Here is a 48927-nt window from a genome sequence, read left to right as displayed (position 1 = left end):
GTGGTACGCGACCGGGCGCCTCAAGGCCTTCCGCGAGGGCGGGCGGACGGTGTACGATACGATCGCCGGGCGCAGGGGGCGCCTCGGCTACGCGACGTAGGCGGTCCAAGGTGGCCGCCGCACTCCCTTTCGCCCAATCTGGGAAATCAAAAGCGGCGCCGAGGTGTTCTCGACGCCGCTTTGCGCGTAAAAGGGTGTGCGGGCGCGCGTCGCCGCGCGGGCTATTCGGTGGTGGAGAGGAACTTCTTGCGCGTGAAGAAGTTGTACCACGTCACGCAGAAGGTCGCGAGCACCTTCGTGAGCTGGTAGGCGATGTTCAGCACGGTGACGCCCACGAACATGAGCACGTCGGTGAGCCCGAGGCCGATCGCGGAGAGAATCGCGAAGATGGTGAACTCACGCTTGCGGCTCATGTCGTCGCGATGCGTGAAGACGTACTTCATGCTGAGCGCGTAGTTGAGCGCCACGGACACGATGAACGAGATCGAGGTGCTCACGAGGTAATCCACGTGCAGGAACTCGGTGAGGGCGACGAGCAGCGCCCAATCCACCGCAAAGGAGATGATCCCCACCACAGCGAATTTGCTGAACTGCTGAACCGCCGGCTTTGTGAGCACGCTGCGCACCGAACCACTCCAAACATCTCGGGTAACGGGCGCGTTCGCATGGCGCGGACAGCCCGCTTGGGTCTTTGACTATAGCCGTAACGTCAGTGATTTGTAAGCTCGCGGGAACATTTTTATCAAGTGCTCAGAAAAGCAGCGCTAAATCTGCACGTTTCGCTAGGCGCCCTTCTCCTCCAGAAAGATCTTGCGCGTCACGAAGTTCCACACCATGACGATGGCGGTGGCGCCCACCTTGACGAGCCGGTAGTCGAGGTCAGCGTAATTCGTGCCGAGCCACATGAGGCCGTCGTTGATGCCGAGGCCGATCACCGAGAGCACGACGAAGATCGCGAACTCGCGCTCGCGGCTCATGCCCTCGCGGTGGCGGAACACGTAGCGCATGCTCGCCACGTAGTTGAAGATGAGCGACACGATGAACGAGATCGTCGCCGAGACGACGGGGTTCAGGCCGAAAACCTCGGTCAGGAAGATGAGCACGCCGAAGTCGATGATCGTGGCGATGATGCCGACGATGCCGAATTTCATGATCTGCTCGATGAGGTGGCGCATGCTGCTCCTTTGCCAGAAAGTCCCGAATGAGAGATTGTAGGTCAAAAAGGGACGGGTTCAAAACGTGAGAAAAGTAACGTTTTGAACCCGTCCCTTTTTGATGCATCAGGCGCGCTCGGGGAGGGCGCCGGTGCGGTAGGCGTCGAGCAGGAGCCGCAGGTCGCCGATCTGCTCGCGGATCTCCTCGCCCGTGTCGGTGTCGCTCACCATGATGCGGTGGGTGGCCTGCGCGAAATGGTCGGTCTCGCTCTTGATGTCGGCGTTGTGCACGAGCGCCTCCTCGACGCTCTTGAACGCCTCGTGCGCCTTGAGGCGCATGCCGCGCGAGCTCGAGATGAGCGTGTAGCCCGCGATGCCCGTCTTCGGATGGTAGGCGCTGCAGAACCCGCCGTCGATGACGAGCAGTTTGCCGTCGGCGCGGATGGGTTTCTCACCGCTCGCCGTCTTCACGGGCGTGTGGCCGTTGATGATGTGGCCCGTCTCCGGCGCGATGTCGAACTCGCGCATCACCGCGTCGCAGGCGCTCACCTCGTGCGTGAGCGTGAAGTAGGGGTCCATGGGCTCCTTCCAGGTGGAGGTGTCCTCGATGTAGGAGCGCTCGAAGGTCTTCACGTGGCGGCCGGACGCGGGCGAGCGGAAGCCGATCCACAGGTACCACAGCCAGTCGAGCGCCTCGCGGTCGCCGTCGCGCCAGGCGCGCCGCGCGATGCCGTCGCAGAAGTCGAGGTAATCCCGACCGCTCCTCCAGGTGCCCTCGCAGTTCATGCTCGCAAACGTGCCGTCCTCGTTCATGGGCACGCAGCCGTGGAAGAGCAGGTTGCCGTTGCGCCTGAGGTACATGGAGCCGTTGCGGTAGAGGAAGTCCACGTGGCGGCGCAGGTGGTCGGAACCCTGGAACTCCGCGACGAGCTTCTCGACGATGCGCCGCTCCTCGGGCGTGAGCTCGTAGGGGTGCTCGGGGTCGAGCGTGGGGAAGTCGCGCGTCACGAGCGGCCAGGTGACGCCGTCGATCTCCACCGTGCCGGCCTCCCGGTCGATCTTGCCCAAGAGCAGCCGGTCTTCCATGTCGAACTCGGGGTGCCGCTGGATGATCTGCCCCTCGAGCTTGAAGAGCAGGACGTTCACGGCCTTCATGAGCGGGGTGATACGCTCGCCCGCCCGGTAGGTGCGGTCCGCGAACGCCACGAGGCCGCGCAGCGAGATGCCGTAGTCGTTCTCGAGGATCTCGTAGTTCCCGTAGCGCAGGTTGTTGCGCAGCACCGAGACCACGCACGCCTCCTCGCCGGCCGCCGCGCCCATCCACAGCAGGTCGTGGTTGCCCCACTGGATGTCGGTGCGCTGATGCTTGCAGGCCATGAGGCGGTCGATGATCTTCGCCGCCCCGCCGCCGCGGTCGAAGATGTCGCCCACGAGGTGGATGTGGTCCACGGCGAGCACCTTGATGAGCTCGGCGAGCGAGGAGATGAAGTCCTCGGTGGAGCCCGTCTCCAGGATGGAGTCGAGGATGCGCTCGTGGTAGCGCACGCGGTAATTGTTCTCGTCCGGGTGCGTGTGCAGCAGCTCGTCGATGATGTAGGCGAAATCGTGCGGGATGGCCTTGCGCACCTTCGAGCGGGTGTAGCGGCTCGACAGGCGGCGCGTCACGGCGATGAGCCGGCTGAGCGTCTGCTTCGTCCAGGTGGGGGAGTCCTGGCGGGCGGCGCGCACGAGGGCGAGCTTCTCGTGCGGATAGTAGATGAGCGTGCAGAGGTCGGCCTTCTCGGCCTCGGTGAGGGTGTCTTCGAACACCTCGTCCACATGCTCGCGCACCACGCCGGAGCAGTTGTTCAGGATGTGCATGAACGCCTCGTACTCGCCGTGGAGGTCGCTCATGAAGTGCTCGGTGCCCTTCGGCAGGTTGAGGATGGCCTGCAGGTTGATGATCTCGGTGAACACCGCCTGCTGCGTGGGGAACTGCTGCGAGAGCAGCGCGAGGTACTTCATCGATCGCTCGAGGCGCTCGTGCATGGGGTGGCCTCCTTCGTGTGGTCTGGATGCCCGGCGCGCCGCCCGGCATCGGCGGGTCACGCACGCATCTATAAGAGTATCCGTTTTGCGCCCGTTGTGCGCCGTGCGGCAGGAGGCATCGCGTGAAACGTGGAGGAACGGTGAGAATGCAGGGGGCACCGCAGGGTGGCAAAGTGCGCAGCCGTCGAGTACAATGAACGTCGTATGTTCCGGGAGCGCGCCGCGAGCGCGAAGGCTTCCGGTACCGGAATGATTGCGAGCCATAGCCGAAAGGAGGGAAGACGATGAGCGAACCCAGGCACGATGACATGAAGAATGTCATTGGGGGGGGGCAATCGTCGCGTTCCCGTGGCTGAGGGGCGGCAAGGACAGCCGCCTTCAGATTCCGGCAGGCATTTCAAAGCAGCTGTAACAAACGATTCGCACGAATCCGCGGGCGCCCCGGGCAAGGGAGCGCGCCGCGACGCTGCCGCGCGCACGGTAACAAAGCCCGTCACGCCCGTCCAGCAGGACGAGCCGCTGCGCCGCGTCAAGAAGCGCCGCCACCCCGCGCTCAAGATGCTCGGCATCGGCTGCGGCAGCCTGCTCGCCCTCGCCCTCGTCTTCGTGGCGATCTTCGCCGTGTGGTTCGGCGGCCTCAGCTCCTCGATGCAGGTCGACGACGAGCAGGAGCGCCAGGACCTCGAGGACAGCCTCGCGGACACCACGAGCGATAGCGACGCGTTCTACACGCTCATCCTCGGCCGCGACGCGCGCCCGGGCGATGACGCGAGCCGCAGCGACGTCATCATGCTCGCGCGCATCGACCCTAAGGCGGGCACCGTGAGCCTCATCTCCATCCCGCGCGACACCATGGTCACCATCAACGGCGAGACGCAGAAGATCAACGCCGCGTACGCGTTCTCCGGCGCGGGCGGTGCCGTGCGCTGCATCTCGCAGTTCGCGGGCGTGGACATCACCCATTACGTGAGCATCGACTTCGAGGGCCTCGTCGAGGTCGTCGACATGCTCGGCGGCGTGTGGGTCGACGTGCCCGAATCGTTCTCCACGGGCACCTACACGTTCGAAGCCGGTGAGCAGCTCCTCACGGGCGACGAGGCCCTCGCGTTCGCGCGCGACCGCTACCACGTCTCGGGCGGCGACTTCGGCCGCGCGCAGGCGCAGCGCATCCTCGTCGAGGCCATCGTGCGCCAGGTGCTCGCGAGCTCGCCCATCGAGCTCCCCGGCCTCATCTCCAAGCTCGCGAGCTGCATCACTACGGACCTCTCCGCCGTCCAGCTCGTGGAGCTCGCCCAGCAGTTCGTGGGCAAGGACCTCACCATGTATTCCGCCATCTGCCCCAGCTACACGCTCTACCAGGACGGCGTGAGCTACGTGGGCACGATGTTCGACGAATGGCGCCGCATGATGCAGCTCACGGATGCCGGTCTCGACCCCAACAGCGAGACCGCCGAGATCCCCGAGGCGCAGCAGGCGGACACCGAGCTCGGCGCGGCCTCCAACTCGCCCGCGCCCCGCGACTACCAAGGGCTTGCAGAGAACGCGATGACGACCGACGACGTCGCGGCCGCATCGTAGGACACGCTCTCGTTGAAGTGAAAGGCAATCGATGACTCTTCTGGAACTCCTGCAACTGCTGCGCAAGCACCTCAAGATCGTGGTGCTCCTGCCCATCGCGTGCGCGCTGGCCATGGCGCTCGCGAGCGTGCTCGTCATGCGCAACACCTACACCGCGCAGACGGACATGTACGTGCTCGCATCGAGCGAGGGCGAGTCGGGCGGCGCGCTCTCGAGCGACCTCTCCGCGAGCCAGATGCTCACGAACGACGTGGCGCAGCTTTTGAAGAGCGACCGCGTGATGTCGGACGCGGCCGAGGACCTGGGGCTCCCGAACCTCAACGCGTACGACATCACCGTGTCGAGCGAGTCCACCACGCGCGTGATCACGCTCTCGGTGACCGGCGCCGACGCGCGCGGCGCGGCCAACGTGGCGAACGCCCTTGCCAAGAACGTCTCGCAGGTGGCGCGCGAGGTCATGAACGTCCAGAGCGTAAACGTCATCGACGAGGCGCCCGTGCCCCAAGCGCCGAGCGGCCCCAACCGCCCGCTCTACATCGCCGTCGCCTTCATGGCGGGGCTCTTTTTGGCCGTGGCGATCGTCGTGGTGCTTGACCTCGTTGATACGCGCGTCCGCACGTCCGAGCAGGTCGAGGAGCTCCTCGGCGTGCCGGTGATCGGGCGCATCCCCGAGATGAAGAAGGTGAAGTAGATGTTCGGCAAGAAGAAGAGCGGCTCGGATGCCGCTGTGGTGCAGAACGCCGCGAAGACCCTGCTTGCGAACGTCCGCTTCGCGAGCGTGGACAAGCCGGTGAAGTCCATCGTGCTCACGTCCTCCGTCCCCAACGAGGGCAAGTCCACCGTCGCCTACCAGCTCGCGCAGGCCATGGCCTCGGGCGGCAACCGCACGCTGCTCATCGAGTGCGACATGCGCCGTCGCTCGCTGGCCGACATGATCGGCGCGCGCGCCCGCTACGGCATCTACGCCGTGCTCTCCGGCCAGGTGGAGCTCTCAGAGGCGGTCGTGCCCACGCAGCACGCGAACCTCTCGTTCCTCGACTGCGAGCCGCACATCCCCAACCCGGCCGACCTGCTCGCGAGCAAGCGCTTTCTGCACCTCGTGGGCTCCGTGACGGCTGACTACGACTACATCGTGTTCGACACGCCGCCCATCGGCACGTTCGTCGACGCTGCGGTGATCGCGGCCATCGTGGATGCCACCGTGCTCGTCGTGCGCGAGCGCTTCGCCAAGCGCGCGGAGGTGCTGGGTGCTTACGAGCAGCTCAAGAAGGCCGACGCGAACGTGATCGGCGTCGTCATGAACATGGTCGCGGCGGAGTCGAGCGAGTACTACTACGCCTACTACAACAAGGACGGCAAGCGCGTGCGCAAGAGCAAGGGGCACACCGAGGACGGTCCCTCGTTGCCGCCACAGCGCGGTGGGAGCGCGGCCGCGGCCGCGGGTACGCCCTCGCCGGCTGCTGCTCCGGCCGAGCCCGCGACGCCCGTCCGGCACGCCGCGTCGCCCTCCGAGACCTCGCAGTTCACCGCTGCCGCCGCGGCTGCAGCGGCGCACGCCAACGCAGGCGTCGCCCAGGTGCGCCCGGTGAACCCGCACCGCGCGGGCGCCCAGGCCACGAGCAGCAGGTTCTCCCGTAAATAGGTGAAATCTCAGCGGGGGGGGGGCACTGCTCCAACCTGCTTCGCAAGAAGGAGGTGCATACGATGAGGGACATGCATTGCCATATCCTGCCCGGCGTGGACGACGGCGCGCGCGACCTGGATGAGAGCTTGCGCATGCTCGAGGCCGCGAAGGCCGCGGGCGTGACGAGCATCGTGTGCACGCCGCATTGCCGCGACCCGTACTTCGACTACAACGCCATGTGGGACGCCTTCGAGCTGCTGCGCGCGCACGCGGACGGCTTCCCGCTCTCCATGGGCTTCGAGGTGAACCATGCGAAGCTCATGGACCTTGGCCTGGCGTGGGTGAGCCGCCTGGCGTTCGACGGGAGCGACGAGTTTCTGCTCGAGCTCTCCACGCGCGCGGGCAAGCTCGAGTTCCAGCAGTACGAGCGCACCATCTTCGAGCTCCAGGGCATGGGCTACACCGTGATCATCGCGCATCCGGAGCGGTACCGGGCGGTGCAGGAGGACATCGAGGTGGCGCGCCGGCTCGTGCGGCAGGGCTGCAAGCTGTGCGCCTCGGCCGATTTCATCGCGGGCGGGCGCTTCGGACGCGAGAAGAAGCCCGCGAAGCGGCTCTTCGACGAGCAGCTCGTGAGCTACATCGCGAGCGACGCGCACCGGGTGGAGCACTACGACTACCTCGCCCGCGCACGGCGCGCGTATTCGGTGCGGGGCGCGCATTTCCGCACGTAGCAGGCAGAAGGGGAGTTTCCTTCTGCGGCGGGATCGGGGGCTTCGGGCCGCGCGATCTTCCCGCAGCAGGGAACTCGTTCAGGGTTTTCCGCGAGACATACCTTGTAGGCAAGCGATCGTCGCCTGGAGCGCGTCGCCGGCGCCCGCAGGGGGATGAAGAGACCGTTTTGCGTGCGCGCGGCGCGTGGGCGAAGCCATGCCCGGGGAGGGGGTGGCGCCATGCGAACGTATGTCATGCAGGTTTTGACGGGTAGGGAGCAGGCGACCATCGACGCCCTCGAGCGCATGCTGGGGGACGCGCGGCGCTACGAACTCTTTGCCCCGCGCTTTCGCTTTCAGAAGAAGATCCGCGGCTCCTGGCAGGATGTGGACGAGCTGCTCACGCCCGGATACGTGTATGTACGGACCTCGATGCTCGATGTCGACGAGCTTTCGCGAGAGATCAAGCAGGCTCCGCCGCGCGCGGCCATGCTCATGCAAGACGGCAAGATCATCCCCCTTTCATCGGACGAGGAGCGCTGGCTCGAGCGTCTGACGGGCGGACGGCACGTGGTGGAACCCTCCATCGGCGTCGTCGAAGGCGATCGCGTGGTGATCACCGACGGCCCCCTGGTGGGGCTCGAATCGCAGATCAAGAAGATCGACCGGCACAAACGGCTTGCCTATATGGATGTCCACCTGCTCGGCCGCACGAAGACGATCAAGGTCGGAGTTGAGATTGTTAGCAAGACAAGGAATTGAGCATCGTGGATAGATGGATGCAAGCGGCCATTGCCGCCGTTGTGGCGTTTGCCATTACGCTTATCGCGACGCCCCTGAGCATGAAGCTTGCTAAGCGAATCGGAGCGATGGATGTCCCCGGAGGACGTCACATCCATGACCATGCGACACCCCGTCTGGGCGGCGTGGCAATTTTCTTGGGCGTGATGATTCCGCTTGTGGTCGTCGTGTTCCTGTTCGGTGAGCCGACGCTCGGCTTAGGTGCTGGTGTCTCTGCGCCCGGGCTTCTCGCCTCGCTCGTAATAGTGTTTCTTGCAGGGTGCATAGACGATGTAAAGCAGCTCAATCCGAAGGCGAAGCTCGCCTTGCAGATCATCGCTGCAATCGTGGCTGCGGCATCGGGAGCGCTCATTTCCGACATCCGTGCTTATGACGGTTCAGTCGTGCTTGAGATGGGTTGGGTCGCATATCCGCTCACGGTTCTTTACCTCGTTGCGTTTTGCAACATCGTGAACCTCATCGATGGACTTGATGGCCTAGCCGCTGGAACTGTGGGTATCGCTGCGGCTGCGCTCATCGCCGTATCGGTGTATCGCGCAAATGCCGCAACAACGCTCATCTGCGCCTGCCTCGTTGGCTCATGCCTTGCATTTCTTAAGTATAACTTTCATCCAGCGAAGACGTTCATGGGAGATTCGGGTTCGCTGCTCTTGGGGTTTGCGCTCGGCATCGCCTCGTTGACGGGAAGCATGAAGGTTTCCACGATCACGGCGATTGCCGTTCCTGTCATCATCGCAGGTGTGCCGGTGCTCGATACCCTTGCCGCAATCATCCGCAGGGTGCGCGGAAAGGTCTCATTCGATACGCCGGACGCCGGGCATATCCATCACAGCTTGCTCAAGCTTGGGTATGACCAGAGGAGCGTCGTGCTTACGATGTATGCGGTAAGCATCGTGTTCGCCTTCTCGGGGGTTGTAATTGCTGGTGCCGGGCTCACGATCCGCGCCATCGCGATCGTGCTGGATCTGGCGGTCGCCTTATTCTTGGTGTGGAAGCTTGAGCTGTTCGAACCGGTGCTCTGGCGACTGTATCCGGCAGGCAGGGTTCCGCTTTTCGCGCGAGCGCATGAGCTCGTCGAGGAATACACGGACGATGCTCAGCGGATGACGGATGGGGAAGAGAGACCTACGGGCAGGGGCGTGTTGCCCGACGAGCAGCGCATGAACATCCTTGTGGTGTCGCAATACTACTGGCCTGAGGATTTTCAAATCGTTGCCGAGTGCGAAGACCTCGTTGCGCGCGGCCATCGGGTCACGGTGCTCACCGGCCTTCCCAACTACCCCTCTGGACACATTCCCGATGCGTACCGTCATGGAAAGAATCGCAGACAGGTACACAACGGAGTCGAGATTATTCGCGTACCGCTTTTGGAGCGTGGCGGAAATCCGATTCGTTTGGGACTGAACTACCATAGTTTCTCATGGTTTGCCTCGATGAGGGTAAAGCAGCTCAAGGGCGATTACGATGTGGTGTATGTTCCCCAAACATCGCCTGTCATGATGGCGAAGCCTGCTGCTTTGTATAAGCGCCTACAGGGGACGCCTCTGCTTGTGTACTGCCTCGATCTGTGGCCGGAGTCTCTCAAGGTCGTCATCGGCAATCATTTGAAGTTTCTGGTAAAGCACTATGGGCGCATCAGTAAGAACCTCTATGGAGCCGCGGACATCGTTGCGGTTCAGTCGCCAGCATTCTTCGAATATCTCGGCGAGCAGCATGACATTCCGGCGGATCGCATGGCGTTCCTGCCACAGTTCGCTAGCACGGAGTACCTGGAGATGGATTTGCGCGAGCCTCATGAGGGTGTCAATTTCCTCATCGCGGGCAACATGGGTCGTGCCCAGGATATCCCCGTGATCCTTCATGCTGTTGAGCAAATGGAGTGCAAGGAGGGCTTCAAGGTTCACTTTGTAGGCTCCGGTTCGTGTTTCGATGAGACGAAGAGCTATATCGAAGAGCATGGCCTTGGCGACCGGGTGATATTGCATGGTCGGCGACCCTTCGAGGAGATGCCCAAGTGGTATCGCATGGCAGATGCGTGCATCCTTGCGCTCAACGGAGATACATGGGTCGGTACGACGATACCGACGCGCCTTCAGGGATATATGGCAGCGGGAAAACCCATTATCGCCGCTGCTCGTGGTGGCATTAAGTCGGTAGTTGAATCGGCTGGATGCGGATGCGTGGTGGCAGCTGGCGATTCTAATGCTCTCGCGTGTGAGCTTGAACGCATCGTTCGAGACCCCTCGGTTCTCGATGGGATGGGGGAACGCGCTCGATTGTATTTTACCGAGAACTTCACAAAGGAAATGCATATGGAAACGCTCGAAGGTATTTTGCTCGGGCTGTCTGGGAAGGACAAACGATGATTCCAGAGTCCATGGTAGGCAAAACGCTCATGATAACCGGCGGTACTGGTAGCTTTGGCAACACTGTGCTCAAGCATTTTCTATCGTCTGGTATTGGCGAGATTCGCGTTTTTTCGCGCGATGAGAAAAAGCAGGACGATATGCGCCATCGCCTGCAGGAGCAAACTCCAGATTATGCCAGCAAAGTACGCTTTTTCATCGGCGATGTCCGGGATGCGCAATCGGTGCGCGATGCCATGCGAGGTGTGGACTATGTGTTTCATGCCGCCGCGCTTAAGCAGGTTCCTTCATGCGAGTTCTTTCCTATGGAAGCTGTTCGCACCAATGTCATCGGTACCGACAACGTGCTACATGCCGCGATTGATGGGGGCGTGGAGCGCGTGGTATGCCTGTCAACTGACAAGGCCGCCTATCCCATCAATGCGATGGGTAAATCTAAGGCGCTTATGGAGAGCGTCATCTATGCCAACGCTCGCAACGGTGCGGGCCGCACCACGATCTGCTGCACGCGCTACGGAAACGTCATGTGCTCGCGCGGCAGTGTGATTCCGTTGTTTATCGGACAGATTAAGGCAGGGGAACCGGTTACCGTAACCGATCCGGCAATGACGCGCTTCCTTATGAATCTTGATGAAGCAGTTGATCTGGTGCAGTTCGCTTTCGAGCATGCCGAGCCCGGTGATCTTTTCATTCAGAAAGCCCCCGCTTCTACCATCGGTGATCTTGCCGAAGCGGTGCAAGAACTATTTGGCCATACCGGAACGCGTGTCATCGGAACACGTCATGGCGAAAAGCTTTTTGAGACGCTTATGACTCGCGAAGAGGTGTTGCGAGCCGAAGATATGGGCAACTACTATCGCGTGCACAGCGATAGCCGAGACCTGAATTATGACAAATTCTTTGTTGAAGGCGAGGTTAAAACGATGGCGGATGAATCGTATACAAGCCATAACACCCGACGCCTCAATGTCGCCGAGACGGTTGAAAAGATCAAGACAGCCGAATATGTCCGGCTCGCCCTCGAGGGCCGTGAGCACGAGGCGGTGCAGTAGCATGCGCGTCATGGTGCTCGGAGCCACCGGGATGGCGGGGCATATGATCGCCCTTTATTTGCAGGAGCGGGATCATGAGGTGCTTGGCTGGTCCCGTCGGCCTGCGTCGTTTCTCGAACAACATACCGAGGGCGATGCATACGACCTTGATGGGCTGCTCTCCTCGATGATCGAATTCAAACCGGATGTGGTAGTTAATTGCATTGGGCTGCTTTTAGCAGATAGTGAAGCACATCATGACCAAGCAGTGTACCTCGATGCGTACTTCCCCCATGCGGTGGCATCCATGAGCGAGCGCGTCGGTGCCCGCGTGTTTCATCTATCAACCGACTGCGTTTTCAAAGGCAACGACGGTCCATATTCGGAGGCGTCGGTACCGGATGCTACGGAGTTCTATGGACGTGCCAAGGCGCTCGGTGAGTTGCGCGATTACCGCAACCTTACGCTCCGCCAGTCGATTGTGGGGCCTGACATCGACCCTGCGGGAGTCGGTCTGCTCAATTGGTTCATGGCACAGAGTGGTTCAGTTGATGGCTGGACGAGTGCCGTATGGACGGGGCTTACCACACTTGAGCTGGCGAAGGCTATTGAAGCATGTGCATCAGATGGATCTTCGGGGCTGGTAAACATGGTGCCGGATGGATCGGGCGTGACAAAGTTCGAGCTGCTTTCTCTCTTCAATCGGCATTTCCGTGGAGGCGCGATTGTCGTTCGGTCGGTTGAGGGACACGGTGCAGATAAGTCACTCGTGCGCACTGACTTGCTAGATGCGTATCGTCCCGTGCCTTATGAACAGCAGATGGATGAGCTCTCCACGTGGATTCGCTCTCATGTTCAGCTTTATCCGCATTATCAAGGGGTGCTCGAGGAGGACGCTGCATGAGCAAGCTCAAGGTCATGACTGTTGTGGGCACTCGTCCAGAGATCATCAAGATGAGCGAGTGCATCAAATGCTTTGATACAGTATTCGACCACATCTTGGTACATACTGGTCAGAACTACGATTATGAGCTTAACCAAGTATTCTTTGAGGATCTGGGATTGCGCGAGCCCGATGCGTACCTTGGTGTGGCAGGTGCGAACTTGGGCGAAACGATGGGCAATGTGCTCGCAAAAAGTTACGCCCTCATGAGCGAGGTACGTCCTGATGCACTCGTAGTGCTCGGCGACACGAATTCCTGTCTCTGCGTCATCTCCGCGAAGCGTTTGAAAATCCCCATCTTTCATATGGAAGCAGGCAATCGCTGCTTCGATGAGAATTTGCCTGAGGAAGTCAATAGGCGCATCGTTGATACGACGAGCGACGTGAATCTTTGTTATTCGGAGCATGCTCGCAGGAATTTGCTTAAGGCTGGTGCTGCGCCCGACCTCACCTTCGTGGTGGGCTCGCCCATGCGCGAGGTTCTCGAAGCGAGCCGCGAGGGCATCGAAGCTTCCGACGTGCTCGCGCGTGAAGACCTTGAAAAAGGGCGATTCATTCTGCTTTCGGCGCACCGCGAGGAGAACATCGACAACGAATGCAATTTTGATCAGCTTGTCGCTGCGGTAAATGCCCTTGCCGAGGCGTATGGCGTACCGGTTCTCTACAGCATGCATCCACGTTCTCGCAAGTTTATTGAGGAGCGTGGGGCAACGTTCCATCCGCTGGTGCGAGCGCACCGCCCGTTTGGGTTCCATGATTATGTTCAGCTGCAACGCAACGCATACTGTGTGGTCTCGGATTCCGGGACGCTTGCGGAGGAGTCTGCGTTGCTCGGATTCCCAGCGGTGAGTTTGCGCACCTCGACGGAAAGGCAGGAGGTTGTGGATCGGGGCGTATTCACCCTAGGTTCCATCACGGCAGAGGGGTTGCTCCAAGCCGTCGCGGTTGAGACGACGCTCAAGGGACGTGAGGCCGCCGTGCCCGACTACGGCGATGCGGACGTTTCGGCTAAGGTGACGAAGATAGTGCAAGGCTTCACGGGCTACGTGAATCGGAACGTGTGGGGTCGCTAAATGGTTGTCAGTGAATCAGACTTAATTTCCGTCGTTGTGCCGGTGTATAACGTCGAAGATTATATTGAAAATACGCTGAAATCCATCTCTGCTCAAACCTACGGTAATTTAGAAATACTTGTAATAGATGACGGCTCGACAGACGGGTCGTATGCTCGCTGTGAAAAGATTGCTCGCTTCGATCCCAGAATAACCATCATAAGAAAACACAATGGGGGTTTATCTTCTGCCAGGAATGTTGGAATTGAGGCAGCGAAAGGTAAGTACATTTCTTTTGTTGATGGTGATGATTTAATTGATTCAAAGTATATTGAATTCCTATATAAGGCAATTAAAAAGAATAATTCTGACGTGTCAATCTGTGCCCTAAAACGAATTAAAGAAGCTAATCAGTACAGTGTTAAGCAAGATAATTATCCAAGTATTAGTTTGTTGAGCAATAAATGCTGTATAAAGCGGATGCTTCTGTCAAGAGACATTTCTATCAGCGCCTGCGGGAAACTCTATTTAATTGACCTTTGGGACAAGTTTCGGTTTCCTGAAGGACACTACTATGAGGACATCGCTACAATCCCCGTCGTGATTGCTTCATCAAAGACCTCATGCATTTCTTATTTGGACTATCCTGGATATGGCTATATTGTAAGGAGGGGATCAATTACTGGATCCCTTTCTATTTCGGAAAAACACTTGGCTGATGCCAATGATGAGCTGAATAAGCTTAAAGAATGCTTGAGTCTTTATGATGAGAGCTTACTTGAGTTCTACAAACACTATCGGGCTTCAATTTGGTTAAGCCTGTATCGATATATTATTAATTCAAAAAATGTAAACGATGATGTTCTGTATCGAGTGACAGGATACTTGAAGAATGAGACTAGGAAATACATGCACGATAGGCGTTTGCCACAATTAATACGAATTAGATACTTCCTGTTCTCAGTATCTCCCAAGCTATATTTAGCGATTTTTGAATTGTATGCCCGTTTATCTGGTTTAAGTCTCGTGTAATAGAGAGAAGACCCGTAAAACAGAATCGGTTTCAATGGATTGCATATGTATGTTCTAGCATCTTTATCAGCTGTTTTCTTTCCGTTGCTAGCGCCAATTTACATTTGTTTCGCGTTGCGTGGCAGGCAGTCCCCGTTTTTGACCGCGGTGGCTATTGGCATGCTGTTCGGTATACTTGCTTCGTGCATTGATACGGTTGTTCAATCAGATTTAGATAGATACGCTTCGCTAATCGACAGTTTTAGAGGCCTGACATTATTAGAGGCTGCCAATATGGGTGGGAGCTATTCGGGCCAAATTGTTTACACGCTAATATTCTGGCTTTTAGCCAATCTAAGACTGGGGTTTTTGCTCAATTTTATTGTCGGTTTTGTGGCATATTCAGTTCCTGCATACATAATTTTTGATTATTGCCTTAGAGAGAAAACAGATCGATGGCATGCACTAATCATTTTGTGTTCATATATCGTCCTAGTGCCATTTTTCAATATGATTTCCTATGTAAGAAGCACCCTTGCATTTTCAATAGTTCTTATGGCTGCATATTTAGATTTATATAGAGGTAAAAAATCTCCCATCATCTACATTTTATATATTAGTGCGCCCTTGCTGCACTATTCGACTCTTCCAATCGTAGCCCTTTCTTTCGTTGCAAAGGCTCACATCAGATCCAGTATCCTTTATTTATTCGGGGCGTTAATTATCACAATCGTTCCCATTGTGGTCGCCATTCAGCCCGTAATCAGCTTGGTATTCGGCGGCATCCCCGGTCTTTCCATTATTGCTTCCGCAGCTAATCGACTGGCGCTATATGTTCGTTCGACTGGCGATGTGTGGGCAATTGCCTCTCAGAACAGCAGTTTAATTTCAGGATATAGGTTTCTCTACATGGGAATGTCACTGCTAGGACTTTTCATGTATGGGAGGCTTGATGGAAAGGAAAAATTTGCTCCGTTTTATCGTCTGATTTTTCTCTGGTGCTTGTTAACTGTTTCGGTTGGGTTATTCATTACCTTTGATGTCTTTTTTAGATATGCAATGCCCTTGGCTGTATTGGTTCTGTTGATAAAAGGAGAGCAGATAAAGGGCTACTTTGGACTCATAGTAAATTCTGCGTTTGCGATAATGATTATTGCGTCGGGATTTGTTCAGATAGCGTATTTGGCCGATATTGTCGACGTGACTTATTTTGCCTATCACTTTTTGCTTGGGGTTGCTGGGTTTATTCGATAAAGCGTGCGGTGAGGTTGCTCAAGTCTTGACAGCACGAGATCTGTTATTACGCTTAAGGAAAGTGATTTTGGAAATGGATGAACCGCTTGTTAGTATTGTTTGTACTACTTACAACCATGCTGGATTTATTCATGAAGCCTTGGACGGCTTTATTTCCCAAAAGACGAGTTTCCCTTTTGAAATCATAGTTCATGATGACGCATCTACTGATGGAACCGCGGATATAGTCAAGGATTATGCGCGGCGGTACCCAATGCTCATCAAGCCAATCTGTCAAAGAGTTAATCAGTTGTCGCAGGGGCGCCCTATCGACTCTTTTTGGTTAAGTGCGGCAAGAGGGAAGTATATCGCACCTTGCGAGGGCGATGACTATTGGATTGACGAGTATAAGCTTGAGACCCAGATTCGCTATATGGAGGAACACCCAAACTGCACCCTGTGCTTCACCAATGCTCTGAGGCTTAACTCTGAGACGGGGGATTTCTACCGGAGGCCCATGCTCCCCTATACAAAAAACGATGTCGCCATTTTGGACGAGGGCAATGTTATTGATACCAGGGGAATGCTTGAGCTGGAATTTTTGCCGTTCGCCTCCTTTGTGTACAAGAAATATGATCGATGCCGTTTCCCCAAGAGCTCTCCAGACGCATTTAATGGAGATCGATTTATCGAGCTCATGCTGACAGAATTTGGTTATGCTCACTATATTGATGCCGTTACATGTGTGTATCGAGTGAACAATCCAAACTCGCTGACTTCAGTTTGGGCATCAAATCCAAAGCGCAATGTTCGTAAGTGCAAGCAGTATATTCGCATGTATAAGGATTTTGACGCCTATACCGAAGGGAAATACAGCCCAATCATCCATAAACTTATCTTAGATGAAGAAATGGGTCTCCTGTTCTACAGCGGCGACTATAAATCGCTTAGGAAGAAGTGCTACTTATTTCGAGCTGCATCAAAGGGGCCGTATCAATTTGCTGCTTATCTTGGCAAGGCATATGCCCCCCATCTGCTTTCTCGGTTAAGAGCTACATGCAATTGACCAAAGCAGAGACATTGAATAGTTAAGAGCACATAATGGCGCAGAAAAATATAAGACAAGCAACAATTAGCTCCCTTGTGTGGAAGCTTTTTGAACGTGGGGGCAATGCGGTTGTACAGCTTGTCGTTCAGATCATCATGGCTCGCCTGCTCGCACCGGAGCAGTTTGGCATGCTTTCAATCATGCTCGTCTTTGTGAATCTGGGAAACGTCGTAGTCCAATCGGGGATGAATACTGCCATCATCCAGGCAGATTGCATCGAGCGCGTGGATTGTTCAACCGTCTTTTGGATGAGTTTCGCCATCTCGCTGGTGTTGTACGTTGCTGTGTTTTTGTCGGCTCCCGCTATTGCGAGCTTCTATTCCATGCCCGCTCTCGTATTGCCGCTTCGTGTGCTCGCGCTGCTGCTCGTCGTTAATGCGTACAACGCCGTCCAGATTGCTCTCATCACGCGCCAGCTCGAGATGCGGAAGATCTTCAATGCGACGGTCGTATCGTCTGTCTCTTCCGCAGCGCTCGGTATTGGTTGCGCGCTTGCTGGCGCAGGCGTCTGGGCTCTCGTTGTTCAGCAGCTTTCGTATCAGGTTTCGAGCTGCATCGCCCATGCGTTGCAGCTCGATTGGCGTCCTCATTTTGAATTCTCGGTAAAGAGCGCACGGAGGCTTTTCGGGTTTGGTTCTCGCCTTCTGGTATCAGGTTTACTTGATCAGGGGTACCAGAGCCTTTCGGACCTTATCATTGGCAGGCAATTTTCTGCAACAGCGCTTGGCTACGTTTCGCAAGGCAAAAAGTATCCGCAGGCAATTGGTAATATTCTTGATGGCGCGATTCAACCGGTTATGCTTTCTGCCGTTTCCCGGGTACAGAATAATGTCATTCAAGTTAAACGGCTCGTCCGCCGTGCGCTCAAAACATCGACTTTCTTGGTCATTCCGGCGATGAGCTTGTTTGCCGTGCTTGCACCCGAACTTGTTCCACTGCTGTTGGGCAGTCAATGGGGTGAGAGCATCTGGTTTCTGCAGATCTATTGCATCGTTTACGCAATGCTTCCCATTCATACAGCGAATCTGCAGGCGTTGAACGGTATGGGCCGCAGCGACCTGTTCTTGAGGCTTGAGATTGTGAAGAAAGCCTATGGTGTTGTATGGATTCTCTTTGCGGCGTTCGTTGTTCGCGACATTCACTTTATGGTTGCAGGATATTTGGTCACAGGACTGGTCAGTACCGTAGTCAATTCGTGGCCGAACCGACGCGTCATCGGCTATTCCTATGGTGAGCAGATCCGCGACATTGCCCCAGCGATATTGCTAACACTGGCTGCTGTTTTATTTTGCTGGCTAGTCTCTTTGTGCCCTGTTTCAGGCGCGGTCCTCATGATTTTGCAGATTGTCGTGTTTGCGATTACCTATCTTGGGCTTGCGAGGCTGCTTCACGTCGAGGCGCTGGAATACTTGCTCTCTATGTTGAAAGAGCTGACTTCCCGTTAAGTTCGTTTAGCTATTCGCTGCTACATCATTAGCCGCCAAATTGAAGGGAACCTTGACAAATGAATAAGCAGATCCTGGTTACCAGGTCCTCGATGCCTCCGTTTGACGAGTACGTCGAGGAAATTCGTCCCCTATGGGAGAGTCACTGGCTCACCAACGCAGGTGTCGAGCACGAGAAGTTCCGATCCGGTCTCGGAGAGTACCTCGGCGTTGGGGAAAACGTCGAGCTTTTCGTGAACGGACATCTCGCACTCGAGTGTGCGCTCAAGGCCTTGGAGCTTGGGGCGGACGGACGCGATGAGGTCATAACAACGTCATATACTTTCGCGTCGACCACGAACGCCATCGTCCGCTGCGGGCTCAAGCCGGTGTTCGTCGATGTAAAGCCAGATGATCTCACCATCGACCCTGCTCTTGTCGAAGCGGCGATTACGTCCCGCACCTGCGCTATCCTGGGCGTTCATGTGTATGGCAATCTTTGCGACGTGGACGCGATCCAGCGTATGGCAAGTGCTCACGAACTTAAGGTGGTATACGACGCTGCCCATGCGTTCGGTGTGCGTAAGGGCAATGCGGCGGCTGCATCTTTTGGCGATGCAAGCATGCTCTCGCTCCATGCTACTAAGGTGTTCCATTCGGTGGAGGGCGGGGCGGTTTGCTTTCGCGACTCTGCGGTGAGGGATCGCTTGCGCGCATGGAGGAACTTCGGCATTAATCCCAAAACGGGTGAGGTGGAATGCGCGGGCGGGAATGCGAAGCTCGACGAGTTTCGCGCTGCGATGGGTGTTGTGAATCTGCGCCATGTGGATGATTGGATTGCGGATCGCGCCCGTGCTGAGGCCCGCTATCGTGAGCGTTTGGAGGGTGCTCAGGGGGTTCGCCTTTTCGAGCCCACTCCTGAAGTTTCGTTGAACCACATCTATATGCCCGTTCTTTTCAATCCGGATAAATTCGGCGCGACGCGCAATGACGTGCTTGAAGCGCTCGCGGCGCACGGCATCAGAGCGCGTCGTTACTTCTATCCGCTTACGAGCGATTTCCCTTGTTATCGGGGTGTCTTTAATCCCGGCGATATTCCCATAGCGCGGGAGGCGTCCGTGCGCGTGCTCACGCTACCGCTCTACGAGGGGCTCTCGAACGAGGACGTGGATATGATCTGCGACGTGGTTCTGGGGTGCATGCGATGAGTGGCAGGCGTTCCATTCTCCTTCTGGGCGGATCTTCACAACAGGTGGTAGCGATTGAGAGGGCACATTCGCTCGGCTACCGTACCGTCCTGTGCGATTATCTTCCGGATAATCCTGGCCAACATGTTGCCGATGTCTTTTATCTGGTCAGTACGACCAATCGAGAAGCAGTTCTTGAGGTGGCAAGACAAGAGGGGGTTTCGGGTGTATTGGCGTATGCCTCAGACCCCGCCGCTCCCACGGCAGCATATGTTGCGCAGGAGATGAATCTTGCCGGCAACCCGCTTGAGTCTGTCGAAACACTCTCTGAAAAGCACCGCTTCCGGGCGCATCTCCGTAAGATTGGACTTCCGTGTCCTAATTTCGCTGAGATTCCCGTCGATGCGTCTGGGGGAGAAGCGGCTGGGCTTTTAGGGGATCTCACGTTTCCGATTGTGCTCAAGCCGACCGATTCCTCTGGGTCAAAAGGTGTAACGGTCGTAAAAGAAGCGGGGAGCCTGGAGTCTGCGCTTGCAGAAGCGCGTGCTCATTCTCGCAACGGTGTTCTTATTGGGGAGGAGTTTATCGAACGCTCCTATCCGAACGTCATTGGTGGCGATGTTTTTGTTGTCGGCGGAGAAATTCAGTTCTGGGGTCTGATGGACTGCCTTCGAGAAGCGAGGGGCGGCGGTATGGTTCCCATTGGTGAGATGCTGCCTTGTTCTCTCGACCTGATGGCGCTTGGCCGAGTGAAATCGGCTCTTCAGAAGCTGGTTTCTTCACTCGGGATCGTCGGGGGAGAATTAAACGTCGAGGTGATAATCGGTCGTTCTGGAGAGCCGTATATTTTGGAGCTTGGCGCTCGGGCGGGTGGAAATATGATTCCCGTGCAGTTGTCGGATGCAAGCGGCTGCGATCTCATTGCATCTAACGTTCTATGCGCCATGGGCGAGAATCCCCTGGTGCCCGCATGGGATGCTTCAACATCCGGGGCTGTATGCGCTCATGTGGTGCTTCATGCCCGAGAGGCTGGTCGGTTCCATAGCGTAGGTTATGGAAAGCTTGATCAATATGTGTATCGTGAGGTGCTCTATAAGAAGCCCGGCGATCATGTCGACGCTTTTATGGATGCTGGAAATGCAATTGGCATCGCATTTATGAAATTTCCAGACGCTGAGCTGATGCGTGAGAGGTTGTTCGGCAACTCTGAATCTCTTTGTATGGAGGTTGAGTAGGGTGGCAACAGAGACAACATGGGAATTGGGCGGCTACCTTGAATTCGAGCACTTTTCCGGCGATTTACTTCACGAAGATTTGATTGCCTTGAATTGTGGTCGCGGTGCCCTTGCTTATCTTGTGGAGTTGCGCGGAATTAATACCGTTTGGATTCCAGATCTGATGTGCAAATCTGTTTCTAGCCTTTTTAAACGCGAAGGCGTGAGAGCTGCTGTCTATCCGGTAAACGCTCGGCTTCTTCCGGATTACAGCTCATTCAGGGTTGCTTCCGGGGAGTGGATGCTCCTTATGGACTATTACGGGCAGCTGAATTCCGAGGATATCGCCGCAGCGCAACGATTCAGTGGTGGCAGACTCATCGTCGATGAATCACAGGGTTTTTTTCGAGAGCCGTGGCCCGGGGTGGATACAGTGTATACATGCCGCAAATGGTTTGGTGTATCGGATGGAGCGTACCTATCAACAGGCGATGGATTGCGGCTCGCGCGCACGCTTCCAAGAGATGAATCTCATGACCGAATGGGCTTTCTTTTAGGTCGTTTCGAGCGCCCCGCATCTGAGTATTTTGAACAAGCGGGGAAGAATAACGAACTATTTACCAATGAGCCCCCTAAGCGTATGTCGTCAATTACCGAAAACATCTTACGCGCAGTTGATTACTCTGCAGTGCGCACACGTCGTGATACGAATTGGGCAATTCTTGACAAACCTCTCTCTAAGATAAATGCCTTGAGGCTCCATGCGCCAGTAGGGGCCTTTATGTATCCGCTCTGTTTGGGCGATAGAGCGCCGAGCATAAGACAAAAGCTGATTTCTCAGAAGATTTATATTCCGCTGCTCTGGCCGGATTGCCCTGCAGATGGGAATACTCCGGCGTCGCGATATTCAACAGGAGTGCTGCCGTTACCCGTCGATCAACGGTATTCGACTTCGGATATGGACAGGCTACTGGAGGTGCTTGATTCATGTTTATCTTAAGAGAGCTCGAGCGCGGCGATATTCCGGCCATCAACTCTTGGCGTAGGAATAGGGCGCTCATTGCATCGCTGGGTGCCCCGTTCCGGTATATTGGCGCTGAGATTGATGAAGCATGGTTCGATTCCTATCTGAAGAGTCGGGGGAATACCGTACGATGCGCCATCGTTGACGGCTCCCTGTCGGAAGACCCGCTAATAGGCTTAGTGACGCTTGCCGGGATTGATTGGGTTTCACGCAGAGCAACGCTTCACATCATGATTGGCTCCCAGTCTAATCAAGGTAGGGGCGCCGGCACATTTGCTGTCCAGGAGATGCTCCGGCATGCGTTCGATGACTTGGGGCTACACCGTGTTGAGCTTGATGTTCTTGAGGACAATGCGGCAGCAATCCATGTATACGAAAAGGTTGGTTTCAAGCGCGAGGGAACTCGTCGAGAGGCTGCATTCAAATGTGGTCGATGGGTCGATTTGATTCACATGGGCATTCTTTCGGCTGATTACTAGCGAGGCAGAGATGTACGTTGAAGAACTGATTGCCAATGGCTTTACCCGTAGGATGGCTGAGGAATGGCTTGCTCAGGTCGAGAAGGAGCGGTGTGACGGCTCATTTGATAGGGATGAGATCGAGTTCGCTCACGCCAACGGTTTTCTTGCCGAATCGGTTAAGGTGTGGGACGTAACAGAAGAGAACAAGCAACTGTATCTTTCCGATTACGAATACGCGAGATTGTGGCCTCTTAACTCTTGGCAGCGTATTTGGATCAACGACAAGCTTACGCTCAAGCTCATTCTCGCTGAGGGCAGTTTTTCAAAGGCGATGCCGGACTATTATTTCTATTCTCAAAAGGGCGCTCTTGTTCCCCTTATGAACTGCCCGAATGTGACTTCCCTTGCTAGTGCGCTGGAGTCTCTTGGAGAGATGGCGTGTAAGCCATGCAATGGATCCCTCGCACAGGGCTTCTACAAGCTGGCTCATTCAACAGACGGGTTTACCATCAACGGGCGCCCTGTCGATGTGGGCGATATCGAACGTTTCCCGTCTGCGCATCCGAACTATATCTTTACCGAGTTCATCCGTCCAAGCGATCAGTTTTGCCGCATTAGTCCGTTGATTCATACGCTCCGCGTTGTTGTATGCGCTCCCATAGGGCGAGATCCATTCATTGCCGCGTCGTATATTCGCTTTGCTTGTGGCTCGGATCAAGCGGCTAACTATGCTATTTCAGGAGGCGCGGGGGAGTTTTCTGGTCTATTTGCGGACGTGGACGTCCAAGCCGGCATGTTCGGTAATGGAAAACTCGTATCTAAGATAGAGACGATCGACGTTGATACGCATCCTGAAAGTGGGGCATCGCTCACGGGGTCGATTGACGAATGGAGCGATGTACTCAATCTCGTCTTTTCTGTCTCTGAACGGCTGCGACCTCTTGAATGGCTGGGGTTTGATATCGGATTGACGAGTGACGGTCCGAAAATAATGGAGATTAATTCGCACCCAGGACTGCACTACGTTCAAGTTTTTGCGCCCCTGCTGGCCGATTCTCGAGTTGCTGATTACTTTGCAGAAAAAGCTGATGCGCTTTTGCGGATGGATTCTGCGCAGCAACAAAGTCGGGCGTTGGTCAAGAGGTAGACAGAGGCACGCTGAAGAGGGCCTAATCAGTTGGCCTCGACGCGATGCGCGGCACAATAGCGGATGGAAGGTAATCTATGCGCGGCATTATCCTCGCCGGTGGATCCGGCACGAGGCTCTATCCGACTACCTTGGCGGTGAGCAAACAGCTTTTGCCGGTTTACGATAAACCGCTCGTTTATTATCCGCTTTCGGTACTTATGCTTGCGGGTATCAGAGATGTGCTTATTATCTCTACGCCGCGCGACTTGCCGGCGTTCCAAGAGCTGTTTCATGACGGATCGCACCTTGGCATGCGCATCGAATATGCAGAACAATCAAAACCACGTGGTCTCGCGGAAGCGTTTACCATCGGGCGCGGCTTCCTTGCTGGCGAGCCTTGCGCGCTTGTTCTTGGTGACAACATGTTTCATGGCCAGGATCTCTCGCGCGTGCTTTGGCGTGCGCGCGAGCACGTGGAACGCGACGGCGGTGCGGTTGTTTTTGGCTATCCCGTGCGCGATGCGAGGGCGTTCGGGGTCGTCGAGTTCGACGAAAAAGGAAAAGTCGTCTCAATCGAGGAAAAGCCCGAGCACCCCAAGTCAAACTACGCTGTGCCGGGGCTCTATTTCTATGATTCCCGTGTGTCTGACATTGCCGCAGCTGTGGAGCCTAGCGAGCGTGGTGAACTGGAAATCACGAGTGTAAACAACGTTTACCTCAATCGCGGCGAGCTTACTGTGGAGCGTATGGGTCGCGGCATGGCCTGGCTCGACACCGGTACTCCTGAGGGTATGCTTAAGGCGGCTGAGTACGTCGAAGCGGTGCAGGCGCGACAAGGATACTACGTCGCCGCTATCGAAGAGGTAGCGTTCCGACGCGGGTTTATTGGGGCTTCTGAGCTGCGCGTTTTGGGGGAGGGAATGCCCAAGACGGATTATGGACGCTACTTGGTTTCCATTGCCGACGAAGCAGAACACAACGGATCGGTTGTTCCGAAGGATGTGAACGGAGTTTAGCATGTCCGAGACATTCAATCCCACCAACATCATCGTCACCGGCGGCTGCGGCTTCATCGGCAGCAACTTCGTCCATTACGTGGTGAACAACTGCCCGGATGTGCACGTGACCGTTCTTGACAAGCTCACCTATGCCGGCAACCCGGAGAACATCGCGGGGCTCCCCGCCGACCGCGTGGAGCTCGTGGTGGGGGACGTATGCGACGCCGGCCTGCTCGACGGGCTCGTCCCCGGGCACGACGCCATCGTTCACTACGCGGCGGAGTCCCACAACGACAACTCCATCGCCGGCCCCGAGCCGTTCCTGCGCACGAACGTCGAGGGCACCTTCCGCCTGCTCGAGGCGTGCCGGAAGTACGATGTCCGCCTGCACCACGTCTCGACCGACGAGGTCTACGGCGACCTCGCGCTCGACGACCCCGCGCGCTTCACCGAGGAGACGCCGTACCATCCCAGCTCCCCGTACAGCTCCACCAAGGCCGCCTCGGACATGCTCGTGAGGGCATGGGTGCGCACCTTCGGCGTGCGCGCCACGATCTCCAACTGCTCGAACAACTACGGCCCCTACCAGCACGTGGAGAAGTTCATCCCGCGCCAGGTCACGAACATCCTGTGCGGCATGCGCCCCAGGCTCTACGGCGACGGGCTCAACGTCCGCGACTGGATCCACACCGAGGACCACTCGGCCGCCGTGTGGGAGATCCTCACGAGGGGCCGCATCGGGGAGACCTACCTCGTCGGCGCCGACGGCGAGCGCTCGAACATCGAGGTGCTCCGCGCGATCCTGCGCGCCTTCGGGCTGCCCGAGGACGGCTTCGACTGGGTGCGCGACCGCCCCGGCCACGACCGCCGCTACGCCATCGACCCCACGAAGCTCCGCCGGGAGCTCGGCTGGGAGCCCGGGCACACCGACTTCGACGCGGGCCTCGCCGAGACGATCGCCTGGTACCGCGACAACGAGTCCTGGTGGCGCCCCGCGAAGGAGGCCACCGAGGCCAGGTACGCCGCGCAGGGCATGTGACGCGCTCAGGCGGCATCGGTTTCATCGCCATATGCAATGGGCACCCGAGTTCGAATATGTCGAGCTCGGGTGCCCATTTTTTTGTATCGTCAGGGGTTCCGCTTCATAATTCATGCGCCATTTCGGCATTTGCGAGGTGTTTCGACCCTTCAGGCGCCCATTTCACGCATGAAGGGTCGCCTGGGTAGCTACCGTCTCCCGAGACCCTCGTAATGGGTCCACATGCGAAGGATGCGCGCTGTGCCCTCGTATTGGACGCCCTTCCGTTCATGTGGATCTTGGTGCAACTCATAAACCAATCGATGCTGTCGATTGATGCGCCGGGAATAGCATCCGCTCAGGTTGCCCGCGAGCGCTTCGTAGGATGGAATGGGGGAGAGGGGATCTCGTTGCAAAACCTCAATGAGGCTATGCGTTTTATCTCCGAATCCTGCAGCGCGGATGAGCTTGAGATCCTTTGCTGCCTGTTTGGTCAGTTCGATATCCCACACAGCTACCACTCCACATCTTCGAGATGGAGGGCTTCCTCGCGAGGCTCTTCGCGTGCAGCAAGAATGCTTTCGGTCATTCCGGGGATGCTCTGCAAATAAAGCGTCTCCTCGATTGACGCCCAGTCGTCTTCACCGATGAGCACGGCGCCCTTGCCGCGGCTACTGGTGATGTGGACGGGCGCACAATCCTCGTTGACGCGCTCGATCGTGTTGTAGAGGTCTTTGCGCAGAGCTGTCGCTGTCATAGTGGTCATGTTCGGTTCCTCCTCTCTTTGTTTGCTACTCAAAGTGTACGTTATTACGTACGTATATTCAAATGGATGGGTGACTCGATTTCCATGCTAACAGCCGCCTTCGTCAAGGAGGCTGTTTCCTTGTCTAGGCCAGATTCCTATCATCTCTCAATTTCTCACTCACGCATCTCTTAATCACTTATCAGCATCTCTAATAAAAATTGAGAGATACGTAAGAGACAAATTGAGAGATGGGTAAGGGATGGCCGCGCCTGGTCATTGCAACGCTGGCCTGCGGAGGCTCCTGCCTGCTTCTAGTCGTGTCGAGGCGACCGCGTCCCCGACGAGCCGGAACAGGAAATACCGTTTGGCGTAGACATATGCAAGACAACTGTTGTTGACGCGTCGAGCTCGAAAGGGGCCAATGGCTACGCACGCCAACAGTGATAAAAAGGTGTCTGACACCATTTTATCATCCAAGCTCGCCCTGTGTCCGCCGTGAACCACGAACGCGCTGTTGTGGTACACTGCAGCTGCGCGACGCGTTCGCATCTCATCTCCGTTCAATCACATAGCTGCATCCGACCGCCCGCGCACCCTGAGTTGTCATATAGTTTCCCGCTGCCGGCCAGCCCCGTCCGTGCTGCCGACAGGCCGTTGCAAGCAAGGAGGCGGCCTTCATGAAGTTCTTTCTCGACACGGCCGATCTGGGCGAGATCCGCGAGGCGGTGAGCTGGGGCGTCATCGACGGCGTCACCACGAACCCGTCGCTCTTCGCGAAGACCGGCGGAAAGCTCGCGGATTTCGAGCGCCACATCGGCGCCATCTGCGAGCTGTGCCCCGGGCTTCCCGTCTCGGCCGAATCGTGCGCCGAGACCGCCGAGGGCATGGTGGAGGACGGCCGCCGGCTCGCCGCCATCGCCGATAACGTGGTCGTCAAACTGCCCATCTCCACGGAGGCGCTCGCCGCCACGCACACGCTCGCGCAGGAGGGCATCGCGGTGAACATGACGCTCATCTTCACCGTGCCGCAGGCGCTGCTCGCCGCCCGCGCGGGCGCGCGCTACGTGTCGCCCTTCGTGGGGCGCTTCGACGATATCGCCGAGGACGGCGTGGAGCAGCTCGTGCAGGTGTGCGAGGCGATCCACGGGTTCGATTTCGGGCACGAGGTCGAGATCATCGGGGCGTCGATTCGCACCCCGCATCACGTGACGGAGGCCGCGCTCGCCGGCTGCGACATCGCGACCGTCCCGTTCAAAGCGTTGAAGAAGGCCGTGCGGCACCCGCTGACCGATCGCGGCCTAGCACTATTCATGGAAGACTGGAAGAAGGTTGAGCAGGCATAGTGGCTGACGAAACGACGAACACCACCGAGACGATGAACGCCGAGGCCTCCACGCCCACCCGGGAGGAGAAGCCGCGCCGCGCCACGCGCACGCGCCGGACGGCGAAGCGCGCGGAAGGGGAGGAGGCCGCTGCGGAGGAGAAGCCGCGGCAGAAGACCACGCGCACGACGCGGAAGCGCACACGCGCGACGGCTGCCGAGAAGGCAGATTCCGCGGCTGCGACGGATGCCGCGAACGCCTCGGGCTCCTCGGACACCCCGTCGGCGCCGCTCTCGACCGAGGCCGCGCAGGCACGCGCCCTGGCGCAGGTGTCCCAGGCCTCCGTCGTGCGCCGTCAGCGCCGCGCCGCCGCCCGTGCCGAGCGCGCGCTCACCGAGCCGGATGCGGGCGCAGACGCCCCCGCCGCGCAGCATGACGCTAAGGCCGTGCCCGCCGCTGCTGCGGCCGCGCAGGATGCCGCCGCGCCGCTCGTCGACCCCGCGCTCCGCCCGCATCGCCGCGGCCGCAAGCCCAAGGCGTTCGTCGAGGCGGAGAAGGCCGCAGCTGCTGCCGCTGCCGCGCAGGCCGCCACGTCGGGGGATGCGGCGAGCGCTGCTCCCGCGAGCACGGATGCCGCCCCGTCCGACGCCGCCGCGAAAACCGCGCCCGCAAGCGATGCCGCGCCCAAGGCCGCGCCCGCGGAGGCTCCCGCCGCGCCCGCTGCCCACGAGGAGGCGCCCGCCAAGGGCGAGGACGCCCCGCGCAAGCGCGAGCAGAACAACCGCCGCACGCACGCGCAGCGCCGCGAGCACACGAACGGCAACAACAACGGCGGCAACGGCAACAACGGCAACGATCGCCGCAACCGCCAGCAGAACCGCAAGAACCGCAACAACCGCCTCGCGCCCGCCGAGCCCTCGCTCTCGTGCGACGATCTTGCGGCCATGAAGGTCGCGGAGCTGCGCGAGCGGGCGAAGGAGCTCGACCTCGACGTCGCCGGCATGAAGAAGGCCGAGCTCGTCGAGGCCGTCTACACCGCCGCCGCCCGCGCCGAGGGCTTCCGCGACATCGCGGGCATCCTCGACATCGCCAACGAGGGCCACGGCTACATCCGCGCGCACGGCTACATGCCGAGCCGCGACGACGCCTTCGTGCCCGCGAACCTCATCCGCGCCGCGCGCCTGCGCCCGGGCGACCTCATCGAGGGCACGCTCCGTCCCATGCGCGCCAACGACAAGTTCCCCGGCCTCACGAAGATCAAGAGCGTGAACGGCGTGGACCCGGAGGTCGCGCGCACCCGCCCGAAGTTCAGCGACCTCACGCCCATCTACCCCAACGAGCAGCTCAAGATGGAGCACGGCAAGGACTCCATCACCGGGCGCGCCATCGACATCGTGAGCCCCATCGGCAAGGGCCAGCGCGGCCTCATCGTGAGCCCGCCCAAGGCCGGCAAGACCACCATCTTGAAGAAGATCTGCCAGTCCATCGCGGTGAACAACCCCGAGGTGCACCTCATCTGCCTGCTCGTGGACGAGCGCCCCGAAGAGGTCACCGACATGCAGCGCTCCATCAAGGGCGACGTGGTGGCCTCGACCTTCGACATGCCAGCCGACAACCACACCCGCGTCTCGGAGCTCGTGATCGAGCGCGCCAAGCGCATCGTGGAGATGGGCGGCGACGTCGTGGTGGTGCTCGACTCCATCACCCGCCTCGCGCGCGCCTACAACCTGGCCGCGCCGGCGAGCGGCCGCATCCTCTCCGGCGGCGTGGACTCGGCGGCGCTCTACCCGCCGAAGCGCTTCCTGGGCGCCGCGCGCAACATCGAGAACGGCGGCTCGCTCACCATCTTGGCCTCCGCGCTCGTGGACACCGGCTCGAAGATGGACGAGGTGATCTTCGAGGAGTTCAAGGGCACCGGCAACATGGAGCTCAAGCTCGACCGCGACCTCGCCGACCGCCGCATCTTCCCGGCCATCGACCCGGTGGCGTCCGGCACGCGCAACGAGGACCTGCTCATCCCCGAGCAGATGCGCCCCTTCGTGTGGGGCATCCGCCGCGTGCTCGCCGGCATGCCGAACACCGAGCGCTGCGCGCAGGCGTTCATCAAGGGCCTCAAGAGCACGAACACGAACGAGGAGTTCCTCATCCGCTCCGCCCGCCGCGCGCAGGAGCACGGGGAGTTCTAGGCCAGGGGAGGGGCGAGCTGGCATCCGGCGGCCTCGCTGTGCGCGCCGCGGTTCATGACGCGCTCGTGCCCGCGCCCCGCTCCGCTTCGCGCTCTGCGCCCCGCGCCACCCCTCCGGTAAAGCGCGCGTAAAGGTTCTCGGGATTTTACACGGCGTCCGTCGCTTCGTGCGGCGGGCGCCGTTTCGTTGCGCTATCGTGTGCGGGGCTCCGTGCATGGGTGCGGGCTCAATCCGATGTATCCGACGAAAGGGGTGCGCCATGATCGAATGCTTCAAGACCCGGGAGAACGGTGGAATCGAACGGATCGAGCAACCGGAAGCCGGTTGCTGGGTCAACGTCGTGGCGCCCACGGCGGACGAGCGGGCGTGGCTCGAGGGCGAGCTCGGCGTGCTGACGGAGTTCGTGAGCTCGGCGCTCGACGAGGAGGAGACCTCGCGCGTCGACTTCGACGAGGACGTGAACCAGACGTTCGTGATCGTCGACTACCCCATCGAGCCGGGCGAGGACGGCACGGAGGGCGCGCGTCAGTACGACACCATGCCGCTCTCGATGGTGTTCATGCCCCAGAAGGGCATGTTCGTGACCATCTCGCTCTTCGAGAACGTGGTGGTGCGCGACCTGGCGAGCGGGCGCATCCGCGGCGTCGACACCCGCTTCCGCACGCGCTTCCTGCTGCAGCTCCTGCTGCGCGTGAGCCAGCTCTACCTGCTCTACCTGCGGCGCATCGACCGCCTGTCGTCCCGGACCGAGGAGCGCCTGCACGCGTCCGTGCGCAACGAGGAGCTCATCCAGATGCTCAACCTCGAGAAGTCGCTCGTCTACTTCTCCACCTCGCTCAAATCCGACGAGGTCACGCTCAACAAGATCAGGCAGGGCCGCATCATCCCGCTCTACGAGGACGACCAGGACCTGCTCGAGGACGTGCTCGTCGAGGTCCGCCAGGCCATCGAGATGGCGAACATCTACTCGAACACGCTCTCCGGGACGATGGACGCGTTCGCGAGCATCATCTCGAACAACCTCAACATCGTGATGAAGGTGCTCTCCGTCATCACGATCGTGATGGCCATCCCGAACATCATCTTCGGCTTCTACGGCATGAACGTGAGCCTGCCGTTCGATAGCCTGCCGTTCATGAACACCTGGGTGTTCCCCACGGTGCTCGCCGTCGCGGCCTGCCTCGTTGCCGCGTGGATCTTCAAGCGCAAAGGCATGTGGCACTAGGTTCCGCGCGCCCGCGTTCCCGCATGCGGGGGCAGCTGCCCGCGCGCCTCGCCCCCGCATGCGGAACGATAGTTCACGCCCGACGAATCGATTTGCATTTCCGCAGGTTTTCTCTCATAATCGAGCTAATGTACGCGACGGAAAAACGCAGATGAATCGAACTACCATCCGTTGCATATAGGCCGTATGGCCCAGGCAACAACCTTCATCGGTTTTCTCGAGCGGCTGAGATGGCGTTCCGGTTGGCTGTGCCGGTCGGACTCGGTGCGAGGGAGTGGCTATGGCGGCTTCTGTTACAACATCTCGAGCGATCTACGCTGGTCTTTCATGCGGTGTCGCATTCGCGGTGCCGGTGTGCGCCTATGCGGTGACGCTGCCGTTCCCCGCTGCGAACGGCATCGTGGCCACCTGCGCCCTGCCGTTCACCGTGGGCGCCCTCGCGGGCGTCGGGCTCGTCACGGCCATGGGTGCCGTGGCCGACGCGCGCGCGGCCGCCGATGACGAGGACGTCGCGGTGGGGGAGCACGAGGCCTCGCATGCCGCCGGGGCGCATGGCGCCGATGAGCAGCGTCGCTCCGCGCACGCGGGCTCGCGCTTCTTCGGCAAGCGCGGCATGCCGCGCGACGTGCCGGTGATCGCCCGCGCCTCGGGTGCGCCCTCGGAGGAGGACGCGTGGGCCGAGATCGATGCGCTGTTCAGCGAGGATTCGCCCATCAGCTGCGACGCCGCCCATTCGAAGGACATCTACGAGATCGCGTTCGAGGAGCTGCGCCGCAACGCCGCGCCGGGCGCTGCCGCGGCTGCTGCAGGTGCCGCTGCTGCCCCCGCCGCCACGGCGGGCACCGCGCCGCGCCATGCCGCCCATGCCCGCTCCGCCTCGACATCGTGGCAGGCGCCTGCGGGCGCTTCCGCCGCGTTGACGAGTGCGGCGGTTGCCGCTCCCGCGCGCTCGGCGACCGCGTCCCCGGCGGCCTCCCAGGCATGGCAGGCAGCCCCTGCCGCCTCCGCCGCCACGTCCACCGCGATGTTCATGGCGCTCGCGCAGCAGCGCGCCGCCGCCCATGCCGCGAGCGCGCCCGCGAGCACGAACGCCTTCATGCCGCAGGCGGGCGCTACCCGCGTGCCGGCGCAGGCGGCCCCGGCGAGCGCGTCGTACGCCGCGTCTGCAGCCCGGCCGCAGGCGACCGCGGGCATGGCGGCCTCCTCCTATGCCGGCGCACCCTCGCGTCCCGTGGCACAGCCCGCCGACGCTTCGGATGCCCCGTTCGACCGCGATGCGGACGCCCGCGCGGCCCTCGCGTCCCTCGACCGCTTCGGCAGCGAGCGCCTCGCCCGCCCCGTGACCGGCTCCATGCCCGCCCAGGCCGCGCCCACCGCGCAGTCCGCCCCGGGAGCATGGGCGGCGTCTGCCCCGGCCGCGCGCGCCGCAGCCCCGTCCCGTCCCGTCGCCCCTGCGACCGCGCCCGCGCCCGCCGCGCAGCCCGCCGCCTCGACCGATGCCTTCGCCGACCGCCGCAACGTCTGGGCGGCCGCCCTCGACATCCTCGCCGAGCCCGAGGAGCCCATGCGTCCCGCCCCGGCGACGACCGCGGCCAGCGCCCGCCGTGCGAGCGCCATCGCCGAGGGCAAGCGCGCGAACCGCATGCACGAGCACGTGAACGAGCTCATCGAGCAGGAGCTCAGCCAGGTCGCCTCGCCCTCCGTGCAGCACTCGAGCCGCGAGTACCTGCGCGTCATCCAGGGCGGCACCGCGTCCATGCCGGCACTCCAGGCGGAGGCGTAGTCCGGGATGCCGGCGGCACATGCACCCGCGCGCGGGGGCTCCGTGCGCGCGCCCTGGTTCGTCGCCATGGCGCTCATGGTGCTTATCATCTGGGGAAACTCGCTCGTCCCGGGGATGGAGAGCGGCGGGTTGAGCCTCTCGGTCGTCTCGACCATCCGCGGCGCGCTCGACGCCCTCGGCATCCCGAGCGCCTGGGTCACGAACTTTCTCGTGCGCAAGGCGGCGCACTTCACGGAATACGCCGTGCTCGGCATCCTCGCCGCCCGCGCCTTCGACCTCCGGCGCGGCGCACCGTCCGCCCGCATCGCCCTCGCATGCGCCGTGCTCGTCCTCGTCCCCTCGATCGACGAGGCCATCCAGCTCTTCGTCGCCGGCAGGTCGGGGCAGGTCACCGATGTGCTGCTCGATTGCTGCGGCGCCGCGACCGGCGCCTGCCTGACCGCGCTCGTCTCCTCCCTTCACCGCCCGTGATACTTTGGTGTCAGTGGTGATAAATTGGTGTCAGTCACCTTTTTATCACTTTGTCCTCGCCGCGCGACGCTCTTCCCTGCCTGATAAAAAGCTGTCTGACACCTTTTTATCACCTTGCAGCCCGAGCGCATCGCTCCTCCGTGCCTCGTCCTCGCGAAGAAAAATGCCCCGTTCGCCGAAAACACTCTGGACAAATCGCGGTAGAATAAACGTGCATGTCAGCTCCGGCTGGCCACCTTGCGTTGGCTCGATGGCTCGCCGGACAAGGCACTACAGAGAGGAGAGGCATGCAGTACTCAGCAGAAGTGGAGAACATGTGCCCCGTCGCCAAGGGCGCATACCACGGCCCTGCGCCCATCCCGGAGGAGGGCAAGTGGGTCAAGGCCAAGGAGATCAAGGACATCTCCGGCCTCACGCACGGCGTCGGTTGGTGCGCGCCGCAGCAGGGCGCGTGCAAGCTCACGCTCAACATCAAGGAGGGCATCATCGAGGAGTGCCTCGTCGAGACCCTCGGCTGCTCGGGCATGACCCACTCCGCAGCCATGGCTTCCGAGATCCTTCCCGGTAAGACCATCCTCGAGGCCCTCAACACCGATCTCGTGTGCGACGCGATCAACGTCGCCATGCGCGAGCTGTTCCTCCAGATCGTGTACGGCCGCAGCCAGACCGCGTTCTCCGAGGGCGGCCTGCCCGTGGGCGCCTCTCTCGACGACCTCGGCAAGGGCCTGCGCTCGCAGATCGGCACCATGTTCGGCACGAAGGCCAAGGGTGCCCGCTATCTCGAGCTCTCCCAGGGCTACGTCACCCGCATGGCGCTCAACGACAAGAACGAGATCATCGCATTCGAGTTCCTGAACCTCGGCAAGTTCACCGACGCCCTCAAGAAGGGCTCGACCCCCGAGGACGCCATCGCCGGCGCCATGGGCCACTACGGCCAGTGGGACGCCGCCGTCAAGTACATCGACCCGCGCACGGACGAGGAGACGCACACCGTCGAGTCCGTGTTCCCGGTCCACGAGTAGAAAGGGAGGGAAGAAACCATGGCTGTTAGCTTCGAAGGGTACGAGCGCCGCATCGACAAGATCAACGCGTGCCTCGCCGAGAACGGCATCTCCTCCCTCGAGGAGGCCGAGCAGATCTGCCTTGAGCAGGGCGTGAACCCCCGTCAGATCGTCGAGGGCGTCCAGTCCATCGCGTTTGAGAACGCCAAGTGGGCCTACACCCTCGGCTGCGCGCTCGCCATCAAGAAGGGCGCCAAGAGCGCGTCCGAGGCCGCCGCGATCATCGGCGAGGGCCTGCAGGCCTTCTGCGTTCCCGGCTCCGTCGCCGAGGACCGCAAGGTCGGCCTGGGCCACGGCAACCTGGGCGCCATGCTGCTCGGTGACGACACCGAGTGCTTCGCGTTCCTGGCCGGCCACGAGTCCTTCGCTGCCGCGGAGGGTGCCATCGGCATTGCGATGAACGCCAACAAGGCCCGCAAGAAGCCGCTGCGCGTCATCCTGAACGGCCTGGGCAAGGACGCCGCCCAGATTATCGCCCGTATCAACGGCTTCACCTACGTGAAGACGCAGTTCGACTACTTCACGGGCGAGCTTAAGATCGTCGAGACCATCCCGTATTCGGATGGCCCGCGCTCCGAGGTCAACTGCTACGGTGCCGACGACGTCCGCGAGGGCGTGGCCATCATGTGGCACGAGAACGTCGACATCTCGATCACCGGTAACTCCACCAACCCCACGCGCTTCCAGCACCCCGTCGCGGGCACCTACAAGAAGGAGCGCCTCGAGGCCGGCAAGAAGTACTTCTCCGTGGCCTCCGGTGGCGGCACCGGCCGTACCCTGCACCCGGACAACATGGCTGCCGGCCCCGCCTCCTACGGCATGACCGACACCATGGGCCGCATGCACTCCGATGCCCAGTTCGCCGGCTCCTCCTCGGTGCCTGCGCACGTGGACATGATGGGCCTCATCGGCATGGGCAACAACCCCATGGTCGGTGCGACCGTCGCCTGCGCCGTCGCGGTGAACGCCGCCCTCAACGCGTAAAATAACCCCAGGGGTTATTTTACATAGGCATGTTGCCGCCGTCCGGTTCCGCGCCGGGCGGCGGTTTTTCATCCCGAATTTCAAAAAAAGATGAGATTCCCCCTTGCGCGGAAGGGCATTCGCTGCAATAATAATCAAGCGCTTTGGCGCACGTGGAAACATGGTGGGTGTAGCCCAGTTGGCTAGAGCGCCGGGTTGTGGTCCCGGAGGTCCAGGGTTCGAGTCCCTGTACCCACCCCACATTGACAATTGGACCGGTAGCTCAGCTGGTAGAGCAGGGGACTCTTAATCCCAAGGTCCAGGGTTCGAACCCCTGCCGGTCCACCATTTGAAATACGGGCTCCTTCGGGAGCTTTTTTCATATCCAGGCGATGTAAAATTACCCCAGGGGTTATTTTACATAGGAGGGGACTATGCCGAGCGCACCTCGTCGAATCGCGGAATCCGGGCTGTACCATGTCGTCGCGCGTGGGAACGGGAAGCAGGTCATCTTCACCGATGACCGGGACAGGGAAGCGTTCCTCGCGTATCTCGAACGGTTCATGCGCGAGGACGAGATTGCCCTCATCGCGTGGTGCCTTATGGACAACCACGTGCACCTTATCGTGGAGGATACCGAGCAGCGCCTTCCGCACGCCATGGGAGGCGTTCTGGGCGCGTATGCGAAGTATTTCAACCAGAAGACCGGCCATGTGGGCAGCGTGTTCCAGCCGCGGTTCTTCAGCGAGGCCATCGAGGGCGACGAGCGCCTCATCGCCGCGGTGCGCTATGTGCACATCAACCCCGAGAAGGCCGGGATCTGCGAGGCCGCGCACTATCCGTGGAGCAGCTATCGGGAGTATGCCGGGGGCGCGGGCGAGGGTGCAGGCGCGGGCGAGGGAACGGGCGAGGGGCTCTGCGCGACGGGGCTCGTGCTCGGGCTGCTCGGCGGTCCTGAGGGCTTCTCAGAGCTCTGCAGCGGCGCGTCCGCGGCCGATGTGGGCTTTGAAGGGTCGGTGAAGCTTTCGAGCGACGAGGCGCTCGAGGTGGCGAACCGCGTCGTGCGGGCGCTCGGGTGCCCGGACGTCTTCGCGGTGAAGAGCCTGCCCATCCCTCGGCGCAACGCCGTCGTGGCGGCGCTTCGCGGGAACTGCCTCACCATCAAGCAGATCGAGCGGCTGACCGGCCTGGGCAGCGGCGTCATCGCCCGCATAAAATAGAGAAAACCCCAGGGGATGTAGAAAAACCCCTGGGGTAATTTTACATGGTCCTACGCGAGCATGCCGTCCAGGGTGCGCCAGGCGAGCTCCGCGCATTTCACGCGGGCGGGCATGTGCGAGATGTCCTTGAGCTGTGCCGCCTCGTCCAGGTCCTCGTAGTCCTGCTCGGAGAGCTCCTCGCCGCGGATCATCGCCAAGAAGAGCGCGGAGAGCCGGCGCGCCTCCTCGACCGTCTCGCCGGTGATGAGGTCGGCCATGATGTCGGCGCTCGCCTGGCTGATGGCGCAGCCATGGCCGGTGAAGCTCGCCTCCTCGATGACGCCGTCCTCCACGCGCAGCTGCAGCGTGAGCTCGTCGCCGCAGCTGGGGTTGATGCCGTCGTGCTCGTGCGTGGGCGCGTCCATCTCGTACTTGTAGTCCGGATGCGAGTTGTGCTCCATGAAGGTGGTCGAAGTGTAGAGGTTGCCCATGAGGTCACGCTCCTTGCTGTGCGATTCGCGGGCGAATCCAGGGGGATGTCGAAAACCCCAGGGGTATTTTTACCATTGCGGTAGGTTTGCATACCCCTGGGGCGTCGTCGTGCGCGCGGCGTTACGCGTGGAAGGTGCGCCAGACGGTCTCGAGGCCGTCGATGAAGCGGTCGACGTCCTCGGCGTCGTTGTAGAACGCCAGGCTCGCGCGGCAGCAGGCGAGGTTCTCCACGCCGAGCCACGTGAGGAGTGGCTGCGCGCAGTGGTGCCCGGCGCGGATGCACACGCCGCTCATGTCGAGGATGCTCGCCACGTCGTGCGGGTGGATGCCCTGCACGTTGAAGCTGATGACGCCATGGTGGTCGGCCGCGTCGGGCGAGCCGATGATCTCGACGTACGGCAGCTCGGCCAGGCGCTCCATCGTGTAGGCCACGAGCGCCGCCTCGCGTGCGCGTACCGCGTCGTAGCCCACGTGCTCGGTGAGATAGCGCAGCGCCTCGCCCGTGGCGTAGATGCCCGCGGCGTCCTGCGTGCCGGCCTCGAACTTCTCGGGCACGGGCGCCCACACGGCCTCCTGCTCGGTCACGGAGTCGATCATCTCGCCGCCGGTGAGCATGGGGAGCATCTCGTCGAGCAGCTCGTGGCGCCCCCACAGCACGCCGATGCCCATGGGGCCGAGCGCCTTGTGCGCGGAGAACGCGAAGAAATCCATGCCGAGTGCGCGCACGTCCACCGCCATATGCGGCACGGACTGCGCGCCGTCCACCACGAGGTAGCCGCCCTGCGCGTGCACCGCGTCGGCGAGCTTGCGGATGGGGTTCTCGACGCCGAGCACGTTCGAGACGTGCGCCACCGCGACAATCTTCGTGCGCGGGCCCACCTTGGCGGAGATCTCCTCATCCGTGAGCTCGCCGGTCTTGGTGGGGTAGAGGTAGACGAGGCGCGCGCCCGCGGCGCGGCAGGCCTCCTGCCAGGGGATGAGGTTCGAATGGTGCTCCATGATGGTGATGGCCACCTCGTCGCCCGGCTCGAGCACGCAGGGGGCGAACGACTTCGCCACGAGGTTCAGCGACTCGCTCGCGTTGCGCGTGAAGACGATGTCGCGCGCCTGCGGGCGCCCCTGGTCGTCCACGGCGCCGATGGTCTGCGCGATCTGCGCGCGCACCTGCTCGATCGCGTCCGTGGCGGCCACGGAGAGCGAGTACAGGCCGCGCAGGGGGTTGGCGTTCATGGTCTCGTAGAAGGTGCGGTGCGCGTCGAGCACGCACGCGGGGCGCTGCGCGGTGGCCCCGCTGTCCAAGAAGGCGATGTCCGGCCGGCCCGCCAGGAGGGGGAAATCGGCCTTATAGGGGTTCTGCTGGATGTCGGCCGCCGCCGCGGCCTGTTCCGTACCCGTGCCCGTATTCGTCATGCAGCATCCTCCTCGAAGTCCTCGTCCTCGATGTCACCGAATCCGTCGATGAGTGCGCGGCCCAGGCGCAGCACGTTCTCACGCATCTCGGCGTCGGGTGCGGAGAGCGCGGCGTCCTCGAGCTTCGCGGCGGTGAAGAGCGCCTCGGCCGCCTCCTCGGAAAGCCCGCGGCAGCCCAGGTAGAAGAGCTGCTCGGGGCGGACGTGGCCGATCGTGGCGCCGTGGTTGCCCGCGACGTCGTCCTCGTCGCACAAGATGACGGGGACGGTCTTGTTGTCCACGCCGCGGCTCGCCAGAAGCACGGTCTCGTTCTCCGCGCCCTCGGAGCCCTTGCAGCCGTGCACGAGGTCGATCGTGCCGCGCAGCACCTTCTTGGCGCTGCCGGTGAGCACGCCGTTCGCGTCCATGTTCGAGATCGTCCTGCGCCCGCGCTGGCGGATGACGTAGTTGAAATCGCGCGATTCGGAACCGCTCGCGAGGTAGCGCGTGTCGATGTCCATGCGCGCGGTGTCGCCGCGCAGGTCCGCCGCGAGGCCGGTGTAGGTGTGCGCGCCGCCGAGCACCACGTGGCGCACCGTCACGCGCGCGCCCTCGTCGAGCACGTAGCCGGCGTCGTCGAGCACCGTGAAGGCGCTGTCCGCGGTGATGTAGACGGTCACGTTCACGCGCGCGTTCGCGCCGGCGAAGACGCGCAGCGCGGAGCCGATGAGGCCGCGTGCGCGGGTGGGCTCGGCTGCGTCGGCGCCGCCGTCCGCGCTGGCGCAGCCGCCGCCTGCGGCCGTGCCCTCGGCAGCGTTCGCGTCCTCATCCTCGGCGTTCAGCGAAATGGCGAGGTCGAGCGTGGAGCCGGGCGCGGCGACGACGTCGATGCTCGCCGCCGCGGCGCCGCCCGTCGCGCCCTCGACGCGCACGGTGGCCGCCTTCGCCTCACCTGCGCCCGTGGCGAGCGTGATCGTGCTCCCCGCAAGGAATCCCAGGTAGGCGCGGGCGTCCGCCCCGATGCCCGTCTCGAAGGCAGCCGTGACGTCGCCTGCGGCCTCCTCGAGCGCCGCGCGGCGCTGGTAGCGCGAGAGCGCAGGGGTGTCGAGGTCGGCGACGTCCTCGCGGGCGCGCTGGGCCGCACGCACGCACGCGCGGTCATCGGAGCCCTGCACCCCGCCGCGCGCCGCGTCGAGCCGCTCCTGCAGGCCGGCCACCGCCGCCTCGAAGCTCTCGGTGGTGTCGAGCAGCGCGTCCTCAGCTTCCACCGACGCGCCGTCCATGCGCTCGAGCCCCTCGGGGACCTCGATCTCGGTATCGTTCATGCGCAGCCACCGCCACGTGGGCGCCGGCATCGCGCTCATATGCTGCATCGTGAGTGCATCCATCAGCATTCACTCCAAACATGACTTGCGGAAACCCGCTTCGGATGGCTGGACAAGCGATGGCTGGACAAGCCTGTCCCCAAATGAAGCAAAATGTAACGTTTTGAACCCGTCCCTACATGACGCATCAGCCGATGGCACCTTCCATCTCGAGCTTGATGAGGTTGTTCATCTCCACGGCGTACTCGAGCGGCAGCTCCTTGGCCACGGGGTTCGCGAAGCCGTTCACGATCATCGCGCGCGCCTCCTCCTCGGAGATGCCGCGGCTCATGAGGTAGAAGATCTTGTCGTCGCCGATGCGCCCGATCGTGGCCTCGTGTCCGATATCGACGTTCTTCGCCCGCACGTCCATGGCGGGGATGGTGTCGGAGCGGCTCTCGTCGTCGAGCATGAGCGACTGGCAGCTCACGCTCACGCGCGCGCCCTCGGCCTTCGGCGTCACCACCACGGAGCTGCGGAACGTCTGGATGCCGCCGCCCTTAGAGATGCCCTTCGTCTCGACGGTCGCGCTCGTGTCCGGCGCGTTCAGCACCACCTTGCAGCCGGTGTCGAGGTTCTGGCCGGCTCCGGCGAACGTGATGCCCGTGAAGCTCGAGCGGCTCTTACGGCCGTTCAGCACGCTCATGGGGTAGAGGTAGCCCACGTGGCTGCCGAACGAGCCCGAGATCCACTCGATCTCGCCCTCGTCGTCCACCCGCGCGCGCTTGGTGTTGAGGTTGTACATGTTCTTCGACCAGTTCTCGATGGTCGAGTAGCGCAGATGCGCGCGCTTGCCCACGAAGAGCTCCACGGCGCCCGCGTGTAGGTTCGCCACGTTGTACTTCGGTGCGGAGCAGCCCTCGATGAAGTGCAGGTCCGCGTCGTCCTCGACGATGATGAGCGTGTGCTCGAACTGGCCCGCGCCCTTGGCGTTGAGGCGGAAGTAGCTCTGCAGCGGGAAGTCGAGCTTCACGCCGGCCGGCACGTAGACGAAGGAGCCGCCGCTCCATACCGCGCCGTGGAGCGCGGCGAACTTGTGGTCCGTGGGCGGGATGAGCGTCATGAACTTCTCGCGGATGAGCGCCTCCCACTTGGGCTCGTGGAGCGCCTCCTCGATACCGGAGTAGACGATGCCCATCTTGGCGGCCGTGTCCTGCATGTTGTGGTACACGAGCTCCGAGTCGTACTGCGCGCCCACGCCGGCCAGGTAGCTGCGCTCGGCCTCGGGGATGCCCAGGCGCTCGAAGGTGTTCTTGATGTCGTCGGGCACCTCGTCCCACGTGGCCTGCTGGTCGGTGTTGGGCTTCACGTAGGTGACGATGTTGTCCATGTCGAGGCCGGCGATGCTGGGGCCCCAGGTGGGGTTCGGCATGCGCTGGTAGGTCTCGAGCGATTTCAGGCGGAAGTCGAGCATCCATTCGGGCTCGTCCTTGCGCTCGGAGATCTCGCGAACGATCTCGGGCGTGAGGCCGGCGTCGAGCTTCTCGAAGCCCTGCTCGCTATCGGTTATGTCGTATATGGTGCGGTCGATGTCCGCGACCTCGGTACGCTGCTTGGCCACGGCTGCCCCCTAGCGCTCGATGACGGGCGAGAGGTCCGCGGGGTCGAGCTCGCCTGCGGCCTCGCCGGCCGCGCCCGCGCCCTCCGCCGCGTTCGCCTCGGCCGCCATGGCCTCGAAGCGCTCGAAGCCGTGCTCGTCGATCCAGTCGATGAGCGAGGCGTCGGCGTCGTGCACGAGGCGTCCGCCCACCATCACGTGCACGCGGTCCACGTCGAGGTGTTCCAGGATGCGCGTGTTGTGCGTGATGATGAGGAGCGTGCCGTCCGTGCGCTTGCGGTAGAGGTCCATGCCGCGGCTCACCACGCCGAGCGCGTCCACGTCGAGGCCGGAGTCGGTCTCGTCCAGGATGGCGAGCTTCGGTTGGAGCAGCAGGAGCTGGAGCATCTCGACCTTCTTCTTCTCGCCGCCCGAAAAGCCCACGCCCAGCTCGCGGTTGAGGTACTCGACGGGCATGTCGAGCTCGGCGCAGAGCTCCTTCATGCGGCGGCGGAACTCCTTGCCGCGCATCTTGAGGCCCGGGCGGCCGGCGAGGGTCGCGCGCAAAAAGCTCGAGAGCGGTACGCCGGGGATCTCGACCGGCGCCTGGAAGGAGAGGAAGATGCCGGCGCGCGAGCGCTTGTCCGTGCTGAGGTCGGTGATGTCCTCGCCGTCGAAGCGGATGCTGCCGGAGGTTTGCGTGTAGGCGGGGTCGCCCATGATGACGTGGCCGAGCGTCGACTTGCCCGCGCCGTTGGGACCCATGAGGACGTGCGTCTCGCCGGCGGGGATCGCGAGGTCGATGCCGTGGAGGATGGTCTTCTCGTCGACCGAGGCGCTCAGGCCTTCGACGGAGAGGAGGGGGGTTGCGGACATTGCTGCTCCTTGCGTTCGGGCGCGGCTGTGTGGTTGTCGTGCCGCGCACATAATCCTAGGAATTATCTCGGATTAACGATAAGATGAATACCCGTGAAGTCAAGGTATAATCCGACTAATCCACTAGGATTTCAGCGTGCGGCGGTGCGCGCGACCTGCGGGGGCGGCATCTGGCTGCTCGCGGGTCGACAGGGAAGGGCGCCGTGCGGCGCTGACGCGACGAGCGAGCGATGAGCGGGAGGTTCGCGTGCTCATTTCTTCCAAGGGGCGCTATGCGCTACGCCTCATGATCTACATCGCGGCCTTCGGTGACGCCGAGGGCAAGATCGCCCTGCGCGAGGTCGCCGCGCGTGAGGACATTTCGCTCAAGTACCTCGAGCAGCTCGTGCGCCCGCTCATGCAGGCGGGGCTTCTGCGCGGCGTGCGGGGCAAGGGCGGCGGGTACGTGCTCGCCAAGCCGGCGGATCAGATCCGCGCGGGCGACATCCTGCGCGCCGCGGAGGGTACGACGACGCCTGTCGCGTGCGAGGGGCTCGACGGGGCGTGCCAGCGCGCCGGGCTATGCTCCACCGTCAAGTTCTGGACCGGGCTCGACGTCGTGATCGAGGAGTATGTCGACGGCGTGACGCTTGCCGACCTCGCCCGCGTGCCCGAGATCGATCTGGGGGTAGAGCTTTAGGGGAGCTGCCGCGTGCCGTTCGGCGCTTGCGTTGCCCGCCGGGCGTCTCGTTTGGGCCTCCAAGGGGGTCGCAAACCCAAAGTGCGCGAAACGAGCGGTTTATGCGGGGGTAGCCGAGTAGCCCGGAAAGCGGCAGGCGCGCTACCTGCACTTTTGTTGGCGTGCGACCCCGTGCTACTTCCGGGGGTGCCGGATAAAACGTTCGTTTCGCTCACTTTGGGATGCGACGGGCTCGATTCGACGGCGCAATCGCCCAAACCGCGCTGCCGGCGTGCGCCAAATCGCCCCTCGACCCGTTCAAGCTCAACTCGAACCTTAATTGATTTCGGCGGACTCGGTGTGAATCGCTTGTATGCCCCTGCGGGCGCTGCAATACTAAAGCTGCCTTCTTTGCGCCTGTCGCAAATGAATCGTAACCGTAGCCGCTCGAATGAGCCGCAGACAAGGAGGGCCCATGAGACCCCGTCGCGCCATAATCACCGCCGGCCTCGCGCTCGCGCTCGCGTGCGCACCCGTCGTCGCCAGCACGGCGTTCGCCGAGCCGGATGATTCCGCCGCCGCATACGACAAGGCGGATTTCTACGAGGAGTCGCCTGCCGCCGCAGCCACGCGCTCGGCGTCGTCGGCGAGCTCCTCGAACCTCTCGTCCGTGTACGTCTCGGAGGAGATGAAGTACTTCACCAAGTACGAGAGCCATGGAAACTACCGCCAGGGCTTCAGCTACGGCGACGGGTACAACGCGCTCGGTTACTACCAGTTCGACCGCCGCTACTCGCTCATCGACTTCATGACCGCCGTCTACAACTACGACCCGGTGAAGTACGCCATGTTCAAGGACGTGCTCGCGCGGGCGGGCGAGGTGTCGAACGACGCGGTGCCGATGTACGACTCCAAGGCTGGCAAGCTCACCGCACTCGGCCAGCTCGTACAGGATGCCTGGTACGCGGCGTATGACGCTGATCCGGCCGGGTTCTCCGCGCTGCAGGACTCCTACGCGTACAACAGCTATTACGTGCCCACCGAGCGCTGGCTCGCGAGCCAGGGCATCGACATGTCCGGCCGCGCGGATTGCGTGAAGGGCATGGTGTGGGGCCTCTCGAACATGTGGGGTACGGGCGGCGTTCGCGGCGTCCTCCGGGCGGCCAACCTCTCGAACGACATGACCGACCGCGAGTTCGTGACCGCGCTTGCGCGAGAGATGACCGACAACATCCGAAACCACAGCTCGCAGGCGGAGTACTACGAGGGCTGGGCGAATCGCTACCGCAACGAGCTCGCGGATTGTCTGAGGTACATCGCCGAGGATGAGGCGGCTGCCGAGGTGCAGCCGGATCCCGAGCCGGAGCAGCCGGAGGACACGACGACCCCCGATGCGGGCGATCAGGGCTTGACCGACCAGGATGATGCGGTGATCGACGTCCCCGAGGATGATGGTTCCGCCACACCGGGCGACGATGCTCAGCAGGGTGCCGGGGACGGGTCTGTGGTTGACGAGCCTGAGGCCGACAACGGCTCGGACGATGGGACGTCCGGTGACGTGAGCGATGAGCCTGTTGATGACGAGACCGGTGACGCTGGCGACACCTCGGACGACGGTTCCGATGATGTGGCCGACACCACGCCGAAGCCGAACCCCGCGCCGCCTGCTGCGAACGGCGGCATCACGAACGACGTGCCGAGCGAGGACGACGAGAATGCAGGCTCTGGCGATAAGACGGAGTCCGACGACGCCACCGACGATGCTGGCAAGAATGACGTCGCGACCGAATCCGAGACGGACGGCGAGAGCAATCAGACCGGGGACAAGAGTAAGACGGACGGCAAGACCGATGAGACGTCCACCGATCCCAAGGATACGGACGATAGCGCCGCTCGCACGAGCGACGATGGCGGGGTGGCTACCGCCGACGCGCATCCGAACGGCGTGATGCCCCAGACGTCCGACCTCATCATGCTCACGACGTTCGCAAGCGCAAGCGCGGCGTGCTTCGGCGCGACGTTCGTGTACGCGGGCAAGCACCGCCTCAAGAAGGGTGATGCCGAGCACGGCGAGCAGAACGAATAAGTTCCTGGGTCGCGGGCGGGTGTAGCGCGCACGAAACTTAGGCTAGGGAAGGGCCGCTACCGGGTTGATCGGTGGTGGCCCTTTTGGCGTTTGGAGCGGATGCGAGCAGGCGCGTGACTGCATGGCGCTTGTTTTTGCGTCGCCTGCCCCCATTTCTAGTAAGTTATTTCAGATATGCGTGATTGGGCGGTGCTGCGAGGCGCGCAGGTTGCTTGCGATGTGAAGCGCGTCGGGAAAACCGCAGGATTCCGATCCCGGTTTGCTCGCGTCGTCGCCCAAAAGGAGCTGGCGAGACCATATGGAGCCCCCAGTGTCGTGCATATCTGAAATAACTTGCTAGAAAATGCCCCAAGCCGCTTCAATTCGAGGCGAGTCAGCATGCCGATGCCGTCCACAGCATCTCTAGCTATGCAAAAACCCGGATTGTGCTGGACAATCCGGGTTAGCGTTCTTGGTAGCCCGTACCAGATTCGAACTGGTGATCTCCGCCTTGAGAGGGCGGCGTCCTAAACCGCTAGACGAACGGGCCATTATGGCTGGGATGGAGGGAGTCGAACCCCCATTGACGGAACCAGAATCCGCTGTCCTGCCATTAGACGACATCCCAGTGGCATTACACGCCGCCAAAGCCGCGTGCAGGTAGATATATTACGGTACAACGCTCAGGAGCGCAAGGGGTGAATTTGAGAGAAATTGATGTAGAGTACGTTTCGCTCTATGCGTGCTGCTAGCCATATTATCGCCTGCCCGTTAGATGTCGTGTCCATCTAACGGAGCTTTGCCAAAGGCTTAAATCTCGTTATCGGTGTTCAGCCTGGCCTTCGTTCTCGCTTCTATTGAATAGAAATTACTATTTAGGTAATATTACCAACAAGGTAATAGAGTGAGGAGTCAGCCTTGGAGCTCGTCTATGCTAACGGCAAGGTAGAAGAGATCTGCACGAGCAAGAAAGCCGCACTCAAACACTTTGGCGGGAATAACGGATTGGTTCTAGCACTATTCTCAAAGATTCAGGCGCTTGAAGCAGCGGATACGCTGTACGACATTTCGATATTGCCATCATTTCATTTCCATCCGCTGAAGAACAAGGGGAGGAACAAGCTCAAAGGATATTTTGCGATAGACGTGAAAGGGCGATCGAATGCGTGGCGCATCATCCTCCAGCCGTTGGACGATCATTACGAGCCGTTCGCATGTGCCAATATCGATGAGATTGCCGGAGTTGTTCGCATAGTGCAGATTGAGCAGGTGAGCAAGCATTATGAGTAACTATATTGAGTACAAAGACAGGATCGCGTTTCATCCCGGCTACTACATCAAAGAGATCATCGAAGAGTTGGGGCTTTCTCAAGATGACTTTGCCAAGCGCCTTGGAACCACGCCGAAAACGCTGAGCGTGATTATTAATGGGGGGCAGCGACTGTCTCCCGATATTGCAAATAAACTCTCTAAGATGCTGGGAACAAGTATCGAGTATTGGCTTAACTTGCAGGCTATCTTCGATGCCGCTGTTGCTGAGATGAAGGCGGATGAGGAGCTAGAGCATGAGCGCTCCATATTAAAGACGTTGGGGTACAGTTATTTCAGAAATCATTTTGGCTTGCCGAACCTGCCCAGACAAATTGATGAACAGGTTGCGCAGGTTAGGCGCTTTCTGCAGGTGGGCTCTTTAACGGTATTAGAGAAAACAGATTTAGCCGTGAGCTTTAGGTCGACGCCTGTGGAAAAGGATATCTCCACAGTCGTAAAGTCGAATGCTATGCTCCAAATTGCGATTAACGAAGCCCTAGAGGTCGATGCTCCAAAATACAATAAGGCGAGATTCGAGCAAGCTGTTCAGTTCGCGCTAACGCAAACGAGCAACCACAAAAGATTCTATGATGTCGTGCGCGAGGAATTCCGAAAGGCCGGGGTCATTTTTGTCATCCTTCCTAATCTGAGCGGATCGAAAACAAATGGCGCAACCAAGCGGGTTAATGAACACGTGATGCTCATGGTGAACGATCGTCGGTTATCGGCCGATTCGTTCTGGTTCACGCTGTTTCATGAGATTGGGCACATCATGGCAAACGATTTTGGCGTGTCCGCAGAGGGGGATTCCGGTGCCAAAGAAGAGGCGGCAGACGCGTATGCGCGCGATGCGCTGATTGATCCTGCTGCATATGCGGATTTCGTCGCTCGTAATGTGTTTACCCCCTCCGCGATTCGTAGGTTTGCGAGAGAGATCAATCGCGATCCGGGTATTGTTGTGGGCAGATTGCAAAAGGATGAGCATGTCTCATATAGAAATAGTGCATTAAATGAGATGAAGAAGCGCTACAAAGTTATGGTTGGTTAGTAGCAAATACTATCTAAGCTGCTAAATTGAGCATCCTTCTGAGGATTTTATCGTTCGATAATTTGCAGGCTGCCTCTATCATGAATCAGAAGAGTGGGGGGCAATTGTTATGCAAGATATGCCAGATGAGGTTTCAACCGTAATAGTTGCAACCATTTCATCTATCGTCACGACCCTTGCTATGGGGTACGCAAAGCGGCCGCAAACTCTGTATGAGCAAAAGGCTGCAGTTGTTGGGGAGATTATTCGAGATCATATTAATGAAATACAGTTAATGCGAGACATCCTAATGGAAGCTGAGGGTTTGGAGAATATTTCGTTTCTAGAATCTGGAGACATAAGGACTCTAAGCTTTCGTGATAGGTCGATTACGCTTCATGTGCTTCTTGACGCTCAGACGACATTTCAAATCGCATTAAACCTAAACTCTCGACTTGTTGCTGCCTCGCGTGTGCTGGGAAGTAAGTCTCATGCAAATCTAATGTGCTTATGCCAACTGTTAAATGAGATAGGTCGGTTAGGAAAAGCGCATGGGCTAGATGAGGTGAGCTATCGCATTGCAACTCTTGACGGTGCTGAGGAATTGAAACAACTGATTAGGAGGTGCGACAGCTGCCTGGTCGACGAGTTAAACAAAAAGCGTGCACGATTTTCGAAGAGAACAGGCGTCATATGGAAAACGACGCTCAAGCTTGAGCGTCGAAAATACAATAAGTGTCTAAAACGGTTTGACTCTCTGTTCGAGGAGTATGGCAGGCGTTCAGCACGAAGGTGCTCTTCGCGCCAGGATACTGAAAAATGAGGGGATTATTACGCGCTGAGATAGATTCAGGCTGCCGTCATGAGGCTTTCTAGCCTCATCGTGTGATTTGCACTTTATTATTTTGCGTGGCTATCAGCCAGAGCTCTGCTATTTCAGACGAAGATGCAACGAGCGGCGTCCCCTTTCTCGCTCGTGCTGTCATATTGTTAAGATGGTTATCGCAATGCTACCGTGTCAGCTCGTTCGGCTACGCGATGTTTTGCGCAAAATGATACGTATAGCAGAGGGCAGTGGGCACCTTTTCAATGCCGCCCTATCAATGGGGTTGCTGTTGCACTAAATTGAGCATCGGCATGACACTTTCACGCACTTCCTAAAGACAGGATTGTCGATAGACATTTGCTTGCTACACTAAGCATCACCTGAGATATACCCGAGCGGCTGCCGCCGCCTCCCGAAAGGAACCACGCCATGAAGGCCATCATCCCCGCCGCGGGCCTGGGCACCCGCTTCCTCCCCGCGACGAAGTGCACGCCCAAGGAGATGCTCCCCGTCCTCGACAAGCCGGTCATCCAGTACGTCGTGGAGGAGGCCCTCGAGCCCGCGGAGGTCGACGGCGCCATCATCGTCACCTCCCCGAACAAGCCCGAGCTCCTCAGCCACTTCCAGCCCGACACCGCCCTCGAGCAGCTCCTGCGCGCCCGCGGCAAGGGCGCCTGCGCGGACGCCGTGGCGGCCGCGGGGTCGCTGCCCGTGGACTTCCGCTTCCAGTACCGCCCGGCCGGCCTCGGCCACGCGATCCGCTCGGCCGCCGACGCCGTGGCGGGCGAGGGCTTCCTCGTGCTCCTCGGCGACTACGTGGTGCCCGCCCGCGACGTCTGCGACAAGCTGCTCGCGGTCTCGGCCGACCACGGCGGGGCGTCCGTCGTCGCCGTGGCGCCCTGCGCGCCGGAGGAGGTCTCGCGCTACGGCGTCGTCGCCGGCGAGCGGGCGGGGTCGCTGCCGGGCGCCGAGGGGGCCGGCGACCTCGAGCCGGGCGCCGTGTGGCGCGTCTCCGGGCTCGTGGAGAAGCCGGAGCCCGAGGAGGCGCCCTCGAACCTCTACATCGTCGGCCGCTACCTGCTGAGCCCCCTCGTCATGGACCTGCTCGCCGACCAGCGCCCGGGCGCCGGCGGCGAGGTGCAGCTCACCGACGCCATGGCGCGCTCGCTCGACCGCGAGGCCATGTACGCCGTCGTGATCGACCCGCTCAGCGGCTTCGACACGGGCACGCCCTCGGGCTGGATGGCCACCAACGCCCTCATGGCCGCCTCCGACCCGCGCTTCTCCGCCGGCTTCTGGGAGGCCGTGGACGCCCGCGGCGGGCTCA

At 60.5% G+C, this 48927-nt stretch carries 43 protein-coding genes and 4 tRNA genes; 35 read left to right on the top strand and 12 right to left on the bottom strand.

Annotated features, from left to right (window positions below; genetic code table 11):
- Window positions 1-221: 221 nt before the first annotated feature.
- From B5G02_RS08800 to B5G02_RS08790, 3 genes are all read right to left on the bottom strand, one after another.
- Window positions 222-617: a GtrA family protein gene (locus B5G02_RS08800; protein WP_428843243.1), complete on the bottom strand. Its 396-nt coding sequence runs from the start codon at window positions 615-617 to the stop codon at window positions 222-224.
- Window positions 618-782: 165 nt separating this feature from the next.
- Window positions 783-1175, bottom strand: a complete 393-nt coding sequence (locus B5G02_RS08795; RefSeq protein WP_094335943.1) for a GtrA family protein — start codon at window positions 1173-1175, stop codon at window positions 783-785.
- A 105-nt stretch (window positions 1176-1280) separates the two neighbouring features.
- A complete protein-coding gene (locus B5G02_RS08790; RefSeq protein ID WP_094335942.1) occupies window positions 1281-3182 on the bottom strand; it encodes a fructose-1,6-bisphosphatase in 1902 nt (633 codons plus the stop codon).
- Between the two features lie 348 nt (window positions 3183-3530).
- Between B5G02_RS08790 and B5G02_RS08785 the strand changes: the two genes are divergently transcribed.
- The 20 genes from B5G02_RS08785 to rfbB all read left to right on the top strand — a co-directional run bounded on the left by B5G02_RS08785 (window position 3531) and on the right by rfbB (window position 25118).
- Entirely contained in the window at window positions 3531-4760 is a 1230-nt protein-coding gene (locus B5G02_RS08785) for an LCP family protein (protein ID WP_241146211.1), read from the top strand.
- 31 nt (window positions 4761-4791) lie between these two features.
- Window positions 4792-5451 carry a YveK family protein gene (locus B5G02_RS08780; protein ID WP_094335940.1) on the top strand — a complete coding sequence of 220 codons (660 nt, stop codon included), beginning with the start codon at window positions 4792-4794 and terminating at the stop codon, window positions 5449-5451.
- On the top strand, window positions 5452-6402 hold the full coding sequence (locus B5G02_RS08775) for a CpsD/CapB family tyrosine-protein kinase (protein WP_094335939.1): 951 nt from the start codon (window positions 5452-5454) through the stop codon (window positions 6400-6402).
- 62 nt (window positions 6403-6464) lie between these two features.
- Window positions 6465-7118, top strand: coding sequence for a tyrosine-protein phosphatase (locus tag B5G02_RS08770; protein WP_094335938.1), 654 nt, complete (start codon window positions 6465-6467; stop codon window positions 7116-7118).
- Between the two features lie 219 nt (window positions 7119-7337).
- Complete coding sequence (gene loaP / locus B5G02_RS08765) at window positions 7338-7859, top strand: antiterminator LoaP (protein WP_241146210.1); 522 nt, start codon at window positions 7338-7340, stop codon at window positions 7857-7859.
- A 5-nt stretch (window positions 7860-7864) separates the two neighbouring features.
- Window positions 7865-10264: a glycosyltransferase gene (locus tag B5G02_RS08760; RefSeq protein WP_143758303.1), complete on the top strand. Its 2400-nt coding sequence runs from the start codon at window positions 7865-7867 to the stop codon at window positions 10262-10264.
- A complete protein-coding gene (locus B5G02_RS08755) occupies window positions 10261-11316 on the top strand; it encodes a polysaccharide biosynthesis protein (RefSeq protein WP_275080510.1) in 1056 nt (351 codons plus the stop codon). The genes B5G02_RS08760 and B5G02_RS08755 overlap by 4 nt, the downstream gene beginning before the upstream one ends.
- Window position 11317: 1 nt before the next feature.
- A complete protein-coding gene (locus tag B5G02_RS08750) occupies window positions 11318-12199 on the top strand; it encodes a sugar nucleotide-binding protein (protein WP_094335936.1) in 882 nt (293 codons plus the stop codon).
- Window positions 12196-13311 carry a UDP-N-acetyl glucosamine 2-epimerase gene (locus B5G02_RS08745; RefSeq protein ID WP_094335935.1) on the top strand — a complete coding sequence of 372 codons (1116 nt, stop codon included), beginning with the start codon at window positions 12196-12198 and terminating at the stop codon, window positions 13309-13311. Before B5G02_RS08750 ends, B5G02_RS08745 begins: the two co-directional genes overlap by 4 nt.
- Complete coding sequence (locus tag B5G02_RS08740; protein ID WP_094335934.1) at window positions 13312-14322, top strand: glycosyltransferase family 2 protein; 1011 nt, start codon at window positions 13312-13314, stop codon at window positions 14320-14322.
- 45 nt (window positions 14323-14367) lie between these two features.
- On the top strand, window positions 14368-15555 hold the full coding sequence (locus tag B5G02_RS08735; RefSeq protein WP_094335933.1) for an EpsG family protein: 1188 nt from the start codon (window positions 14368-14370) through the stop codon (window positions 15553-15555).
- Window positions 15556-15628: 73 nt separating this feature from the next.
- Window positions 15629-16600: a glycosyltransferase family 2 protein gene (locus B5G02_RS08730; protein WP_094335932.1), complete on the top strand. Its 972-nt coding sequence runs from the start codon at window positions 15629-15631 to the stop codon at window positions 16598-16600.
- 35 nt (window positions 16601-16635) lie between these two features.
- A complete protein-coding gene (locus B5G02_RS08725; RefSeq protein ID WP_094335931.1) occupies window positions 16636-18087 on the top strand; it encodes a lipopolysaccharide biosynthesis protein in 1452 nt (483 codons plus the stop codon).
- A gap of 59 nt (window positions 18088-18146) precedes the next feature.
- Window positions 18147-19274, top strand: coding sequence for a DegT/DnrJ/EryC1/StrS family aminotransferase (locus tag B5G02_RS08720; RefSeq protein ID WP_094335930.1), 1128 nt, complete (start codon window positions 18147-18149; stop codon window positions 19272-19274).
- A complete protein-coding gene (locus tag B5G02_RS08715; protein ID WP_094335946.1) occupies window positions 19271-20488 on the top strand; it encodes an ATP-grasp domain-containing protein in 1218 nt (405 codons plus the stop codon). Before B5G02_RS08720 ends, B5G02_RS08715 begins: the two co-directional genes overlap by 4 nt.
- 1 nt (window position 20489) lies before the next feature.
- Window positions 20490-21467 carry a hypothetical protein gene (locus tag B5G02_RS10080; protein WP_143758301.1) on the top strand — a complete coding sequence of 326 codons (978 nt, stop codon included), beginning with the start codon at window positions 20490-20492 and terminating at the stop codon, window positions 21465-21467.
- Window positions 21455-21970 (top strand): GNAT family N-acetyltransferase, encoded by a 516-nt coding sequence (locus tag B5G02_RS08710; protein ID WP_094335929.1) that lies wholly within the window; start codon window positions 21455-21457, stop codon window positions 21968-21970. The genes B5G02_RS10080 and B5G02_RS08710 overlap by 13 nt, the downstream gene beginning before the upstream one ends.
- 10 nt (window positions 21971-21980) lie before the next feature.
- Window positions 21981-23099, top strand: a complete 1119-nt coding sequence (locus B5G02_RS08705) for a sugar-transfer associated ATP-grasp domain-containing protein (RefSeq protein WP_094335928.1) — start codon at window positions 21981-21983, stop codon at window positions 23097-23099.
- 77 nt (window positions 23100-23176) lie between these two features.
- The gene (gene rfbA / locus B5G02_RS08700; RefSeq protein WP_094335927.1) at window positions 23177-24097 is read left to right on the top strand and encodes a glucose-1-phosphate thymidylyltransferase RfbA; all 921 of its coding nucleotides are present in this window, start codon (window positions 23177-23179) and stop codon (window positions 24095-24097) included.
- 1 nt (window position 24098) lies between these two features.
- The gene (gene rfbB / locus B5G02_RS08695) at window positions 24099-25118 is read left to right on the top strand and encodes a dTDP-glucose 4,6-dehydratase (protein ID WP_094335926.1); all 1020 of its coding nucleotides are present in this window, start codon (window positions 24099-24101) and stop codon (window positions 25116-25118) included.
- 188 nt (window positions 25119-25306) lie between these two features.
- Here rfbB and B5G02_RS08690 read toward each other — a convergent pair whose 3' ends face one another.
- Together B5G02_RS08690 and B5G02_RS08685 are read right to left on the bottom strand one after the other, a co-directional pair.
- Window positions 25307-25609, bottom strand: coding sequence for a Txe/YoeB family addiction module toxin (locus B5G02_RS08690; protein ID WP_094335925.1), 303 nt, complete (start codon window positions 25607-25609; stop codon window positions 25307-25309).
- A 2-nt stretch (window positions 25610-25611) separates the two neighbouring features.
- The gene (locus B5G02_RS08685) at window positions 25612-25863 is read right to left on the bottom strand and encodes a type II toxin-antitoxin system Phd/YefM family antitoxin (protein ID WP_094335924.1); all 252 of its coding nucleotides are present in this window, start codon (window positions 25861-25863) and stop codon (window positions 25612-25614) included.
- Window positions 25864-26522: 659 nt separating this feature from the next.
- Between B5G02_RS08685 and B5G02_RS08680 the strand changes: the two genes are divergently transcribed.
- The 10 genes from B5G02_RS08680 to B5G02_RS08635 all read left to right on the top strand — a co-directional run bounded on the left by B5G02_RS08680 (window position 26523) and on the right by B5G02_RS08635 (window position 36076).
- A complete protein-coding gene (locus tag B5G02_RS08680) occupies window positions 26523-27188 on the top strand; it encodes a transaldolase family protein (RefSeq protein ID WP_019238763.1) in 666 nt (221 codons plus the stop codon).
- 32 nt (window positions 27189-27220) lie between these two features.
- Window positions 27221-29353: a transcription termination factor Rho gene (gene rho, locus B5G02_RS08675; RefSeq protein ID WP_094335945.1), complete on the top strand. Its 2133-nt coding sequence runs from the start codon at window positions 27221-27223 to the stop codon at window positions 29351-29353.
- 259 nt (window positions 29354-29612) lie between these two features.
- On the top strand, window positions 29613-30578 hold the full coding sequence (locus B5G02_RS08670) for a magnesium transporter CorA family protein (protein ID WP_094335923.1): 966 nt from the start codon (window positions 29613-29615) through the stop codon (window positions 30576-30578).
- A 280-nt stretch (window positions 30579-30858) separates the two neighbouring features.
- Window positions 30859-32361 carry a hypothetical protein gene (locus B5G02_RS08665; RefSeq protein ID WP_143758300.1) on the top strand — a complete coding sequence of 501 codons (1503 nt, stop codon included), beginning with the start codon at window positions 30859-30861 and terminating at the stop codon, window positions 32359-32361.
- 6 nt (window positions 32362-32367) lie between these two features.
- The gene (locus B5G02_RS08660; RefSeq protein WP_094335921.1) at window positions 32368-32832 is read left to right on the top strand and encodes a VanZ family protein; all 465 of its coding nucleotides are present in this window, start codon (window positions 32368-32370) and stop codon (window positions 32830-32832) included.
- Window positions 32833-33119: 287 nt separating this feature from the next.
- Window positions 33120-33854 carry an iron-sulfur cluster assembly scaffold protein gene (locus B5G02_RS08655; protein ID WP_094335920.1) on the top strand — a complete coding sequence of 245 codons (735 nt, stop codon included), beginning with the start codon at window positions 33120-33122 and terminating at the stop codon, window positions 33852-33854.
- 18 nt (window positions 33855-33872) lie between these two features.
- Window positions 33873-34877 carry a GGGtGRT protein gene (locus tag B5G02_RS08650; protein WP_094335919.1) on the top strand — a complete coding sequence of 335 codons (1005 nt, stop codon included), beginning with the start codon at window positions 33873-33875 and terminating at the stop codon, window positions 34875-34877.
- Between the two features lie 163 nt (window positions 34878-35040).
- A tRNA-His gene (locus B5G02_RS08645) sits at window positions 35041-35117 on the top strand.
- 11 nt (window positions 35118-35128) lie between these two features.
- Window positions 35129-35204: transfer RNA gene (locus B5G02_RS08640), tRNA-Lys, on the top strand.
- A gap of 86 nt (window positions 35205-35290) precedes the next feature.
- A complete protein-coding gene (locus B5G02_RS08635; RefSeq protein ID WP_094335918.1) occupies window positions 35291-36076 on the top strand; it encodes a transposase in 786 nt (261 codons plus the stop codon).
- 50 nt (window positions 36077-36126) lie between these two features.
- On the opposite strand, the gene sufU is transcribed toward B5G02_RS08635, so the two are convergent.
- From sufU to sufC, 5 genes are all read right to left on the bottom strand, one after another.
- Complete coding sequence (sufU, locus tag B5G02_RS08630; protein WP_019238754.1) at window positions 36127-36546, bottom strand: Fe-S cluster assembly sulfur transfer protein SufU; 420 nt, start codon at window positions 36544-36546, stop codon at window positions 36127-36129.
- A gap of 121 nt (window positions 36547-36667) precedes the next feature.
- Window positions 36668-37957 carry an aminotransferase class V-fold PLP-dependent enzyme gene (locus B5G02_RS08625; protein ID WP_094335917.1) on the bottom strand — a complete coding sequence of 430 codons (1290 nt, stop codon included), beginning with the start codon at window positions 37955-37957 and terminating at the stop codon, window positions 36668-36670.
- Window positions 37954-39261, bottom strand: a complete 1308-nt coding sequence (locus tag B5G02_RS08620) for a SufB/SufD family protein (protein WP_241146209.1) — start codon at window positions 39259-39261, stop codon at window positions 37954-37956. Before B5G02_RS08620 ends, B5G02_RS08625 begins: the two co-directional genes overlap by 4 nt.
- Before the next feature lie 187 nt (window positions 39262-39448).
- A complete protein-coding gene (gene sufB / locus B5G02_RS08615; protein ID WP_094335915.1) occupies window positions 39449-40861 on the bottom strand; it encodes a Fe-S cluster assembly protein SufB in 1413 nt (470 codons plus the stop codon).
- A gap of 9 nt (window positions 40862-40870) precedes the next feature.
- Window positions 40871-41713 carry a Fe-S cluster assembly ATPase SufC gene (sufC, locus tag B5G02_RS08610; protein ID WP_094335914.1) on the bottom strand — a complete coding sequence of 281 codons (843 nt, stop codon included), beginning with the start codon at window positions 41711-41713 and terminating at the stop codon, window positions 40871-40873.
- A 247-nt stretch (window positions 41714-41960) separates the two neighbouring features.
- On the opposite strand from sufC, the gene B5G02_RS08605 reads away from it, so the two are divergent.
- Both B5G02_RS08605 and B5G02_RS08600 read left to right on the top strand, forming a co-directional pair.
- Window positions 41961-42392: an RrF2 family transcriptional regulator gene (locus B5G02_RS08605; protein ID WP_094335913.1), complete on the top strand. Its 432-nt coding sequence runs from the start codon at window positions 41961-41963 to the stop codon at window positions 42390-42392.
- Window positions 42393-42846: 454 nt separating this feature from the next.
- Window positions 42847-44457 carry a hypothetical protein gene (locus tag B5G02_RS08600; RefSeq protein WP_094335912.1) on the top strand — a complete coding sequence of 537 codons (1611 nt, stop codon included), beginning with the start codon at window positions 42847-42849 and terminating at the stop codon, window positions 44455-44457.
- A 452-nt stretch (window positions 44458-44909) separates the two neighbouring features.
- Here B5G02_RS08600 and B5G02_RS08595 read toward each other — a convergent pair.
- A tRNA-Glu gene (locus B5G02_RS08595) sits at window positions 44910-44986 on the bottom strand.
- A gap of 4 nt (window positions 44987-44990) precedes the next feature.
- Window positions 44991-45064 (bottom strand) — tRNA-Gln (locus B5G02_RS08590).
- Between the two features lie 290 nt (window positions 45065-45354).
- Between B5G02_RS08590 and B5G02_RS08585 the strand changes: the two genes are divergently transcribed.
- The 3 genes from B5G02_RS08585 to B5G02_RS08575 all read left to right on the top strand — a co-directional run.
- Window positions 45355-45726, top strand: a complete 372-nt coding sequence (locus B5G02_RS08585; RefSeq protein ID WP_094335911.1) for a hypothetical protein — start codon at window positions 45355-45357, stop codon at window positions 45724-45726.
- Entirely contained in the window at window positions 45719-46795 is a 1077-nt protein-coding gene (locus B5G02_RS08580) for a HigA family addiction module antitoxin (RefSeq protein ID WP_094335910.1), read from the top strand. Before B5G02_RS08585 ends, B5G02_RS08580 begins: the two co-directional genes overlap by 8 nt.
- 1234 nt (window positions 46796-48029) lie before the next feature.
- The coding region (locus B5G02_RS08575) for a UTP--glucose-1-phosphate uridylyltransferase (protein ID WP_143758299.1) at window positions 48030-48927 on the top strand (898 nt) is incomplete at its 3' end.

Source organism: [Collinsella] massiliensis (genome assembly GCF_002161605.1).
Lineage (GTDB): Bacteria > Actinomycetota > Coriobacteriia > Coriobacteriales > Coriobacteriaceae > Enorma.
This window is presented reverse-complemented; position numbering and strand designations above follow the sequence as displayed.

Coding starts and splice junctions, on each gene's coding strand:
- B5G02_RS08795 (WP_094335943.1), bottom strand. CDS start 1,175: ATGCGCCACCTCATCGAGCAGATCATGAAATTCGGCATCGTCGGCATC.
- B5G02_RS08790 (WP_094335942.1), bottom strand. CDS start 3,182: ATGCACGAGCGCCTCGAGCGATCGATGAAGTACCTCGCGCTGCTCTCG.
- B5G02_RS08780 (WP_094335940.1), top strand. CDS start 4,792: ATGACTCTTCTGGAACTCCTGCAACTGCTGCGCAAGCACCTCAAGATC.
- B5G02_RS08775 (WP_094335939.1), top strand. CDS start 5,452: ATGTTCGGCAAGAAGAAGAGCGGCTCGGATGCCGCTGTGGTGCAGAAC.
- B5G02_RS08770 (WP_094335938.1), top strand. CDS start 6,465: ATGAGGGACATGCATTGCCATATCCTGCCCGGCGTGGACGACGGCGCG.
- loaP (WP_241146210.1), top strand. CDS start 7,338: ATGCGAACGTATGTCATGCAGGTTTTGACGGGTAGGGAGCAGGCGACC.
- B5G02_RS08755 (WP_275080510.1), top strand. CDS start 10,261: ATGATTCCAGAGTCCATGGTAGGCAAAACGCTCATGATAACCGGCGGT.
- B5G02_RS08750 (WP_094335936.1), top strand. CDS start 11,318: ATGCGCGTCATGGTGCTCGGAGCCACCGGGATGGCGGGGCATATGATC.
- B5G02_RS08745 (WP_094335935.1), top strand. CDS start 12,196: ATGAGCAAGCTCAAGGTCATGACTGTTGTGGGCACTCGTCCAGAGATC.
- B5G02_RS08740 (WP_094335934.1), top strand. CDS start 13,312: ATGGTTGTCAGTGAATCAGACTTAATTTCCGTCGTTGTGCCGGTGTAT.
- B5G02_RS08735 (WP_094335933.1), top strand. CDS start 14,368: ATGTATGTTCTAGCATCTTTATCAGCTGTTTTCTTTCCGTTGCTAGCG.
- B5G02_RS08730 (WP_094335932.1), top strand. CDS start 15,629: ATGGATGAACCGCTTGTTAGTATTGTTTGTACTACTTACAACCATGCT.
- B5G02_RS08725 (WP_094335931.1), top strand. CDS start 16,636: ATGGCGCAGAAAAATATAAGACAAGCAACAATTAGCTCCCTTGTGTGG.
- B5G02_RS08720 (WP_094335930.1), top strand. CDS start 18,147: ATGAATAAGCAGATCCTGGTTACCAGGTCCTCGATGCCTCCGTTTGAC.
- B5G02_RS08715 (WP_094335946.1), top strand. CDS start 19,271: ATGAGTGGCAGGCGTTCCATTCTCCTTCTGGGCGGATCTTCACAACAG.
- B5G02_RS08710 (WP_094335929.1), top strand. CDS start 21,455: ATGTTTATCTTAAGAGAGCTCGAGCGCGGCGATATTCCGGCCATCAAC.
- B5G02_RS08705 (WP_094335928.1), top strand. CDS start 21,981: ATGTACGTTGAAGAACTGATTGCCAATGGCTTTACCCGTAGGATGGCT.
- rfbA (WP_094335927.1), top strand. CDS start 23,177: ATGCGCGGCATTATCCTCGCCGGTGGATCCGGCACGAGGCTCTATCCG.
- rfbB (WP_094335926.1), top strand. CDS start 24,099: ATGTCCGAGACATTCAATCCCACCAACATCATCGTCACCGGCGGCTGC.
- B5G02_RS08685 (WP_094335924.1), bottom strand. CDS start 25,863: ATGACCACTATGACAGCGACAGCTCTGCGCAAAGACCTCTACAACACG.
- B5G02_RS08680 (WP_019238763.1), top strand. CDS start 26,523: ATGAAGTTCTTTCTCGACACGGCCGATCTGGGCGAGATCCGCGAGGCG.
- rho (WP_094335945.1), top strand. CDS start 27,221: ATGAACGCCGAGGCCTCCACGCCCACCCGGGAGGAGAAGCCGCGCCGC.
- B5G02_RS08670 (WP_094335923.1), top strand. CDS start 29,613: ATGATCGAATGCTTCAAGACCCGGGAGAACGGTGGAATCGAACGGATC.
- B5G02_RS08665 (WP_143758300.1), top strand. CDS start 30,859: ATGGCGGCTTCTGTTACAACATCTCGAGCGATCTACGCTGGTCTTTCA.
- B5G02_RS08660 (WP_094335921.1), top strand. CDS start 32,368: ATGCCGGCGGCACATGCACCCGCGCGCGGGGGCTCCGTGCGCGCGCCC.
- B5G02_RS08655 (WP_094335920.1), top strand. CDS start 33,120: ATGCAGTACTCAGCAGAAGTGGAGAACATGTGCCCCGTCGCCAAGGGC.
- B5G02_RS08650 (WP_094335919.1), top strand. CDS start 33,873: ATGGCTGTTAGCTTCGAAGGGTACGAGCGCCGCATCGACAAGATCAAC.
- B5G02_RS08635 (WP_094335918.1), top strand. CDS start 35,291: ATGCCGAGCGCACCTCGTCGAATCGCGGAATCCGGGCTGTACCATGTC.
- sufU (WP_019238754.1), bottom strand. CDS start 36,546: ATGGGCAACCTCTACACTTCGACCACCTTCATGGAGCACAACTCGCAT.
- B5G02_RS08625 (WP_094335917.1), bottom strand. CDS start 37,957: ATGACGAATACGGGCACGGGTACGGAACAGGCCGCGGCGGCGGCCGAC.
- B5G02_RS08620 (WP_241146209.1), bottom strand. CDS start 39,261: ATGAACGATACCGAGATCGAGGTCCCCGAGGGGCTCGAGCGCATGGAC.
- sufC (WP_094335914.1), bottom strand. CDS start 41,713: ATGTCCGCAACCCCCCTCCTCTCCGTCGAAGGCCTGAGCGCCTCGGTC.
- B5G02_RS08600 (WP_094335912.1), top strand. CDS start 42,847: ATGAGACCCCGTCGCGCCATAATCACCGCCGGCCTCGCGCTCGCGCTC.
- B5G02_RS08580 (WP_094335910.1), top strand. CDS start 45,719: ATGAGTAACTATATTGAGTACAAAGACAGGATCGCGTTTCATCCCGGC.